This window comes from Serratia sp. PF-27 (assembly GCF_030053255.1).
GTDB lineage: Bacteria > Pseudomonadota > Gammaproteobacteria > Enterobacterales > Enterobacteriaceae > Serratia > Serratia bockelmannii.
Genome location: NZ_JASGBT010000001.1, coordinates 1 through 56,855, shown reverse-complemented (window position 1 = coordinate 56,855; position 56,855 = coordinate 1). Strand labels below are relative to the sequence as shown.

The following is a 56,855-nucleotide window of genomic DNA, read 5'->3' as shown; positions in this document are numbered from 1 at the left end:
TCCAGCTGCGCCACCTGTTCCGGCGTCAGACTGACGCCAAACTGCAACTGCAGGCCACGTCGCGCCTCGGCGGCATTATCGATAAGCCGCTGCATCTGTTCCAAATCGGACCCTACGCCATTGAGGTAACGCTGACCGGTCTGGGTCAGCATGGCGTTGCTGATATAGCGTGTGTCGAAGGCCGCATCCCCGAGGAAGCGGTAGTCGTAATCCGGGTTCAGCTTCAGCCGATCCAGGAAGTAGGCCGAGCCGATAAACTGCTTCTCATCGGTAAACCGGCTGTCGGTTTCCCGCGGAACCCCGCCGGGCTGACGCCCCAGCATGGCGTAGAGATCATTGAACAGGCTGTTGTCCAACTGTCCCAGGCCGTCCAGTTTGGGGTTGGTGGTAATGAGATACGGGCTGTTCGGATTGTCTGACGGCACAAAGCGCCCATTTCCGCCGCTCGGCAGCGGGTAATCCGCCAGGTCGGCGGCGTTGTTACCAAGCTGACTGAGCGCACCTTGCAGCTGGTCGCGCCAGGTCGTGTCGCCGATGGCGACCGATTGTGCGTCAGCAAGTTTCTGCTGCTGTACGCCATCTATCGCTTCCGGGCGCTGCAGCGCATCAAGCGTCGGGCGCGCGAGGGTAGGGCTGACGCCACCGGCATTGGGGGTTACGGCAGTGTTGCTGATATTGCCCTTGAAGTTGGCGTCGACCGCGCCGCCGGCCTGAATGACGCTGCGGTAGGTGCCGTCATCGGTGCGCTCGGTGCGCACCTCGCCGTCGGCCGTGTAGGTCACGTAGCGCTGCTTGATGTTACCCAGCGCGTAGTCGTCCATCGGCTTTAGCGACGACACTTTGTAATCGGGTCTGGATTTTGGCAGGTCGGCGGTTTTATAGGTCTGATAGCGGGTTTCACTGCCGGACTGCCAGGACTGGTTGTTAAGCCTTTCGCCCGATAACGTGATGTCGCCGGTGGCCAGTATGTTGCTTGCCAGGTTATCCAATACGCCAACGGAGGCGTTGATATTTCGTCCGGCGGCAATACGCCCGGCACCGCCGTCACTGGTCACCGATACCGTCGAGGTGGACAGCGCCAGCTCGAGGGTTTTCTTGAACGGTGCCGCGTACGTGTAGGTGTAATACACTTCCCTGGCCGCATCACCAGGCAACTGCCGTTTTTCAACGACCGTGTAGTAGCCCAGCGCCCCTTTTTCAAAATAGTCGAGCGGCACGTTGGCACTGAGCCCCTTGAGCCAATCGTATTTCTGCGTCAAATCCTCCTGTGTCACCGACGTCTTGAGGCCATCGCGCTGATTGAGCAGGTGCGCGGTGTTGATATAAATATCCCCCGTCTCGGTCTCAATGGTGCCGGAGGTGTTGACGATTTCTGCATTGGCGTTGCTGGCGGCGTCTTTCTGCATCCACAGGTCTTTGCCTGCCAGAATGTCGCCGCGCTGATTGACGATGCGGTCCGCCAGCAGCTGCATGTTGCCGCCGCTGTACAGCATGCCGCTGCTCAGCAGTTGACCGGCGGCACTCAGCAACAGCTCGCCAGCGTTACCGATAAAGCCGTGATTGGTGATATCGCCCCGGCTGAGCAGTTCCACTCGCCCGCCCGACTGCAGGCTGGCGCCGTCGTTTTGTTTGATGTTCGATGCCTCGACGCGTACATCACCGCTGCCGCCACGAACACTGCCGGCGTTGGTCAGCTGCCCACCGCTGCGGATAGCCAGGCTCTGCCCCTGGGTAGTGCCCTGCAGGTTGACATCACCGTCGGTCCCCAGGCTCAGCGCCTTGCCCGCCGCCAGGGTACCTTGTTGCGTGAAGGCCGCTTTCAGCGTCAGCCCAATGTTGCCCAGCGCCACCAGTTGACCAAACTGGTTCAGCAAACTGCCCGTCAGCGTGGCATCGCCGGCACTGAACAGTTTGCCGCCCTGCCGGTTATCGACCTGCCTCGCGTCAACGGCCAGCCTCTGCGTCGCCAGTACGGTACCGGCATTGTCCACGCTGTCCGCCTGCAGGCGCACCGTACCGCCCTGCAGCGTGCCCGCATTGTCGAGCCGGTTCAGCGTCAACTGATTAACGCCTGCGGCCACCAGGGTACCGCGGTTGTTCAGCGTTGTGCCATTCAGCGTCAGGCTATCGGCCTGCAGCCAGACAGTATTGTCTACTGCCGGTGCCGACAGTGATAGCGCGCCGCCAACCACCAGTTTTCCCGTATTGGTGAGCCGTTCAGACAGCCGCAGTTCGCCGCGTCCGTCACCCTGCATAGCCCCGGCGTTGTTCAGTGCGGTGGCCATCAGCGTCAGCGCATGTTGGCTGCGCACGTTGCCGCTCGCCAGGTTGTTGAAGACGCCGGTAAGCGCCGCATTCAGGCTGTTCTTGCCGACCAGCTGACCGCTGTTATCCAGTTGCGCCGCCGTGAGGTCCAGGTCGCCCGCTTGCAGCAGGCCCTGATTCTCAATACCGCCTGCCGTCAACCGCAGATCGCCATCGCTCAACATCTGACCATCACGCTGTTGCTGCGCCGTGCCGACGATATCAGCTGCCAAACGTTCAACACCGACCAGCACGCCGACGTTGTTCAGGCGGTCAGCCGTCAGGCTCAACCGACTTGCTCGCCAGCTGCCCTGATTGTTCAGCGCCAGCGCGGTCAGCGCTGCCTCGCCGTTGGTGACTATCTGACTGTCGTGACCGGCATCAAGGGCGCCCTTAAGAGTGAGGTTAATCCCCTGACCCGCCTGCAGCGTGCCGTTGTGCGTCAACTGCTGCGCGGCCAGCAGGATGCGCTTGCCCTGCCACAGACCGTCATTGGTGGCCTTCGCGGCAGCAACGTTCAGCTCACCGTCACTCAGCAATTGCCCGCCGCTGAGATTGTGCACATCCTGCTGCAGTTGCAGCGCCAGCGCCTGCACGCCAATCAGATTGCCGCTGTTGCTTAGCGTGCCGGCCTCAAGCCGGGTTTGTGCACCCTGCATTTCCCCCGAATTATTGATGCTGGCAGCCGAAAGCTGCAAATCCCCCTCGCTCAGCACCTTGCCACTGTTGTCCAACTCCGCAGCGTTGAGCGTCATCGCTCCCTGACCAAGCACCTGCCCGCCATTATCCAGCCGCTGGGAGGCAGCGGCATTCAGCGCATCAATCCCCAGCGCGCTGCCGGCGTTGTCCCAGCGCTGCGCGGTGATATCGACCGTCTGCCCCTGCAACTTGCCGGCATTGTTAAACTGCCGGCCGTGCAACGTCAGTACGCCGCCGGCCAGGATACGGCCCGCCAACCGGTTATTCAGCGCGTTTGCCGTCACATCAGCCTGGCCCCTGGCCTGCAGCAGCCCGCGGTTCTCCAGCGCATCGACGTTGAGGATCATATCCTGAGCTGCCAGTGTGCCGCCGTTACTCAATGCCTGCGTGGTCAACCGCAGGCTATTTCCCGCCACGAGATTGCCGGCATTTTCCATTGACTGCGTCAATGCCATATCCAGCGTCAATGCACCGATTTTCCCGCTATTGCGCAGCGTGTCACCCTGCAGCGTCAGTTGCCGGCCAGCCGACAGCGTACCCTGCTGGTCGAACGCCCCTGTGGCCAGCTGAAGACCGTTATCCGCCTGCAATGTCCCGCGTTGACTCAGCGTTTCACTGCGCCAGTCGATGTTGCGCGCCCCGATATTACCGGTGTTAACCACCGACCTGCCCGTCAACGTCAGGTCGCCCAGCGTATTGAATACGCCTGCCAGTTGACCCTCGGAGCCCAGCGCCAGCCGCATACTCTGCCGGGCCTGGGTCTGACTATCGCCCTCCGTCTTCAGCTGCCCGGCGTCTATCGACAGATTGCGTTCGCTTGACAGCAATCCGCCAAGGCGCACGACATCGCCGAGCACGGCGATGTCATCGTCACTGAGCAATCGAGAATCACGCCCCGTGGTCAGCGTCGCGGCATTGAGCGTCATGCCCTGCTTGCCGGTCGCACTGCCGGCAAGCAAGAACTCGCCGGCCTGCACCGTCAACGGGCCGTCGGCGTACAGCGAGCCAGCCACATCGAGGCGGTCACGGACCGTTAGCGACAGCTGCTGCTGAGCGCCAATCAGCCCCTGGTTGTCTGCACCCTGAAAGTTGAGCGTCTGCTTGCCGCCCGACTGCAGTCGACCGCCGTTTGTCAGCCGTCCGCCCGTCAGTGTCTGCGTTCCTGTGGACTGTATCAGGCCCGTGTTGGTCAGCGACTGCACCTGAAGCGTGCCATCGCGATTGGCGGCCAGCTGACCACGGTTGTTCAGATTGCCCGCCTGCAGATGCAGGTCTCGTCCGGCGGTCAACTCCCCCTGCCAGTCACCGTCACCGCGCAGCCGCAGGTCGATATCACCGGCCGCGGTCACGCGTCCGCCGGCCTCACTGGTCAGATTGCCCGCATTGAATCGCAAATCGCCGCTCGACGAAAGGTTGCCAGCCAGTGTCAGCGTCTCGGCCTGCACATCAGCCGCGCTCACCCCGGTCAGGCTCGAGGCGCCGTCCAATTGCAGGCCGCGCTGTGCGTGGGCGGTCACCAAGCCTGCGCTGAGGTGGCTGCCGCGCCACTGCTGCTGCGCACCTTCAACATTCAATCGCTTATCGGACGTGGCACGCCGCTGCGCGTCAGCCCCGGCCAGCAGGGTGCTGCCCTCGCCCCGCATCTCCCCCGCGGCGCTCAGCGTCATGTCGCCGGCGGCGCTCAGCGTCGCCTGTTGCAAGACCATATCGCCGCCGCTGCGCAGGGCAATCGCCTGCCCAGCCTCGTGACTGCCATTGAGCACTATCCCCTGCGCTTTCGCCGTCAGCGCGCCCCGAGCCAGGGTATTGCCCAACGTCAGCTTGCCGCTGGCATCGAGCGAGATATCCCCCTCGCGTGCATTGAGGTTGCCGAGGTTAACGCCCACCCCCTGCTCGCTGGACACCAGATGAATGCGGTTGGCGTACATGCCGCCGAGCGCACCGGTATCGACCGCCACCTTGGGTGCGTTGCCCTGACCGGCGATAGGCGTAGCGTTGCCGTCGGCATCCACCCGATTGGCCCCCAGCGTGACGCGCAGGTCTTTGGCATGCAGCTGCGCATTGATTTCGGTGGCGCGCGCAATCAGCGCGAAGTTATCGCTTTGGCTGGCATCGAGCCCCTTGCCCTGAACGGTGATGGCGCCCTGCGTAACGTCCAGCGCCTGAAGTTTGCCGTCGGCGCCCAGCACCGGTTTCCCTGTGGTCAGCGTGGCACTGGGCGTGTTGATAAAGCCGCAGCCGTCACAGGTGATGCCATAGGGATTGGCCACCATCACGCTCGCCTGCTTGCCCGCCACTTCCAGATAGCCCTGCAATTGGGACGGGTTGGGTGCCACCACTTCGTTGATGATGGCCTGCGCTTCGCGGCCAGCCTGCAGGTTGGGGTTATTCTGAATAAGGCCACCCAACTGACTCTGCGTCAACTTGTCGGTGCCATTGTTGAGAATAAGCCCCTCTTTGCCGACGTTGAAATCATTGTATTGGTTATGGGAAATGCCGGCCTGATTTGGCGTGGCAATATCGACCACCGGGACGCCGTTGGCAGCCTGGTCAACCTGCGTATTGCCGGCGGCCACGTTGACGCCGTCAGCCAATACCGGCAGTAACGGCTGCCCGGCCAGTGCCCCGCACAGGGTATAGCTCAGCAGGCGCTGAGCGGTATTCAATGGCTTTTTATCGTGCTGTTTCATCGCGAAGAATTTCCTGTGCGTGGCTGGGCTTAAAGGACAAGGTTGATGCGGTAATAGACCGACACCCGGTCCGGTTTCAGGGCGTCCGGGTAGGCCAGCGGCCAGCCGACGGTCAACTGGCTGCCGACGTAACGGTTGCGGCTGCCCAGGCCAACGGCGGCGCCCCACAGCGTGCCCGAGGCGTTGATGTCCTGCCTGTCGCGGTGCAACCAGCCACCGTCCAGCGCAGCCAGGGCCGTGATGCTGCCAAGGACGGGCAACGTCACCAGCGTACGGTTGACCTCATTGCGCCAATAAGCGCCCTTGTCGCCGGAAAGGTACTGCTCCTTGAACCCCCGCACCGAACTTTCGCCACCGAGCGTCAGTCGCTCGCTGCCGTACAGCCGACCCGGCGTCCATTGGCCATACAGGCTGGTGAGATAGGTCCAGTCCTGCGCCAGCGGCAAGTAATAGCTGCCGGACAGCGACACCTTGTGAAACTCGGCTCTCGGCGCTTCCTTGATTTTGCCGCTGTCGTTCTCGGCCCCCAGCCAGGGCACGCCGCGGCTGTAAGCCGGATTGAAGGTGGCGAAGCCGCCCCCGAGCTTCTGACCATGGCTGACGCCCAGCGTGAGGCTGGTCAGCTTGCGGCTGCTGCTTGTCAGGCGGGTGTCGTTAAGGTCATTGCGGTTGATGCGGTGCGTCAATCCCAGGGAGAGGCCGGTTTTCATCTGGCCGTCGCGGTAGAGCACGCGGGAAAGCCCCAGACGATGCGTCTGGCTGTCACCGCTGGAGCGCCAGTCAAAGCCCCGGTTCTCGAGGGTGGCCAGGTAATCGCTGTAGGCGTAGTTATAATCCAGCGTCCAGTAGCCGTACGGCAGGCTGACGCCGGCCTGGACGCTGCGGGCATTGTGGTCGTTGGCGAAGTCGCTGCTGCGGGCGCCAGCGACGAACCACTGGTCTGCCAGTCCCAGCAGGTTATTGCCGGTGAGCGAACCGTTTACCTGCCCGGTGCCGGTGCGCTTCTGGCCGCTGTTGTCGAACCCCAGCCCCAGCGTCAGCGGAAACGCCGGCTTCGCACTCAGGTTCACCACCGAGTATCCCGGTCGGCTGCCGGGCAGAATTTCAATCTGAACCGGTTGACGCCGCAGGCGGTTAATCTGCTCCATGCCCTGCTCGATGTCGCGCAGGTTGAGAAGCTGGCCCGGCAGACCGGGGAACGCCATTTTCAGCATACGGTCATCACGCTGCTCCAGCTGGATACGCTCAAGTCGCCCTTCAAGTACCAGCAGCCGCAATTCACCCTGCGACAGGTTTTGTTCTGTCAAAAATGCGCGGCTGGTGATATAGCCGTGGGTGATATACCAGTCGGAAATTTTCTGTACCAAAGTTTGGATCTGCCCCAGAGTCAAACACTGCCGCAGATAGGGCTGCGTAAGTTGGCGCTGAGCGCTGACCGGCAGATGGTCGGCGCCCTCCAACCGAATGGCATTAATGGTGAAGCACGGGCCTGCGGATGGGGCTGCCGTTTCCCGTGGCGAAGGCAGCTCAGGCGTCAGGGTGCGCTGCAGTTCCTGGCGCTGCTGCCGGTTTTGTTCCAGCAAGTCACGCTGCTGCTGCTGGAGAGTATCGCGGTCGGCTGGTGACAAATCCGGAGCGGCCTGAGCCCCCTTCGATAAGGCGATAGCCGTGATAAAGATGAATGGCAAATAGCGGCGCACACTTCCCTGAGAGCCCGACATGGTCATCCTGAGCGTAAACAAATGTAAAAGAGTGGCCGCATTATCCATTTTGATGTTCAAAAAGCAAACAATTCAGCATGGTTGTTAATGTATTGTAGGGTAGTGATGCGCAACGCGCATGAAGGCGCCAGCCTCAGTTAAAAAGAACACCCACAGGCAAGGGGCGCCGGTCGCCCGGCGCAGCCGGTTCGGGTTTGATAGGTTTCACCGCACCCATCCACTTCCCTGCCAAGCCAACCCCGCTCAAAGCCATACGGAAGTGACATTACGCCGTCGGAGTGGTCCCGCCAGAGGCGGGGCGTATCTCCGCGTTAGCGGCCTGTAAGGGCGCTTACGGGCGTGTACCTGAAACCCCAAAGCGCCACCACCCACAGCGACACCCAACACTTTAGTTACAACACTCATCATAAAAGCGACACAGTTCCCCGGCCGTTGGCCGGGGGCGGGGCCGCTTTTCAGGGTGGGTTAGGTGTTTGGTGGTCATGCCAATGATGCGGAGGCGAGGTTCGGTGCTGAAGAGCTGCAGAGTTCCGTGAATGGTTGGGCGTCCGCGGATGGGTTTTGACTAAATTGGGGTTTGGCCAGGTGATTTCTGCAGGAGACGGTTTCTGTGTTGGCCAGGCGGGCATGGAGCGGTTTTCGTGAATGACTAGTTTAGCGACAGTAGGCAGTTTTTCTGCAGCGTATGGTTTTGCCCGAACAACGTGAGGGAGGTACTACACCTGCACTGGCGTCAGCCGGTGCGATGAATACTCCCTTTTTAAAGGGCTTGTTTTGTTCAGGAGTAACGTTCGAAGTTAATCAGTATGCGGTCGGCGTGTTCGAAGTTAACCGCTTGTTCGAAATTAATGACGAAATTAATGTTATTGCCCGAAGCTGCACGGCCTGGCCAGTGGTCGACATCGGCGTTTTTTGTCGTGGGTTGTTCGGTTTTTGGGGCGGCATCACGCTGCCGGCGCGTGCCCGGCGTCCGTGTTACTGGATTGCGCCCACGGGAAACGCCCCGCAGGCGGTGGCCGGCAGGGTAGGCGTCAGAGACAGTCGTTGGCGAGATTTGGATCAGGTAGGCAGCGCGCCGGCGCGCTCCAGCAGCAGGCGATAGTAGGCCTCCGGGTTTTCCGTCAGCAGCCCCGGCTGTTCGCGCTTGAGCGCCGCTTCCAGCTGCATCGCCTGAATGGGTGAGCCCTGCATCGACCAGCGCACCCAGGCCTGGTAGAAGCCGTTCTGCTGGCGCCGTTTGGCGCTGGCCAACTGTTTGATGGTATCGGCCGTGTCGTCCAGCAGGGTGTCAAGGCGGTGTTCGTTCTGCTGGCGTCTGGCCAGTTCGTCCTCAATGGCTGCTTCAGCCTCTTTTTTGAGGTTCTGCAGGTCGGGACTCACTACCCAGCGCTTGATTTGCTTCAGGCGGTTTTTCAGCGAGTGCTTGCGCTCGATGTCGATACCCAGGCGGTTGATGCGCAGCAGGTGACGCTCGTATTTCTGCCTGAGCGTCACCGTCAGGCCGTTCCTGATGGCCCAAAGCCGGTACTGGTTCAGCCATTGACGGATTTCTTCCACGCCGATACCCCGGCTGGTGAAGAATTTATCCGTCAGCCACAGCCGCAGCGGCTTGTTTTGCCCCGAGTCACTGTCGCGTCCGCGCGAGACGATGACGTACTCCAGCTGCTCGAGCACCGAGAGCGCATTGAGCGCCACGTCATACGCCTTGCGTCCACTCTCGTAGACGTGCAGCACCCCCATGTACTGCGCCACCGTCTCGAACGGCAGCATGAGTTCAAACGGGTAATCACTGTCCGGGTTGTAATCACAGTTGGCGCCCAGCACCATCGAAAGTGCCGTCAGTGCCTCGCGGCTCTCGCTGCGCGCGCAGACGCGCATGGGTTTGGGTTGGTAGTGAGGATTGCCACGCTCGGCATAGGGGACATATCCCGTCTGACGCAGGGCGCGCAGGTCGCCGTTGCGGCGCCAGTCATGCCCCGAAAGGCGCGCGACCACCTTGCCCGCCATGCCTCTGGGGACGCTGCAACGCATCTGCGGGGTGTATCGACGATGAATTTTTTGTTGCCCGCGACGTAAAATATTATTAACGCCACGGCGCGAAGGTGTTGATTTTGCAGGATTTACCTGCGCAGCAGTTTGACTATTCATGCTCCCCTGCACTTAAGGTCGGCAGGGGATGTTGATCGCAATTACGCTTCATGAGTATACTCTCTGCAGGCGCGGAGCCTGCTTTTGACCCCCGGATTTACGTTCAGCCGACCAAAGTTGCTCGTAATCCGGGGGTTTTTGCGTCTGGGCCTTGCCCAATCCTGTTCACCTTCTGGCGTGAACGACCATTGAACACACACTGCTTTCACGATACCAAACTTTCCCGGTTGCCAGCAAGCGGCAACCGGTTACGCGCGCGGCAAAACCGGCACGGGCGGGCGTCGCCGGCAAGGGCCGGTGGTCATGACGCCGTGAAGCAATGTGCAGACCTGCAGGTCAGGCAGGCGAGGGGGTCAGCGCCCGCGCAGGCGGCGCGCCGGTGTCGGCGGATACCAGTGATAGTCAGCCATCGGCGGCAGGGTCGAGTGGCGCGTTCGCGGGCGGCGAGTGTTGGGAGGGGCGCTCAGCTCGGCCAGATAGTCGTCCAGTATCAGTTGCTTCTGCCGCGCAGACAGGCGATAGCCCTGGTCAAGCTCGCGCCGCGCATAGAGTCCCGCCAGCACCGTGCGCTGGTACTCATCCAGGTCTTCGGCTTTCTTTACTCGTCGGGTCACGTGATTGTTCTCCAATCTGTTTATTCCATTCGCCACAGGTCCGGACCGTTCGGTACGCCCTGCCTTGCCACCAGTGTTACCCCGGCCGGGGCGGTACCATCACTCGGATGGCGTCTCGCTGCCGGTATCCGCGCCAGGCAATGACGCTGGCGCTGCAGTATCGCTTCTGCCACATGGACGTCCTGCGTCTTGAGCAGCACCTGCTGCCAGCGTGTGGCCGCGCGGCGCCACAGTCCCTTTGATTCCAGACCCAGCGCGACGTCATCAATCAGCAATGCAACATCCTGCGACCTGTTGTCGCGACGGTAATGCGTCCCCATAAATCCGCCCTCATCGCCGCCCGACCGGCGGCCCTGGTTTGCCTTACTTGCCAAATGCCCGTTCACGCGCGTCCAGCTCACCGTCGCTGACCAGCAGGCCGTCAACCGACACGCCAAATTCATTGCCGGTCAACAGCGCCTTGATATCGTCAGAGCGATGATATCGTTGCGCCTTGAGCCGCTCCCGCCGGAGGGCATTGTCGGCCATTGCCTTGCGCGCCAGGTCGCCGCGCGCCTTCAGCATGGCCAGATACAGCCGGTATTCCTGTTTATCCATGGCACAGGTTCCTTTCTTCGTGATGGGTGGGGCATGCCAATTTCATATTGGGATGGCACAGTCATCGGACAACCAACGGGCGTCAGCGCCTCACCCGGGTTCATCAAGCCGAGGCATCACCATGTTGAGCACGCCGATATCGTCGGTCAGCGCCCGCACCAGCGCCCAACATTTGACAAACGCCAGCACGTTGAGCAGTGGAAACAACCCGTAGCTGCTGCGGCCCAGGGCAATTCCCACCGACGGCGGAAAAATCACTGCAATCACCGTGAGGCAGGCCATCAACGCAGCGAGGTGGCGACTGCGCACAAACGCGTCAGGCCTGTCACCCTGCGGCGGACGGCGCAGGGGCTCGTGTTGATACCGCACCAGCGTCGGATGCAGCAGGGCCGTCACCGGCAACAGGCCGGGGCGCTTCACCAGGCCGAGCAGGGGTCTGGGGAGCAATGGAACCGTCAACCGACTTAAGACCGAAAAGGCTACATTGACAACAGGTTGCGCGAATTCTGTTTTCAAGTTCGACAAAATCACTCTATCTGGCATTAATCAAACTCTGATTGTGAATACGTTTTTTTCGAACCAATTAAAGGCTTATTGCGCTCCGTCTGAGGCCTCAACCATTGTGTTCGGTAAAACGAGGGATTAATCGAACCACCTAAGTCGGTTCGTTGTTCCATTGCTCCCCGAACCCCGAGCAGCGCCTGTTCTTCCTGGTCTGTAACCCGGTGATGGCGGGCAAAGCGATTAATCGCCTCCCTGGCCGCCCGGGAAAACCGGTCACCGTCACGCCCGGCGTCGCCGGGCGGCCGGACGCAGCCGCCGCGAACCCAGCGCAGCAGCGCCGCGTTCTGCGGCTGGATGGCCGGCAAAAACGACACCGCCACAAATACGCTCACTCCCACGGTCAAAAATCCAATGACGGTTTCCAGCATCTTCTGCTCTCCTTGTGGTTGATTTCACGGCCTGCGCTGCAGGCGCTGCGTGTATTGCGCATGCGACAGCAGCGTCCAGCAACATCCCTCGTCATCGCTCAGCAGCCGCCACCCCTGACCCACGTCCAGCTTGAGCAGCTCCCTGCGTGGCCTTAAACGTACTGCCTTGCGAAGTCCCGACAGCCAGTCTCGCCAGGCAACCTCCGCGCGCCGGCGCACGCGCACATCAAAGCCGCGCGGCAGCCGCAGCCGGCAACGCCGGCCGTCGGCGCACCGGGCCGTTACGCATTCCATGACAGCCCTACCGATAACGTCCAGAGGAGCGCCAGATGCGCAACGTAGGCCACAGGAAAGAACTGCCGCGGCAGCAGTCGCCTTTCGCGAACGGTGCCGAGCGGACGCAGTGCAATGGAGACCAGCAGCACAACTGCCGACACCAGCAGACCGGCCACCATCGGAATAGTGCCGCCCCCGAGGTTCAGCAGCAAGACGCCGGCGCACCAGACAAGCGCAATCGCCGGCCGACACCCGGCAATCCACTCCTGCCGGCGAGTTGCGTCCGCCGGGGCATAGCACAGATAACTCGCCAGCATCACGAACACCCCGGCCCAGCCAAAGCAACCGGCCGCAAAGTGATTGACCCAGATAACCAGCAACACGCCGCTCAGTGCCGGCCACCCGAGTCCGCCTTTCACGTGGAACCGCTCGAACAGGCACAGATACTGCGTTACCACGGCAAACAGAAACAGGATGTTCATGTCTTCCAGCATGCCGGCGTCCGGCGCCACCGCCTGCCAGTAGACCGGCTGGGCAACCAGCGCCCACAGCCACAGCCGCGTGGCTTGCCTCTGAGTGACGGGTCGCCGCGCCTGGTTAAATCCCCATACCAGCGCAAACAGCGGGAAGGCGCCACGCCCCAGCCACATCAGGGCATCGATATTAAGGTGCAGCGCCGCGTTGGCGTGGTCACCCATCATCAGCAACAGCGCCAGCAGCCTGATGCCGTCCTGCTGCAGTGAGGTAAAGTTCAACCGGCCGGCGGCCGGGTCTCTAAAACTGCGCATCGCTATCTGCCGCCCTCCATTCGTGCCTGCGTAGCCAACAAGCTCATCAGACCCATATGGGTAAGCAGGGGCAGGAGAATAAGCGCATTACGCCAGTATAGCGGCAGATCGGTGAGCGCCTCCCACTCCACATACCCCCAGAAGGTGGCCGCCCCTGAAAGCATTGCGGCCGCTATCATCATGATCATTCTAGACTTTGATACTACATTAATCGTTGTCATCTTATGATTTCCTCTTGGCTGAACTCGTAAAATTGTGGTGATCGAGATCGCAGAACGGCCCCCCCCCGGGATCAGCGATCGGGTTACCGTAATGCCCCATCGTTATTCCATGGTTTTCTGTTTGGTTTTGGGCATGTCAGGGTCAGTTTCCGGCGCATGGCGCACGATATTGACCTCGTCGTTGGCCATCGCCGGGCGCTTGTCATCCGTCGCTTCCAGACCGCGCACCGCGTCCCGCAGGCGGTCAGCCTCCTGTATCGCGTCGATGTCGCGTCCGGACAGGTCGAGCAGCACCGCCTCGTCCTGCGGTTTGGCGTCCGCTTCCAGCGCCTTTTCATCCGGCAGGTCAGTCGCCTTGCGCTCACCGAACACCTCGGCTATCGCCTCGCGCTCCCGTGCCGCCTTCAGTTCTTCCTCAAGACGCAGCGTATCGGCCGCCGGCGTATCGCTCTGTGCACTTGCGGTTTCGTCCGTGGCAGCCGCGGCGTCGCCCCGCAGCAGCAGCACTGCCCGGTCAGGCTGCGCCTGCATCAGGGCGCGCGCCTCATCCAGCGTCGTCGCCGTCAGCGGGGTGGTCTCTTTCTCACCCTGCCGCAGCACCACCCTCTCCCCGTCTTCCGCGCCCTGGTAGTGCGCGTTATCGATATCCAGTCTCCCGGTGGCCGGCGACACCGGCACCACCCAGTTGCCGCGATGCCGGCCGTGCTCGTTGACCACGGCGTACAACAGGGCCGGCCTGCCGCCACCCTGGAAGTGCGCTGCATCGCGCATGTCCGCGTCCAGCCGGCCGGCGAGGCGCGTTTCGCCGGCCGGTCGCCCGGCCTCAAAGGCGCGCACCGCCGCCTGCGCCGCGGCGTCATCGGCGCGCAGCAGCACGTCATGCACCGTCTCGCGCTTGCCGGTGTGCTTTTCCACCTGCCGTTGCCAGCCCTCAAGGTCGTCGACATACATCTGGATGTGTTCTTTCGTGCGCGACAGGGCAACGTAGGCGCTGTCCTGTGCCGCCATGCGCTTGCGTGCACCCTCAACCCCTTCCAGTAAAATCACGTAATCCACCGAGGCGCCCTGGGCGCTGTAGGTGGTGACGGCGTAGCCATAGTCGATATGCCGGTCGCCCATTGCTGCGTTCGGGTCAAGGCTGACCTGCTGTTCACCGACCGTCACCTGCAGCCGCCCGCGGTCATCGATGCCGGTCACCACGCCGATGTCGTTGGTGCGCAGCAGCCGGTCACGGTCGGTGGTGGTCAGCCGTAGCCGCTCCCCGACCGATACCGTCATCGTTTTTGCCTCAAAGACCGAAAACTGGCTGCGCCGCAGGGTGGCCGGCGCCAGCCAGCGCTCGTCCTGACCGTCCAGGCCGGTGAGTGATACCGTGCCGCTTTGGCCATCGACGGCCCTGATGGTGAAATAGTCGTCGTTCATTTTGACAATATTGCCCGTATTCGCCTGCCAGAACGCCCGGCTGCCGAGGTCCGCCTGGCTGTTCGATACGCGGTTCAGGGTGCTGACCGTGATGCTCTCACCCAGCTTGCCCTCTGCCTGCAGCCGGTCATGCACCGCGTCATTGATGGCACGCCGGTCGGCGTTCAGTTCGGCAATAATCAGGGTATTGTCCCGGGCCTCGGGGGTGCGGCCGACATAGTCGGCGGCAATCAGCGCCGCCACATCGGACTCGCCGTGCGTCTTGAGGTCGACGACGCTCCGTGGCGGCGCCAAAGCACCTGCCTCGCGCGGGATAATGTCAGGCCCCACCTGCTGTGCCACGTTCACCGCCTCGCGCACGTTGCCGGCAATCATCGCCTCGATGGCCGGCCGCAGCGCCGGCGTCTGACGCACGATATCCTGCATGATGGCAACGTCGGCGGCGCTGCGATGCAGCGTGAGCGAGAACGGCACACCGGACTCGAGCGGCTTGTGCTGGGCTTCGTCGCCGCTCTTCACTGCCCGGCCGCCCCCCTCGGCAATCAGCGAGACGGCGGTGGCCATATCGCGGTTGCCCACCATTGAACTTTCGTCCAGCACGAACACCGTACGGGAAAAGTCCGGCTTCTCACCGCCTTCCTGCGCGCGTGCCTGCTCGCTGAGGAAGCTGGCGAGGGTCTGTGCCGGGATACCCGCCGCGGTCAGCTCGCTGACCGCCCGGTGCGTCGGCGCCAGCCCCACGACCTTCGGCGGGTTTTCCAGGCTGGCCAGCGCGGCGGCGACCACCTTGAACTGGGTGGTTTTGCCTACCCCGGCATAGCCCTGGATAGTGACAAAGCGGTCCTTGCTGGTTAAAATCATCTCTGCAGCCTGCCGCTGTCCCTGAGTCAGGTTCGGGTACGGGTCCGCAGCTCTCCCCGTTTGACTGGGGTCACCCTCGGGTTTGGTTAAGCCACTGTTTGTTGTCAACGGCGGCAGGCTGTTCTTCCCCTCGGCGATGTGCCGCAGCACCGTTTTCTCCTGCTCCCAGCTCTCGCGCCGGATATAGGTGTCACCGCGTCCCTGAACGGTGGCCAGGGCAATGATGTCGCCGCGCCGCTCAAGTCGCGCCAGCTCACCCAGCGCCACATCCGGGGTGACGCGTTCGTCCATCTGCCCGGCCAGGGCCGCCACCTTCAGCGCGGAGAACATCACGTTCGTGCCCGTCGCCTTTTCGATAGCCAGTCCCACCGCGCGCGTCGTCGGCGTCAGGCGCGCCTGTTGCAGGCTGCGCAGGGCGTCTGTGACATCATCCTTGCCGCTGAGCGCCTGCAGCCCCTGGGTTATCGTCACCGAGGTGCGCGTGTGCGTGAGCCTGGCGGTGATGTCCGCCTCCGAGAGCGGCGTAAAGGCGAGGATAGCGTCTCCGCTGCGCCGCAGCTGGTTGACCGTCGCATCCGAGACCTCCTTGCCGGCCAGCACCGCCACCACCTGCCCCTGCGTTTTGCGGCTCGCCCCCAGCGATTCGGTATAGGCGTAGTCCATCTTCAGCGGAGCACCGGTTAGCGGGATGTGCGCACGCTTGCCCTGCGCGTCCTCAACAACCAGTCGCTCCCGAAACAGCAGGCTTTTGGGTTTTAAGCCGACCACCCGCAGCTCGGCCCCGGCGCGCAGGGTATGCCCCAGCTCGCCGGTCGCCCTGACCCGCTCACCTTCCTGCAGCGTCAGTGATGCCTTCTGCCAGAGGCGGTAGCGGCTGTCGATGGCGCTTATCGAAAGACCGCTGCGGTTCCCGTTTGCGTCCTCGACCGACAATTTGTGGGTCTCCTTGCTGACGCCCACCACCGTCATGCGCTCAAGAACCTGCTTGCCCTCTACCCGCTCCAGCACCATCCCTACCTTGTAAGTCCCGCGATTTTGCCGCGAGCCGGCGTCCAGCCACACGGGCGAAAGCGTATCAACCGTCCTGAGCGTGGCGCCGAGTACGCCTTCCTCACCCAGCGCGGTCCGAATGGTCTGCGTTAATTGGGCGCGCGTGCGGGCATTGCCCGTCTGCGCCACCACTGCCAGCCCGGCAGCCGCCTGCTTCGCCACGTGCCGGGCGGCAACCTGCAGGCGATCATCCACCGTATCCTTTTGCACCAGCGTCACCGTGGCATTTTCCTGGCGCTCGGAGGTTTTGAGCTGCGTGACGCCGGCGGCGCGCAGCACCTCGGCGCCGAACCCGGTTGCGCGCCGCGCATGCGTATCCAGTACGACGGCCACACCCTGGCTGCGGTCAACTGCCTGCAGCACCTGATGGAGCTGCGGCACGCTCAGCTGCTCCGACTCGGGCAGCAATACCTGCGAAGACGCGGGCAGGCCGCGCTCGGCGACCTCCTCCACCGTCATCACCGTGCCCACGTCCGCCCCCTTCAGGCGCGACCGGGCCGCCCGGCTCGCCACCACCACCACGCTCTCGCGCCCGGCCTGCGCCGCCGCCTCACCAAAGCGCGCCAGCAGGTCGGCCTGAAACGCCTGGCCGCCGCGCGCATCGATGAGCGTCAGCCCCCTGCCTGCCTGCGCCCACTGCGCGACGATGCCGGTCGCCTGCGCAGGCGCAGGCGTATCCGCCCGCCTCGCGGCCAGCCGGGCGGCAAGCTGAGACAATCGCTGCTCGTCCCGCACGTGTGCCGCCGACGTAAACAGCGTTTGCGCACCGTCCACTGCCAGCAGCGCGCCGCGCGCCACCGCGGTCTCGATTTCCGCGCGCACGGCGCCATACACCCCTTCGCGCATCGGCAGGCGACCCAGCGCCGCGGTCAGCACTGCGTCAATACCAAAGCGAACCGCGCTTTTGGACACGACGGCTATCGCCTGCTCCACGGCCTGCGCCGGTGTCATAGCATCGTCCTGCGCCGCCTGACGCTGCGTGCGGGCCGCCAGCAGCGCGGCCGCGGCGGTCTGCGGCGCCGGCTCCACCTCTTTACCCTCTGCCCGCGCGTCAACGCCCGCCTTAAAAGCCGCGTAATCAAAGCCGAGCTCATCCTTCAGCTTCTGCCGCCAGTAGTCGCGCACGGCATCCATGCTGGTAAAATCCTTGGTCTTGCGGGTATCGAGCGCCGCCCGGGTTTTCTCCCGGCTGCCGGCATCCGTCCCCGCTGCGGCGAGAATATCCTGGCGCCGTGACGAGAAGGGCTCGGTCGGCACCCCGTCAATCTCATACATGCCGTGCGGGCCGGCGTCACGCAGCACATATCCCGCCTTTTCCAGGTCAGCACGTAGAAAACCGCGGTACATCGCGCCGATACTCACCTGCTCTTTCCAGAGGATGTTGTTAAAGCCACTGCCGGCCTGGGTATCACTGGAGAGCGTTTTCCAGCCGCCGGCCGCCAGCGTGGCGTTGGCCACGATGGCGTGGGTATGCAGCTGCGGGTCGAGGTTGCGCGAGGTGTCGTGCAAAAACGTCGCCACCACCAGGTTGCCGGTCTGCTCAAGCGCGCTGACGCCGTCCGTCATGGTGCGCGTCGAGGCAAACTTCTCCAGCTCGTTAAGCGTGGCGGCCACCGCCCGCTTGTGCGCCCCTATCAGGAACGTGTCACCGGCAACCAGCGCCAGCACCGACACGCTCTTCGGCGCCGAGAAGGTCAGGTCGATGCCCGGCTGATGGGTGTTCTTGCCGTTTTTCATGTGCGACAGGTCACCCCCATCCGGCAGATGGCCTTCCAGCACCGCCCTGAACACCTCGCCCTTGACCGGCCCTTCAAGCCCCAGGCTCTCGGCGCCGGTGCCGAGCCACTCGGTGGCCATCTCGCCGATAAAGTAATAGTTGTCTTTCTGCTCGTAGTAGCCGGCGGCGTTGGCGGCCGACTTGACCGCTGAGACGGATAGCATGGTTATCGCTCCATTTCGGTGAAAACGACCTTTTCGGTGGGGCGCACCATCTGGTCTTCGTCCGCCATCTCGGGCGACGCCGCCTTGCCTGTCGCACCGGTTTTTTCCGGCTGCGGATCGGCCGCCTGCACTGCAACCGGGGACGGCGGCTCAATATCCGTGCCGCGTCCTTCGCTTTCATCATCCTCTTCGGTCGCCTGCGCGGCCGCCGCCGGCGACGACATCTTCGGCACCTCAGCCGCCTGCCTGTCTTCAAACAGCGCATCCAGCGCGCTGGTTGCCAACCCCTGCGCGTCATCGACACCGGCTTCAATCAGCGACTCGATGTCCTCGTCGAGCACCGCGTCAACGTCACGCGCCGCCGCGGCGTCGGCCACCACTGCGTACTTCTCACGCTTCATCTTCATCTTCACCACCGGCAATCGCCCGGCCAGCGCGACGTAACACTCCAGGTCATCAAGGTTCTGCACGTCCGAGTAGCTCACCAGGTGCTCGCTCACCTCGTCCTTGGAGAACTGCACGCCGTCACGAATGATATCGACGCCGTAACTGTACTGGTCGCGGAACTTGAGGTGGCGTTTTTCACCCAGCTCTTCCTGCACGAACTTGGCCACGTGCGCACTGGGCGCGCGGCCGAACACGCGGGTATTGAGCAGGTCCCAGATATCGGCGGCGCCCTCACGGCCGAACTGCGCCTCCAGCTGCGGGTAGTTCTGCAGCCCTATCAGGGTGCAGCCGCCGAACTTGCGCGCCTCGGCGATATAATCCTTGAGTATCGGCAGCTTGTGCAGCGACGGCAGCTCGTCAAGCAGCAGCCAGATGCGCCGCTCGCGGTCGCCGTTGTCCGGACGCAGTCCCAGCACGTTGACCATCAGCATGTGCAGCCAGGCGGTCAGCAGCGGCTTGAGCGCCTCATGATGACGGCCGTCGCTGGTGATGAATATCCAGCCGTTGTCGCCGTTCATGTCTTCGGTGTGCACCCAGTCGCGCAGGTTGAAGGGGCGCTTGCCCTCTTCGTCCAGCCCCTGCAGGAAGCGCAGCGCGGTGACATAGCTGGTCAGCACCATGCGGATGGTCATGGCGGTCTTCTCGACGCTGCCATCCACCAGGTTGGCCGAATCCGTGTCCTTGAGGAAGCCGCGCAAATCCGCGAGCGTCACCGACAGCAGCTTTTTCATCAGGGTGCGCAGGTTGCGCTCGTTTATTTTGGCCAGGCGCCGCGCTACGTCGGCAAACAGCCGGCGGGCGGCCAGCAGCCAGAAGGGGTCGCCGCTCGGCGCATCAGGCAGCAACGTCTTGGCAAAGTTCTCGAAATCCGCCACCGTGCGGCACTCGTCCCATAAATCCCAGGCGGCGCAGCGCGCATCGAACGGGTTGAGGATGATGTCCTTGTTTGCCCGGTAGAACAACGGCAGGAAGTTGCTGCCCTTGTCGTAAATCATCACCTTATGACCTTCTGCCCGCAACTGCCGGCAGATGTTGATTATCATGGTGCTTTTGCCGGAACCCACCGTGCCGTGCATGGCGATGTTCTGCATCTCGCTGTAACGCACCATATGCAGCCCGCACAGCGAGAGCGGCGACAGCCGGTCGTGCTTTTTCAAAATCCTGTTAACCACCTTCACGTCATCGACCAGCTCGCGCCCGCCCACGATGACGTTCTCGCGCTGGCGGCGACCACTTCGGCCCAGATACCAGAACACGGCGAGAAAACCGAGCGCAAAGGTGACGCTGGCTGCACCCCAGCCCCAGAACGCCACCTCCTTGAGGTGATTGCCCTGCTGCTGGAAATAGCGGTCGGCCACCACCTGCGCCGCCGTGAACTTGAACTCGACGACCTGACCGGTTTGCGGCCGTGTCCAGTGAAAGGTCATGGTGTTGCCGGCACCGGCGGGGAATTGCCGGTGAAACGGCAGCACCACCCATTTGACCAGCCAGTAACTGCCGCCGTGGATAATTTGCTCAAAACGCATCGACAACCCGACCCACAGCGCGAACACCGCCAGCGAGGCCATCAATATCCAGAAGGTGGCGATGTTCATGATTTGCAGGAACATGCCAATCATGTACTTGAGGACCTGACCGCCCTGGGTAAAGTCGCGGGTATTAAGACTCATCAGTACCTCCGCAAAACAGGCTCACCCTCATCCCACAGGCGGGCGAACTCACGTGAAAAATCGGCGGCAACCCATGGCATATCCTGCAGCCAGAGGGCGTTCTCGGCATTACGCACATGCGCGCTCGCCGAGTAGTTAAAGGACCCCGCCTGCACCGAGCGACCGTCGATAACCATAAACTTGTGGTGCATCGCGGCGTAGCGGTCATTGAGGCGCACCGGCACGCCCTGGTTGGCCAAAAAGGTCACGGCCGTGTATTTGCTGTTGGCTTTATCATCGGCCACCACCCGCACCCTGACGCCGCGCCTTTGGGCGGCGAGCAGCGCGGTGGCGATGGGTTTACTGGTAAAGCTGTAGGCCGCCATGTCGATGGACACCTGCGCACTGCCGATGGCGGCCAGCACCACCTGCTGCGCGGTGCCGCCGGGTGAAAATCCCGTCATCACACCGGCAGCCAGCACACGCATGCAGACCAGGCTGAGCAACAAGGCGAGCATCGCTCGCCAAACATGCCGGCAATGCGTCATTGCCACGCCCCCCAATGAGCACGGCACTCAGGATTAAAAAGCAGTATCAGAAATTGATGCAGCGTAAGCACCCCGATACGTTGGTCAATCTTCCTTGCGTCCTCCTGATACATTTCAGCTTCTGCCAGCGTGGTTTCAGGCCAGTCATCTAATGCAGGAAAAATTTTCTTTATTTCTTTTCCTCTGCGATGAAGGATTTGGCTGTCCATATGCAGACCGTAATCAGGGATAAGTACTTCCACACGCGTAGTGATTTCCTGATAATGTGGCAGGACGTAATCCTTAGCGAAGACCGAATATTCATTTTCCATGTAATTCCTCTGCGCTCATGTGCATTTAAATATTTATGATCATGCGAAAAACTCCGATTTCATCGGAGGTGAAAATGATTTATTCAGCATTTGAATCAAGATTTATGGCAACAGCTTTTAGTCTCCTTAAGAAATATCTTTGCATTACAGTTCTGTAAAATGGCATTCATTGTTTTCATATCCACCTTGGGTTGCGGATAGTCTCGGACATCCGCATGATTCTTGCATTTGCGTGTTTTTTCGGTCGTCATACCCGATACCCATTGTTATTCGCGCTGATTGAAAAGAATAACCAGACGTTCAGCAGTACACGGATAGAGAAGAGCGCAGGTTTACTTGCTCTTTACGTAAAAACCATCTTATTCGCCCTTACTGGCAAACCTGTGATTTTCTTGATTTCGGCATGGCACTGGCTTGCATATACGCAGGGTTTTCTTTGTTGCCAGCATTAAGTGCAGAAAAATTATTGTCTTTGTATTAAAGGATATTGGCAATGGATTTGGCCAGCTGGTCTTCGAGCACCGGTTTGGCTTCCTCAAACTTGAGATTGACCTTGTTGGCGTTGGACACCACCCGGGTCTGATACTTGTGCTGATTACCCTGCTGCGTGCTGGTCTGCACCTTGGCGCCGGACGTGCCCTGACGCAGCGCCGCGACGTTGTCGGTGCGCACGCTGGCGGTGGTGCGCTCGGCGATTTGCACATCGGTCACCATGGTGTAGTTGGTGTCTTCAACCAGGGCGTCGGCGGCGGCACCAAGCAGGCCGGCGGCCAGACCGACGCCCAGGGTGGCACCGGCGGAGTTGGAGTTGTAGGCGGTGATCCCCGCCCCGAGCGCCGCGCCGGCCACGCCTCCTTCGTAGCCCTGACTGAGGAAGCCCTGCGCCTCGCGCAGATCCATCTTGTCCGCCTTGAGTACGTTCGCCTGTACCCAGTAGTAAGCCGAGGCGGGGTTGCTGACCACAGCATAGCCCTTGGCCTTGACGGCATCGGCGATTTTGGCCTGCAGCGCGCTCATGTCCTTGTCAGAGGTGTTCTTGATCTGCAGGTACACGGTCCGCTCGCCGGCCGGTTCGAGCCAGATGGTCTCGCTCATCTGGGTCTTGACCTCGAGGTTGCGCTTTTTGATGGCGGTGCTCATGGCGCCGCAGCCGGAGAGCGCCAGCGTACTGCTGACCAGGGCTACCATCATTAATTTTTGAGTAGATTTCATTTTTTTTCCTTATTTACACCATTGATAAACTCTTGCAACTCATTGTTTTTGAATTCGTCCTTCGCTGCGTTTACCAAACCAGCAATGCTAGGGATATTGTAGCGAGATAGATCCATCGAAAGTGCTATGCCTGTAAAAATGAAAAGAGGAAATTGAATTAATACTATAAAGGCAGAAGTTCCATTTGGTAAAAACACCGCAGAGAACACCAATAGAATTCCACAATGGAAACATGCATACCTCACAACCTTCTCTTTCATCATCAAGAGAATTTTAGAGTTATTTCTTACAACCTCAGGAATGCTGAGGTACTGCACGTGATATGCGTAAATAAAAGCCCCCATAAACAAATTAGCTACAACTGACGCACTGATTGCAAACAGCAACAAACCTTCATCTACCCTAAGCCCTAAAAGAAACCTAGGCACAACCCCTATAACCGCCAATGCAATACAAAACCCGGAATATTTGAGTGATGGCATAAGCGCTTGAGAGAAAGTGGGCACTTTTTCATCAGAGTTCTTCATAGCTTTGACTATCATTTCAACTTCTTCACGGACTTCACTTTGTTTCATCCTTACCGCCTTTTTGTTTATTCAGCATTTCTTGGGCCTTACCTATATAATCTGAATTTTTATCATCCCACGGCCATGTAAACTTCGCCTGATGTAATTCCGCCGCCTGATGCTTTATTGTATAATCTTTATTCTGTTGGTTAAAGTTTGTTTTATTATTATTCAGGCCTTTTTCCACATCGCCTTTATCGTAATTAACCAGGTCTTCATTGTCTTTCATGCGAGCGGTCGTATCTTTCCCCATGGTATCGACTCGCTGTTTGATGTCCTTCTTGATTTTTGCATCGGCGACCTTGGCATCTATATCTCCCATCGCCGCACCGTATGCACCGCCCTGCGCTTTCGCCGTGTTGACGGGCGCGTGGATACCGTCGCCGACGTGGCTGGCTGCCTGGTCGTAGTGCGTGTCCAGTCGTCCGCGCAGCTTGTCCTCGACGAACGCCTCCGCCAGGTCTTCCCGGCGCATGCGCACCGCCTCGCTGTTGGTGTTGGTCAGCACCTCGCGCGCCTCATCATCAGACAGCTTGCCGTGCACATACCCCACAAACTCCTGCGTATAGTTGCTGCGCGCCTGCGCGCTGAGGGTATCGGTGTTCGATGCCATCTGCTGGAACTCGTGCGTGCGGGTCTGGCTGTCGGTGAACTGCTGGTAGTGGCTGTCGCTGGTTGTGATGCCGGCAGAGATTTGCTCCATCAGGCCGGCAGCGTTATTGTCGACGTGCTGCCCGTTGTAGTTGACGCTGTAGTTGCGCATTACGTCCAGGCCATCACTGAAGGTCTTGGCATCACTGGCGGAGATATCGTGCCCCGCATCCCTGGTGTTGCGCCCACCTTCGGAGGTTTGGGCCGAACTGCCAGAGCTGGCGTTGTAGTCCACACCGCCATGAATATCTCCCCTGACGGACCCGCCAAGCGCTAATGACGCTACTTTTCCGAGTGCTGCTTTTTCGCTATCAACGACAAGCGCTGCCTTGGCTCCCATATTAAGGTTGCCTGACCTCGCCTTGGTTTCAAGCTCAGTGTAAGCCTGATCGAAGGAGACATGGTTGCGCTTCGCGTAGGCCTCTGTCACCGCCATCGCCTTGTTCATGCGCTGTGCATCGACGGTTGACATGCCGGTCTGCGCTGCCAGCGTGGTGCTGTCGCTGTTGCCGAACTGGTCGTGGAACTGGCGCAGCTTGCCGCCGGTTCCAGTAACCGAGTGATTGTAGCCCTCCAGCGCCGTCTGGGTCTGCACCTCGCTCTCCCGCGTCAGCTTTTGGGCGGCCGAGGCGCGATGGTGGTCGAAGTTGATGTCGACCGGCAGTTTCGACATCGCCTCCCCGGTCTGATACACATGCTGGCCATCTGCGGTACGGGTTTCGGTGGCGCCGTTGCCCAGCTGCGTGGTGGTCTGACCGCTGCGCCAGACGCGGTTCAGGTCGGTCTTGAAGCCGTTGACGTTGTCGACCGACTGGTTATTGATGCTGTAGTTGCCGCTCGCCACGTTCCCGGCATCGCCCGCCGTGGCGCTCATCAGCGCGTTGCCCACATACGAGCCGGCGCTGGCCACCCCCTGCCCGATGCGGGTGAACAGGTAGTTCGAGAGGAACGGCACCGTCAGCGTCAGCCAGCCGGCAACGCCCGCCAGGGTGGTGGCGTCAGACATCACCTGGTTCTCGTTGGACAGCGTCGGGCCGGCGCCCTTGAGCATATAGGCACTGGTGAAGTTGACGATGAAGTTCAGGATGGAGAACATCAGTGGCCACATCATCAGGCTGGCGAACCAGCCTAGGTAGCTCTTCACCACCGGCCAGGCCATCTCGCGCACAAACATCAGCAGCAGCATCAGCGGGAACAGGCAAACGAACATCACCATGAACACCGTATGCAGCAGCGGCATCACCTGGCTGGCCATCTGGTAGCCGCTGTGATGGGTGAGCTTGAGTTTCATCAGCGACATTTCCGAGTTCATGTCGACCAGTGACCCCATGTCGCCCATCGAGCGACTGTAGCTGCTGAGGCCGCGCTTGATGCCGGCAATCATCACGTTTTGCTTGAGGATGTCGCTCGACGACTTGCCTGCCTCAAAGAAGTAGTTGTATGACCCTTCCAGGTACTGCGGCAGTACCGTGGTACTGTTGCGCAGCCCCGGCAGCATGCGTTGCACCAGTCGCAGGAAGCTGCCGCCGTTTTGTCCGCTTTCCGCCGCTATCTGGCTGCGGATGGTGGGGGTGACCTCGATGCACGATTTGTAAACCGTGTCCGTGCCGGTGTTGAACATGATGCCGCGCAGCGGGCTGGGCTTTTTGAATATCAGGGCATCGATGTCCCTGGACTGCATCAGCTGGCTGACCGTGTATTTGTGGTTGAGCTGCACATCGGGGATGATGCAGTTCTTCACGTATTCGTTGAAATTCTCCGCCAGCACCTCATTCCTGAGTCTGACGACGAACGATTCCTGCATCAGGCGCGTGCCGAACATCATGCCCGTTTGCGAGTAGGCCCGCTCTGCCGGCAGATGCAAGATATCCTCAAACCCTGTCGACAGGGTGATGGAGGCCGTCGTCATCAGCCACATCGGCACCGCCAGCCCCATCGGGACGTTGTCGACCCGCCCTATCTCCTGCGGCCGGTTAAGGTCGTTGACCACCACCGTGGCACGCGGCGTGAGCAAGGCGGAGGTGACGATGACGAACGTCAGCCCCCAGCCAAACATCACTTTCGCATCATGCGTGCGCACAAAGGCAATCAGACAGGTCAGCACGCCCAGCGTCTCGGCCAGCCACAGGATACTGCGCCAGCCGGCGGTATTGACCATCGTCGCCACAAAGTTCAGGCCCATGGTGATGATGCTGCCGTTACCCGTCACCCAGATATCCATCCATCAGCCTCCAAACTCGTAGTTGCTCAGGGTCTTGTCGGTCAGGCTGCTGGAGAGCTGCTGGCGCATGTACCCCAGATTCTGCTCGAGTTCCATCACGCCGTTTTGCTGCACCTGAATGCGCTGTACGCGCTGGCCCAGCTGATTGCGTACCGACAGCAGGTTCTCGCGGAACCGCGCGTTTTCGTCTTCGGTATTGAGGGTCCCCGACGCCGCCGTCTCGGCCACATCCAGCAGGCCGTTGATGTAGGTCATCACCATATCGGCGGCGATATATTCCGAGAGCGAGGTCACCACCGTCGCATCCAGCCCCAGCGATGCCGAGTCAATGGTGTAACGCAGCACCTTGACGCGCGTACTGGCTACCAGAGCTTTTTCTTCATTGGTCAGGCTGGCGTCACTGCGGCTTTTACGGAACACTTCCTGAATGATGTTGCGCACGCGCGACGTCATGCCCTTGTCAGGCGATAGCGTAAACTCGCTGGCCGAGGGTTTGAGGCACTCGCTGTTGTCGTTGCAGCGGTAGATTTTGGCGGTGCCACCGTTCAGCAGGGTATTGAACAGCGCCTCGCTGCCACCCCTCGGTGCCAGGAACGTGGGGTTGCCCTTTTCGTCGTAAATCACCGTGCCCACCATCGACATGATGAGCTCTTTGAGCTCCCGGTCATTGCTGATGAACTGATTGATTTTCTCGAAGGTGGACCAGGTCAGGTTGCGACTGCGGGGAATGCGTTTTTTCTCTTCCGGCGTCGCCTTGCTGAACACCTTGTCGGTTTCGTCACCCACGCCGCACCCCTGCCGCGAGGCCGCCCAATCCGAGAACATGTCGTGCTGGCCGCCGATGTCCTGGCAGATTTTCTTCGAGGCTTCCTGGGTTTTCGGCCACAGGCCGCCGACAATCGACTGCGCGGCCTGGCAGGTCGAGATGTTCATGTTGTTGATGGAAGTGAGCATGTTCTGCAGATTGTCCTTGATGGCCTTGCACTGCGGGCACACGGTTTCCAGCCCCAGGTCGAACGCGTACCCCACGGCGTTGCTGAGGATTTGCTTGCCCATCATCTTGAGCTGGTCGGTATTGATGAAAGAGAATGACCCCAGATAGGCATCGATGCCGCCGCAGCCGGATTTGATGTCGGGCAGCGTCACGGAAATCAGCTGGATGTTACGCACCGGCATGCGCATGAAGAGGTTGCCCCCGGTCAGATAGCCCGCCGACTGCCCCTGCCAGGCCGCCGCCTGCGTCACGTTGGCGCCGCCGTCGCCCATCTGGTCAAAAAACTTGTTGAGGTCACCCTGAATGCCGGCGTGCGACGGCTGCGCACTGCAGGCAAGCAAGACACCTGCTGCCAGCAGACCGCCGAGGTTATTTTTTCTCATTTTTGCGTCTCCCGTCCGCCCCGAATTTGTTAAGCAGCCGCCGTGCGCCGCGGAAAACTGCAAGCAACAGCTGCACGTAAAACACTAACGTTGCCAACAGCGCCAGCCCCATGCCCGCCCAGATGAGCGCCTTTATCACCCCGTCCCAGCGGAGCACCGGCAGCGCTGTGGCGGCCAGCCATTCCAGCCCCGGCAGGTGCAGCGACAGCCACACCATGTCGGCGCACCACCCCCGAAGCCCTATTGCCGCCAACACCAGCAAGACCGCATAGCCCATCTGGCGATACGGCTGCGCGATAAATGCCCTCACAGCACCCCCATACGCAGCGCCATGGCAAAGCTCTCGTCAATACGCTGCTTCAGCACCTCGTCGCTGATGGCGCCCTGCGAAAGCGGAATGGCAACCAGCGTTTCGCGGTTGACCAGAAAGTCGGTGGGCGTGGCCTTTGGCAGTTCGGCAAAGAAGTCGTTAATCACGGTGTCATTGGCCGGCAACACGTCAGGGAAAGTGGCATCGCCCTTGCCGTCGAAGCTGTAGACAAACACCGGCAGGTTCAGCTGCGCGCTGACCGCCCTGAGTACCGGATTGAACTGGTGGCAGTACGGGCAGTCGGAGCGAATGAAATGCACCACCTGCCACTGCGCGATATTGATGCTGCGACCGTCGCGCAGCCGGTAGTCAACTCGACCGCGCCTGGGCGCGGCAGCCGTCTTGTCTTTCCCCTGCGCGCCCGCTGCCGGCGAAACGCGCCCGGCATCGCCGAGAGACAAGGCATCCGGCTTTCCCTGCTCCAGCGCCTGCAGCTCGTCGCGCAGCCCGGCGTGCGCGACGGTCGCCACGACCAGCAGCGCTGCGGCCAGCACGCTCCAGCGTTTACGTGTCGTCATACGCCCAGCTCCTGCAGCCACGCCGGGGCAATGGCAAGAAACTCGTTCGGACGACTCACGCGCCAACAGGGAATGCCAGCCGTCTTCAAAACATCATCAAAGATGGCATCACGCCGGCGCCGGTCCGGATGAGGGTGCGAAAGGTCGTCAAGTTCGATAACGGCCAGCACGGTAAAATCGTCATGACGCACCAACACGAAATCGCAGTGCCACTGCGATATCTGACGAAACAGGGCGTTATACTCCCGGCTCCGGGACTTGTACCGCGCCGACACGGTGACGATGTCGCAAAGGCGAACCTGCGGACATACCCGCAAACCCAACGGCAAAGCATGCACCTCAAGCGCGCGGAGAAACTGTCGCTCGCTGTCCGTCATGAACGGCTTGCGCTGCCAGGCATCGCCCTGCGCCTGCAGCCGGGCAGACATCCCTTTGCCAGGCGCTGCCTTGGCACCTTTTCCGTCTGCTTTCCTGATGAGGTCGTGATATTTCAATGCCCACAGAAAGCTATAAAGCACGAAAAGCAAAAAAGCCGCGCCTAAAATGGCATTAGGGGGAGACAATGACGCCAGCCAGTTCATTCAGCACCTCCCCGCCCGGATAGCTTCGGCAAGGCCAATTTCCAAAGCTCAATTCCCCCCATCATGAGTGATCCTATTACCGTGAACATCAGGTCATAGACTGCAATCAGGGCGGCAGCGGTCATCAGGCTTGCGAAAAGCAATGCGGCAACCAAAGCGACGGCAATCAGCACCAGCGCAAGCAGAGACGCCGGACTCCCCGCGGAAACAGCCTGTGACGCCATGCCATACGCGAACAACGAAGACTCGGACGAGATCGCTTTGATGGCGGCCACGCCGTATTTTTCTGCGTACACCATGACTGACAGCAGCGTTATCAATACAAATGTGAGTTTTCTCATTGGTATATTTCCTCTTCATTTTTTGACGGCTTCGGCCCACCCAGCACTTCATCGACCGGCTTTAACCAGAGACACTCCGGACCGGCATCACCCTGCTGGATGGCCCCCATAAACCACCCCCGCTCCGGCGGTGGCGTCGGCACCCACAGGCTGACGTCCCAGCCATCGCGCCCGTGACAGATCCGGTAAAGTCGCGGATTATCTCGCGCAAGCGTCACCACCCAGGCGTCCATGGCGCGCAGTCGCAACCACCAGTCCAGATCGCCTTGCGTCACAATGGCGCTCGGTCTTAGCGCCGGGTGCGTCCAGAACCCCAACCTGTCGCGGTTGACGTCCGACGCGACGATGTGTCGTTTTGCCATGTTTTGCTCCTTTTGTTCGTTCAGTCTCGGGGTTTGAAATCGGTGACGACATTCAGCACGCGCCGTGCCAGGTCATCCTGCGTGATAAAACCGTAGGCCAGCGGCTTGTAGGTTCCCGTCCCCGGCTCCACCAGGTAGATGGCCGGAAAGTGCCTGATGCCCATTTTTTGGGCCTGACCGGTATCTCTCCGGCTGTCCGGCAGATCCGCGCTGATGCGGCCATCGATACTCACCGGCACCAGGTGCAACCCATACTGCGCGGCAAACTCCTTCACCACGCCGCCCAGCTTGGTATCCAGCGGCTCCTGGCCGCGATAGAACAAGAACACCCCGTAGCGCTGGTTGACCTGGTCGATAGCGCGCGCCTGCGCCTGGCGCTCTTTGGCGTATTCGATAGGCGCCGCCCCGTTGTAGAAGGGGTGCTTGAGGTTGTAGTCCAGCTCCGGGTAGTCCAGCAGCACCTTCTGCCAGGTGGCGCTGAATGCACTGGCCTTGTTGACCAGAAAATCCTGCACCACCTTGTAGCGCCGTATGTTTTCCGGCTGCGGATCGAGCACCGCCGTGATAAGCAGTTCCTTGCGTATTTTCTCGATACGCGCCAGCCGTTCGGTGGGTGATGCGGGCGGCGGTGCTGGTGCAGGCGCCGGCGGCGCGTTCTTCGGCGGTTTGTTCTTCTTGTCGTACCAGTACCAGCCCTTGACGGGCTTATCGACATACCCCGCCGGCTCGTCGTCCTGCGCTGCCGCCGCCATAAGCGCAGGCAGCATCAACGCCAGACACAACGTGCGTTCCATCAGCTTCATCACGGGCTCCCCTTCTGGATGTTGCGACTGATTTGCTCACGGATACGCGCAGAGAGCGCATCCTGGTCGGGCAGCTTCACCTTGCCCTGGAGCTCGTCGTAAAAGTCGCTGAAATCAATGCGGTCAAACTTGAGCCGCTCGAACTCGCCCATCACCATGCCGCGGCAGTCCGGGCTTTTGCCGCTGCCAAAGCCGATACCCAACTGGCCCTGGCGGCCCTGCTCCTGCACGATGCGCGCCAGCAGGCTGTCGTAGACGCAATAGCTGTGTTTTTTCTGCAGGCAGGCACCCAGGACCTTTTTCGAGCAGTACTCCCCGACATCGATAACCAGCTTGCGCTCCTTGGCCTTGCCGATGGCCTTTTCCTCATCATTGCAATGCGCCAGCCCGACACCGTGCCCCCAACCGCCGCCCTTGCAGCAGTTGCTGAACCCGATGGCCGTTTTGCGGCACGACATGGGCTTGCCGGTAAAGAAACGGATGGTGTTGGGGTCAAGCCCGGCCACGTCCTTGCCGGCCGCCGCCAGCGCGGCCAGCTGAGAGACGGCAGACTGGAAGTCGTTGTTCTTCTCGTCCTTGATGGACGCGCAGCTGCCGTCATCGCAATAGAATTTGTCGCCGCACAGCCAGCCTTCGCCGCTGACGGTGTGCTGGCACTGGTAGCTCAGCGATTCGCGTACGCAAAAGTCGCCGACGCGCTGCAGGCAGCGGCGGGTGCCGACCGTGCAGTTCCTGTCGCTCTCCCAGCGCCCGCAGCTGTTGTCATCACTCTCATAGAGCTGCCAGTCTTGCGTGGTCTGCCAGCAGTCCTGATAGACCGGATACGCCACGCCGTTATCCCAGACCGTGCGGGTTTCCGCGCCCTGGGAACAATATTCCCGAAGCATGACGGCATTTTCCTTGTCCACGCCGCAGCTGGGCGTCCATTCGACGCGCGTCGTAAACACGCGCGTGTCGACCTCGAGATCAAAGTGGAGGGTGGCCGGGATAGGAGACTGGTGGCGAATACGTGCACCGCCAGAGCCGCGAACATATTGCATGTCGCCATGCGTGGCTTCAAAAGCCTGGCCGGCAACGAGTTCCGTTTGCGCCGGCCAAAAGTCGGCGCCGGCCTGCTCGGTCCATCCGTGGTAATACAATGCCGTTCCCAGCAGGCTGATATCCGTGCGCTGATTGCCGGCCACCCTGGGATACCGGTAGGACGCATGCACAATCCGCCCGCTCATGGGGGGTGTCACGGTGATGTGCACCGCGTCCCCGTAAATCTGGTAAGGCAAATCCGACAAGGTGACTTCAAATGATTTTGTCTCCTTGCCGCCCGTGACGCTGCCAACAATGTTGGCCGTGTTGTGGCATTGCGCGGTCACCGACTGCGCCTTCTCACACGCATGCGAGGTATAGCTGACCTTGTTGATCACCTGCTTGACACATTGGGGCCCGACGCCGGCGGCGATGACATCCGCGTCTTTGCGGATGTCGTCACTGCGTTTAATCATGTCGGAGCCGTAATCAATCTTGTCGGCAGGGTTGTTGATGAAAGATTTGCGCATCTCCTTGCCGAGTTCCGTGTCCGCCAGTGCCTGCTGCCCTTTGGCGCCGATATCGGTATCCGTCTGCGTCCCGCCCTGGTAATAGCCGCTTTCCGGCGGGTTATCGGTGTAACGGTCAAAATACTGCTCAGGCTTCACCTGTCCGGCCCCCTGCTGTGCACCGCTGAGCGCAGCCGAGGCTGCAGCTTCTCCCTCGCTCATGTCGTTGTCGCCGGCAATGGCCGGGGTGGCCGCACAGGCCGCCAGCAGACTGCCGAGCAGTGTGCGAGATAGCGCGTTTCGTATTGTCATATCACCTCCGTGCCGCCCTGCCGGTTCTCTGTCGTGGGGTTTCCCTGGTGTTGAAAACCCCGGTATTGGTCCTGCTCTTTTTATTGTGGTTGTTGGGTGCTGCGCGTTTTGGCGCACTCGCCGCGCGCATCGATAAGCTCCAGCCCGTCGCGCACGGCCAGATTGCCGTACACCACGTCAAACTTCTCGCCGCAGCGCTTGATCAATGCCGGCACGCTCGCAATGCCGTAATGAGCGAACCGCAGCGGGTCGATATTGACGCTGCCCACGCCATACGTGTTCTCCAGCCGGTACACCGCCTGCGCGGTGGCTTTCATGTCGTCGTTCACCAGCCCGCGCAGGTACACCGGTACCTTCTCGCGCTGTGCGGCGCGCAGCAGCGCAACCAGGCTTTTCTCAGGGATGGAGAACGAGACAAAATAGGCGACCTCGTCCGGGGTCTGGTCAAGCGGACGGCTGCGCTCCTCTGCCTGCGCCCCCAGGGCAAGCATCAAGGCCGGCAACATCAGAGCACGACGCAATTGCGTTTTTTCCATATCAGGTACCCGTAGTTCTTTTTGGTGGTTGGCTTCTCTTTGCCCAGCTGCCAGCGCATCACGCTGCGCCCCAGCGGATGACAGGCATTGGCGTCGGGCACCGTGTTGACCATCTGATAGCGGTAGCGGCTTTTGGGCATGATGACGGTCGGATACTCGTGGCAGACCGCCCGGTTGGCGCCGATGGTGTCCCAGATCATCCCCTGGCGGTGCAGTTTGAAATTCATGCGCTCGGTCAGCAAAATGCCGCTGTTGAGGCCGCTGCTCTCGTTGACCAGGTTGCCGGAAAACGGGTACATCGAGCCGTGGCCGCCGGCACACCAGAACAGCGCATCCAGCGGCTTGCGCACCTCGGCGGCGATGGCATCGGCCGCGCAGGCCATTTGCGCCACCGGATTGGCGAACAAGATCGCTTCCGGACTGATAAACAGCGCCAGCGAGTCGTCTTTCCACATCGGATCAAGCTCCGACATGTAGGCGATGTCGTATTCACCGCCCTGCATGCAGCCGACGGAGGTGATGATGTTGAGCCAGCTGATGAGCGGGTACTTGTACCAGTGAACGTGATAGAAGGTGCCGGGATTATTCACGCCCAACTTGGTTCCCGTACCGGTACCCACTTTCGGGATGGGAATGGAAAACCCGCCCATATTGACCATGCAGCCGGGCGCGCGCGTGACGTCACTGATGGCGAACGGCTCCCAGAACCCGATGGCGATACCGGGCCGCTGAAAAAGCGGCGGCGGCGCCGGACAAAGCTGTATCGGCGAGCTGGGGTTACTGGTATCCGGCAGGTCACCCTTGGACAGTTCGGTCTTGCCGATGGTCATCGGGAACAGGCACTTCCAGCAGATATCCGTGATGGGGTTCATCCAGCGACCGTCGCAGGTCGGATCTTTCGCCTGTGCAACACCGCTGGCCAGGGCCAGGGCAAGCGCCACTGCGACATCAGCCATGCCAGGGCGTTTCATTTGTCCGCCTTGCCCGCAGTCTTGCCGCGCGCTTTTGCAATGGCCGCCTGCAGCGTGGATGCGTCCACCGCGCCGTACATCACCGACGTGTTGTCGGCGTTTGCACCCTTCGTTGGCATCACGATAAACGCCGGCGTGCCGTTGATACCCAGATCACCGGCCAGTACCGCATTGCCTTTCAGGTCGATTTCCGCCCCGATGCCCGAGACCGTGCTGCCGACGTTTTGCGCATCGGCACCCGCCAGCTGCGTAGCCTGCCGAATATCCGCCTGCGTCAGCTGTCCCTCGGCGTGTCCCGTCTTGAATAGCGCATGGTGATAGCGGGCATAGGCGTCAGCTCCCTGTTGCCGCCAGATGCTCACCCCGCGGATAGCGGCTTCGCGGGAAAGCGGCCAGCGCTCACCAAAAATCGGATACTCCCGGAACGCCACCCGCAAGGAAGCGTCCTTGTCCATCACCGCTTCCACCACCGGCGCCATGCGCGAGCACCAGATGCACTGATAGTCGAAAAACTGGATCAGGGTGACGTCGCCGTCAGGGCGCACGGTCGGCGCCTGTTCCGCATCCAACAAAACCTTCTGCTGCGCCAGCACTACATCCAGCGCCTGCCGCTGTTCGGCATCGTGTTCACGTTGCTGCAGCTTCTCGCTCATCTCGACCAGCAGATCGGGATGCTCTCGCAGGTAGTCGGCGGCAATTTGGCCAATCGCGGCCTGTTGTTCCGAGGTGAAGCTCACCGCGCCCGGCGAGGCGTGTGCCGGCAGCTGCGTAAACAGCGCTGCAGCGACGCTGACCACGACAGCTTGTACAGTCGTTTTGATCTTCATGATTTGGGTCCTTTTGGGATTTCCTGACCGTCATCGGCCACGGCCACTTCGGTGATGCGCAGCAGTTTTTTCCCCGGCATCTGGTCAACGATGGCCGGAACCCGGCGAATGCCGAACTTGTTGACCAGCACGGCGCCCTGGTCAAAATAGACGCGCACGTCCAGCGCGTCGCTACTGTCCTTGATGTTGCCGCCGACCAGGATGAGCTTGTCCATGATGCCCGGCCGTGGACGTTGCCTGAACCAGGAGAGCTGCGCGGCATCGCGCCCGTCGATAAACACCAGCGTCTGGTTGAACGTTGGCAGCACGTCGAACGGCGACACCCGCTGCCCCTTGCGGGCAAACACGTTCCCCTTGTCGTCGGCAATATCTTTTTGCACGACGAACGCCGGATCGAACGTCCGCACCACCCTGACCTCGGCACGCCACACCCCCTCGATGGGGGCGGGGTTCAACACGCTGTCCGTGACACGGTCACGCAGTTCCTGCTGGATACGTTCCTGCGTTTTTCCGGCGAAATGCTCACCGAGCCGCTCACGAATAACGGTCAGGAGGTCATGCTCCCGGATGGGCCAGATATCGCCCACCGTGCCGAGGTTGGCCGCCTGAGTCAGCGAAGGCAGCGCCAGGCAAAGGGTAACCAGTACGCGGCGCATTACTGTCCTCCTTGCATAGCGGCAGCGAGGTCCTTGCGTATCTGCGGCGTCACATCGGGCAGGCCGGCCACCACGGCGGCGCTGACCACAATCACCTCATGCTGCGTTGCGGCCCGCGCCGTCAGCACCTGATTGAGCTTCTGGTTATAGCGCTGCAGCAGCGCGGTGCGCTCGTCATCGCTGAGTTTGAGACGCGCGCTTTGCAGCAAAAACCTATCGGTTGTGCCCTTCATGTCGAAGGTCACCAGCTTGGGCGGCTGCAAGAGCAGCAGCCAGAGTGCCGCCGTCACCAGCACGGCGCACACCACCGAGATAAACCCGGTCAGCCAGTATTCGCGGGAGGGCACCACAAGAGGAGACGCCGTCGCCTTCCCATTACCCAGCCCCTTCAACGTGCTGCTCTTCGTATGTTGCATCATTCGTCTCCATTACAGGGTTGAGGGGGACTGCAGACCAGCGACGCCGGCTATTACCCACAGTCCCAGAGCCAGACGCAGCAGGCTTACTGCCTGATGCCCCTTGCCCGCCCATTGATACCGCAGCGCCAGCCCCGCGGCCGCCAGAAGCCCGGCGACCAGCAGCGCACGCATGCCGCGGTGAACTCGCCAGTGCCCATATCTCGCGCTGCCATCAGGCCGATGGCCACCATCGACGCAGTCAGCACAACGGCCGAATGGCGGCGCAGCGCCCAACGCACGCGCGCCACCGCTGTCATAACGACATTTTCAGCAGTGCGTGCAGCTCACGCCGCTTGTCCGCATCCCGCTCGACCATCTCGAACAGGATGTCCTTGATATCCGCCCCTTCCGCCAGCCGCTTTTCGCGATAGGTGAAGTCTTCTCCCTTGGACGAGAACAGCTTGTCGCTGAGCGGATCGAGCAACAGGCGGTGGAAGCTGCTGGATTCTTCAATCTTGACCAGAAACGAGCTGTACTTGGCCTTGCCCGCGGCGGGAAACTTCTTGATAAGTGCCCACTCGTGTTCTGCGAAGGCATTTGGCTCTTCCTTTTCGAACATGGCGAAGGCCGTGGCATTCTGTTTGCCGGTGAACTTGTAGGAGCTGTTATCAAAGGCGGCCAGCGAGGCGGTACTGAGGTTTTTATCGCGGATGGACTGCGTCACCGTGCCGCAGGAGCCGTTGTGCCGGCGGGCAGTTCGGTAACCCTCTTCGATGAACTCACGGATTTTGACGTTCGATCCGCCCAGCAGCTTCCAGCCCTCATCGATGATGCTCATCTTGCGCAGGTCGCGCGGCGTTGAGTACATCAGGTTTTCCGACCAAATCATCAGCGTGAACAACACCGCCGACAGCAGGTCACCACGGCTTCGCAGGTCGCCAAGTTCGGTAACCACAAAGCGCAGGTCGTGGCCGAGCGTCGGCTGGTCACTGTTGAAGTACTCGCCGTAAACCCCTTTTGTCGTGTACTTGTTGAGCAGCGTGACCATTTCGTCGATACGCCCGGCTATCTGCGGACCACTTTGCCGCGCCACGTCACCCTGGCGCTTCTTGAGGTAATCCACCACATGGTCGATGCGCATGCCCTGCTGATATTCCGGCCATTGTTCGGTGATGGCCTCCATCATCAGGGATTCGTGCACCTCATCCAGCAAGCCGCTGGGGCTGGCCAGAATGCACAGTTGGTCGCGTATGCGCTCGGCGGCCAGCTTGATGTCGGTGACGTTGGCGAACGGGTTGAACCGCAGGTTTTCACCGTTGATGTAGTCGCCACCGATGCTGCTGCAGAACGCCTTGTAGGAGTCACCGATATCGGTGATGGCAACGTAGCCGCCACTGTCGCTGACCTGACGCGCGAGCGCCTGAGCCAGCACTGATTTACCGGCACCGGAGGTACCGGAGAGGTACCAGTTGTAATTGACGTTGGGCAGGTTCTCATCGAACACGTCAAGGAACGCCACCTGATTGCGGTAGCTTGCCAGCAGTATCCCGGCGTTTGACAGCTTGTTGTCGCCGATAACCGGCATCAGGTTGGCCGCGTGGAAGCACTCCGCGCGCTGCGTGGCGCCGGTGCGGTTGAGGTCACGCCACAGTTTCGGGTCGGCCATGGTGAACGGCAGCGTCGCCAGCAGGTTGCGCACCTGCATGTAGTCGGCGCGCACCATCTTCACCCCCTGCCGAGCAAAGGCTTTCTTGGTGTTCTCTGTCTGCCTGGACATGACGTCATCATCGTCTTCGCAGAAGAACGTCAGGCCATAAAAATAGCGCGTCAGCGCCGTGCGCCCCGCGTCCAGCTCGGTTACCAGGCCTTTCCATTCGGCATGTTGGCGAACCACGCCCGGGATATACTTGGCATACGGCGTGTTGACGCGACTGTCGAGGCTCAGAAAACGGCCTTTGGCCTCGCCCTGGCTTTTCATCTGTTCGTCGGTGACCAGCACCATGCTGAACAGGAACGGGCATTGAATGCTGCTGGTTGGCGATGCCAGGTCGGCGAGAAGATTGCCGTTCTGCCACAGATAGTGCTCATGCGGGTTGCGGTCGAGATTCATGCTGACCATGCGGCTGGAGAAATCCCGCTCCTGCTCATCCGTGCCCGATATCCGGATATACCCGGGCTTGACCAGCCACGAGGTGCTGTTATCGACCATCTGCGCTGTCAGGTCGGATTGCGGGTCGTAGGGCTTTTCATAGCTCGCCAGGCGCGTCACATCGTGGTTGCAGAGTTCACGCATTACGCCGATGACATCGTCAGCCGACGCCGGCTGCGTGTAGATATCGGCCGCCACCAGAGCATTGGCAAGGGTTCGCCGCACTTCCTTGACATGGATAAGGTCAGCTTCGGTCACCCGGCGAACTTTCTGCGCCCAGGTGAAAAACAGCCGATAGTCACGCAGCGTCAGCGGGTGCCCGAGCCCATTGGGAAAACCGTGGCGGGCACCGTGCAGCGCGAACCGGCGGTTGATATCGTTACACTCATCGGCCCGATGGCCGGTCCAGCCGAAGTCTTTGAGACCATAGTCAATCTGCTCCTGCAGTGCCCCGCTGCTGACCATCAGCACCTGCAGGGGGGTACCGCGCGGAATGGCCTCCTGCAACAGCGCCTCCAGGCTGTTGACCACCTGCTCATTGGCCCCGATGAGGGGCTGGGATTCGAGCACAAACCCGATGGAGCTTTTATTGATGAAGATTTTTTCTTCGCTCATGTAGTCGGCGAACGGCAGCAGGTCACGGATATGGGGGTAATCCATATCGTCCAGCATCTTCTGGGTCTCCCGCACGGTCTCCTTGTCGCCGAGAATGCTGGCGACATCGTCAATAATATTGAGCGGGTTGAACTTTAATCCGGAAAGGTCGAACTTCATGCATCAGACCTCACAACACGCCGTGCCAGTTGGCAGGCTTGGTGACGGTATAAACGACCTCGCCCATATGGACGTTGTCATCGGGAGAAACGTAGGGGGCTATCCAGATGCGGGCCACGCCATCGGGCCGGCGAAACGCCGACGCGGGTTCGGGATAGCAGCGCGGGCTGTTGCATGAGACGCCGGTGTCGGCGGGAACAGCCACGCCGGAACGGGCCTGCGACGTCGACGTAAACACCGATGAACCCGCGACGGTGCGCGCAAGCGCCGCAACGCCCCCTGCCAGTGCCGGCTGAACATCCAGCCGCACATGCCCGGTATCTATCAGCCGATAGCCGGCGAGGTTGAGGCCCTTGCCTCCGACGTTACCGAGCTTACCAGCGGATGCAGAGGTCATTTCGTCAGCCTGAGACATCCAGACGCCGGTATCCCGCGCCGGCTTGTCGAACTCGAACTCGGAGTTCATGCCTGCGCAGCCTGTCAGAATCAAGGGAAGAAACACCAGAGCCTTACGCATCGTTCCGGCCCTCCTGCGCCGCCTGCTGACGTGCGCGCAAAACGCGAAGGCGCGCAGAGGATTTGCGGCTAAGGTCGTAGTCGAACACGCTGTCGTAGCCAAGCTCGGCGGCGAAGTAATAGTCGTGGGAGAACTTCACCATCAGGCAGTAAATGCCAAAGCACAACGCCGCCAGGGTGAAGGTTCGAAACCCTGACGCCAACGCTTCAGGAGGCAAGTGGTCAGCAAAGAGCGTATCGGCGCCATGGAGAACCGGTTGAGCGACCATTAACACGCCCATCAGCGCCATGACGATAAGAAAAGTGATCAATATCGCCAGCGATACCTGCTCAATAATGCGCAGCGCCAGAGCGCCACGATGATACTTCCAATCGCTCGCAAACAGCTGGCGAGATTTTGGGCTGGTTGTGATACCGAGAATATTCATGGTGTAACTCCCGTTGATGGCGTCCTTTCCGGAGGCCAGTAAAATAGAGTGGCTACAGAGCGGAGTTTTCAGCTGCAGCGTCATCGGCGTGCGGCGTCTGGCCGATCTCAATAATCCATCGGCGCTGCATATCACCATCGACGATCAACGCATCCGGTAGAGTGCTAACCCCGACGCCGCACGTCCCGGAGATAGCCATGTTGTGCGGCGCACTCGTCAGCATCGTGGACAGGCCGGTATCGTAATTTTTGTGTTGGTGCATTGGGCTGCGCCCTCCGTTTTCCTATATGAATGCCGTTGCTTACGCACGTTCAGAATCGCTTTGCAGAAGCCAGGCCTCTTCTCTCACCCATGTCAAAAGTTGGCGGGGCGTCAGTCTGTCTTCGTGAGCAAGCTCCAGTAACGCCTGGTGCCACTCCGGTCTCCGGGGAACGTAGTGCGCCAGCAAGACCGTAATTTTTCGTCTGATCTGGGCTTGCACCCCCAGAGCCAGAACCGCCCAAAGCGCAATCGCGCACAAAAAGTACTGACTGTGCATGACCAAAGGGTCCGAATCAGGCGAACGCAGCATTACGATAAAATCCCGTAAGGACGCCACCTGCTCGCTCACCACCAGACCAACAAGGGCCACGTAGGCCAACGTGGCCAAAGCGGCGACGATGAGCGATCTTTGACTGAACTTTTCGAAGCGCGCATATCGCCGGCCAAGTCGTCCGATTTGGTTCAGCCTGTTACGCTGCTCATTGGCCATCACGGAGGGACTCATGGGTTTCACCTTCGGTTGCTTTCGCTGTTTCACAGGCGGAGGAAATTACCTGCAGCCTGCTCTGCATGACCTTGGTCTCTGCCAGCTGTTCACGCATGACCTCCAACTGCGCCTGCAAGAGCGACTGCGTTTCCGAGTCGGCAGCGTTCTGCACCTCACGCACTATTTCGTCGCCCGCGGCTACTTCGTGAAGCTCACTCTCATTCAGTAGAGTTGCCGTTTGCTGCGTAGACTTGGCCGCGTCATTTGCTGCTACGGTTACGCCGGCGTTATAACCAGCCCAGGACGCGAAAGCCACAACGCCAATGAGTGCCAGATAAGTAAATGAACGCATCAATTTCCTCCTTGTGACGGTTTGCCGCCTTGCGGCCCCGTCGGGGTGATAAAATCATTGATTTGCAGGGACTCGGCGTCACCGAGCTTGCCGATAAGCTCCGGTGGCAGGTCGCTGTTTCCCTGCGCGGCGGTGGTCGTATCTGCAGTGTGGGTTGCCGCGCCTTTTTGCACCGCCTGCTCACTCGCTTCCTGGTCTTCGATAAACGACGCCCTGAAACCTTCGGTAAACACGATTTCCACGCGGTTGGCGGCGCCAATCGGGATAATCGGGTGGTACTGCTCGGCCCGCTGGATGTAGTAGTCGGCCAGCTTGGTGGCCGCCGTACTGGCGCCGCCACCCAGACCGGCGCGGGCCACGTCGCCGCCGGATATGGTTGAAGTTGCCCCCACGCCGGCAACGGTCTGCCCCACCTGCTGAACGCTCTGGCCAATGCCTGACAGCGCGCCGGCCCCAAAGGCCAGGCCGAGGATTTTGCCGTTGCGCATCACGGGCACACCCTTGATGCCGGCCTTGCCGTAGAACACCGCGTGCCCCTTCACTTCCATATCGATATGCTTGTCACCGACCACGCAGGAGAGCGATTTGACGCGCACCTCTGCACGTTCACTGGAGACATCACCGAAAGCGCCGGCGGTCACAAAGCAGTTGTCGAGCTTGCCCAGGCGCTTGTTGTTGGGCAGGTGCGCCATGCCGGTCAGCTTGAACTGCATCGGCTTGAGGTGATCTTCCCCGGAAACGGACGCGTTGACGTCGGCGCCTTCGAGAATGATGGCGTTGGAAAACGTGCCTGACGGCACATAGAAACTATCGGGCCTGGGCTTTTTTGCCGCGTCGACCTTGCTGTAATCAAAAGTGAAGTTATCGAGCTGCCCGCGCGCTACGGGCGGGGGCTGAAGACGGTACTGGGCAGCTGGCTGGCCCTGCCCGGCCGCTGCCGCCGGCGCGGTGGTTTGTTCTTTCGACTTGAGCGCCTGCATCTGCGTAAGCATGTCGTCGATACGGCCTTTCAGCTCGGCATTCTCGCTGTTGACGTCACTGAGTTTTTTGTTGAAGTCAGCCACCATGTCCTTCAGGTCGGCGACGGCCTTGTTGGCTTCCCTTTCTCGCTGCTGCGAATCCAAAAGCACGCCACCCTGTGCGCCTTCAAACGTGTTCACCACCTGACCGGTCAGGTCTGGTTCAGCGGGCACTTCACCACCCGCAGCGTCATCGGCGCCAGCTGCGCCGCCCCCGGTGGATTTGTTGAGATACCAGAGCAGCGCAACGAAAACGACGACGCCGGCGATGATGACGGTAAACAGTTTCTGCTGCTTTCCCTTGACCCAACGGTTAATGTTCATCTACGCCGCCCTCCTTCAACACCACAATGGCCGAGACGGTCACGCCGGGTGAAATGACATCAAGCTGCGGCCAGAAAGAGACGGCCATGACCCCCTTGCTCCAGAGATAACGCTCGTTGAGTTCGATGCGCCCTGCGCTGCGATTGGTGATATCCAGCCGGACGATACGCAGCCGGTCACCCTGCCAGGCTGATACAGGGCGCACCCCAAATGCCTGCAGAACCGACGCGGACAACGGCACCTCACGGTTCTTGGTGTAGACAAACCCTGTCGGCATGTCGTTATTGACAAAACGCGAGACAAGCTGAGAAATCAGCTCACTGTACCCGGGCTTATCGACTTCCCAGGCACTGGCCTGCGCCGTGCCACGAATGGCCTTGTTGTTGACGATGAGCGACAACCCGGCCTGCCGGCGTGGCGTGGCGTAAAGCGAAAAAGTGAAGCCGCTTTCGGTCGTGACATAAAGCGTGAAGGGCTTGTCGTGAACCGTCGCGAACACCAGCCCGCCGGCATCGTTGACGGCCTGCTGCGTGATGACACCGCGGGTGGCCAGAATGCCTTTTACCCGGTCATCGTTCACGGTGATGTAGTTGGGGTCGGTGGTGCTGACGGTGACCGCAACGCGTGCATTGGGGTTGATATCCACTTCCTGAGCCTGCGCGGCGAAGGCAAACAGCGCAGCGGAAATCACCAGGGATTTACTGTTCAACGGGCACCTCCACAAAGGCGTTGAAGCACATGCCGTCATTGCGTGTGTCCAGGCGAATGCGATATTTTTTCTCAACGGGCCGGACATCGTTCATGCCGTAGGTGAACTGCAGATTGCCGGCGACATCAACGATGCCCTTGTCTGCATTGACCTGAATTTTGTTGGGATAGAAAACCGAGCTGCCTTCATTCATGGCAATACTCTTTCTCTCCGCACTGAGGGCCGGTTCGAGCACTTTCTTTTGCCCTTCGCAGGCGTAGGCTATCAGCAGCTTGTGCGCGGCATCAGCCGTCTCGCTGGAGATGTTGAGGCGTAAATTGACCAGGCTCAGCGCCATCAAACGCAGGTAGCGCGCATCACCGCGCTCCCCCACAAACCCGAATTCGCTGTTGGCGCTCATCGGTAAAATAATCAGTTGGCGGTTATTGAGCAGCGCGTTGGTGAGCGCACGGTTATCGGAATAAAGCCGATGCGCCAGCAGTCCGCTGATAGCGGCGATAATAAGCATAATCACCAACGCCAGTGCCAGATTGCGGTCACGGCGGGACTTCAGGTTATATTCCATGGGGTGACCTCAGGGTATCCAGTGACGTTTGTAGCTTTCTGGCAATACATCAACAAAAAGTCGAAGCCAGCTGGTAGGCAGGAACCAATAGGCAAGGCTAAGCATATAGCTGGAGCCCTTCCCTCTCTTTAAGGCACGCATTCCGAAAAAAGCCGCAAAAACCGTTGGACCGAAAATCCACATATTGACGAAGATGGTCAGCGCGCACAGCGGTATATAGAGAACAAATTCGTCGCGGGGCAATCCAAACCAACGCTTTGCTTCGGAAAGCGTAGCCGGAAAGACATACCGGTTACGCTGTTCCATAGTTCACCCGTTAAAACAAGCCAGTTACGACGTTAACGAACAGCAGGACGGCAACGATACCGATGAATACCGCCGGGCTTTTCGACTTAATAAACATCCACAACGCCGCCAGCATTTCGACGAAATAAATAACGTAAACAACCGCACTCCCGGCGCCGAATGTCGCTTTCACATCCCCTTTAGCCTTGGCAAAATAATCCTTGGCATAAGCTTCAGTAGCCGGCATTAACATCAGCGCCAGCATGAGTACAGTCATAGCTACCGCACCCAAAAAGAGCGGGTTCTTCAGGTACAAAGCCACTTTTCCTTGCATGGCAAAATCCTCAAGGTTAACGAAATAAAAAATGAATATGCGTATAACTGATTAAAGACTCTGGGTAATGGACCTCCTTTTATTTACAACTAAAATAGTCACCTGCTAAATCTTTTCCCGGTGGCAGCAATATCAACAAACTCATTGAGGTGGTCTTCAAGTCTCAACAAGGCTTCCTGACGCTTGGTGCGCCCTGAGCGCTCAGCCGAACGAGAAAGGAGCGCATTTACCCTCGAAGTGATTTTTATAGTGAGGGTAACCTCTCTAAAATCATGATTTAATTCTGATTTATTCATTTCAATATGACCATTGAGTTGAGGCCGAGACTGAACTGTACCAAGGATTTTATAGCACCCAAACAAATGCATGTAAAGACTACATTTTACATATAAGCATCACCTAGTGCATCTTTATCAAAGACAACAGGCTTATAATGATTAGAATATCTGTTAACTATCTGTTTTATAGATCTTTTAGGAGGTTTAACTTACACTTCAAGAAACAAAACGAAGGAGAATAATAAAGATGAACTCTACATTTAAAATTGGGAAAGCGCTTAGAGCTTTGATGTCAAAAAATGGAATAATTAAGCACAAGCAGGTCGAATATATAAAGAGCAGCCTAAACATATCTCAACCTCAAGCTCTTAGAAAATTAAAGGATATTTCACCTTGGGATGTTGTTCAAATCTCGACAATTTGTCAAAAGCTAGAAGTCAGTCTTAGTGACTTTTTTGCTATTGTAGAAGGAGAAGACCAAGAGTTAGTTACTTCATCAATAGAGTTTAATAGTGAAAAATTAAGTTGCAATCTGATATTGGGGAATAAACCTGCTGATAACGATTCAGCACTTGCTGCAATAAAAATAAATGAAAAATGGACCATCGTAAGAACCTGTGACCTTGACATCTATAATACAAGAATTGACGACACCAGAGAAGTGAGATTAATATCAATAAAACCTAAAAATAGAGCAACGAGAAAAAAAGTAGCTATATTGGACGATGACAAAGATATAACAAAAACCATATCGCAATCACTTTTACTAAATATGCAGGACATTAGAACCGAAGAATTTAATAGTATTAGCTCCATGCTTAAGGCAAATGCCTTTGATGTGTACGATGTATATATACTGGACTGGCTGATAGGTAATAACAGCGCCCTTGAAGTAGTAGAAGATATTAGAAACAGGCTTAATAGTGACTCATTGATAATTATACTTACCGGGCAGTCAGGCAGAAAAATTGACTCAGACATAAGTTATGCCATCTCGAAGTATGATGTAGTAGGTCCATATGAGAAACCAATCAGACTTGATGTTATAAATTCTGTTATTAACAGATACTTTGGGGCAAAAAAATGAAAAACTATAACAATTTCCCCGGAAGTCTTATCTGTGATAACGGTTATATTTGTAGTTCTTATGATCTGGATAAAGACCAGACAAAACCAATGGGGATAAGCCTATTAAAAGATCCTCGCATATTTAACTATGCTTTAAGTAAATTCGAGATTGATATCAAAAAAATCAAAAATATTAATATAATCAATGGCATGGGCGTTACGCTTGGCGATTCAATAGTAGGTATATCCTGCTTGCATGCTATGAAGAAAATGAACGAGGAACTTGATATACATATAATAAGGCCTAAGAGCGCACCTGCTATGGTGGAAGATCTATATAAATTATTAAGTGATAACATATTCAAATCTATCAAGTATATGCCACAAAGATTAGAAAGGCTTGAAGATGGTATAACAATTGATATGGGAAATCAAATATACAGAAAACTCTTTGACTCAATTGAAATGCACGACTATTTCTTCGAGTCAATGGGTTTAGGGTTTATAAAAAACTCAGAGTTCAAAAAAAACCATTTTTTGAAAGAAATTGCCATTGAATCAAATTTTAAATTTGATGGTAACTATGTTCTATTCGCTCCTTATGCAAGCACTCCAGTGAGAAGCATCCCAGATAACCATCATGAAAAACTTATTAAACATTTATCAAAAAAACATAAAAAGCAGGTTCTGGGATTTTCAAAACTTGTCACTCCTGGATATAAATATATTGGCGACTTGGTTAGAACAACCTCTGACTTTATTAAATCAATAGCATTTTGTGATTTCTTACTAACCGTCGATTCCGCAGCTCTACATATTGCTGCAGGCTTCGATAAACCTTGTCAATCAATTTTTACAACTATAAGACCAGAGCTTAGGACTAAGTATTACACAAACTGCGAACCAATATACATTGGCAATAATGAAATTGATTACATCCACCAAACTGACAATCCCATGATTATTCAAAAGATTAGAAAGGCATTTGATGAATACTTTTAATGTAGCTCTTCTGTTTGCAATCTTATCGATCTCAATACCATCAACAGCATTTGCATTAGAAAAAAATGTATTCATGTACACTTACGAATTAAATGTCAAAGAACTTCAAAAACTTTCAACTCATACAATTGAAACTAGCACACCCTGGCGGGAGTCTAGAACTTATAAAGGATACTTCTTGTCAGACATTCTTTCTTTGCTTGATTTTCATTCTGACGATCTTCAACTGTGTGCTTTTGATGATTATTGCGCAATGATACCCCATACAGACGTTATCACTTACAATCCAATTGTAGCCTATGAAGCAGATGGGATAAGGTTGACTATGAGAGACGATGGACCTTTTTTCTTAGTATACCCTATCGATTCAACATATGAATTACAAAATGCACCGCTTGTTTTTGCAAGACTTGTACGTCATGTTAAAACGATTTCATGGGGATTAAAAGAATGAAAAAAAATCTAATTTTCATAACCTGCGTCATACTTTATATAGTCACAGTCACTTTGACATGGGTAACATATAACTCTCTTACTAAAGCTGCATATATTTCTTATGTAGGTACCCAAGAGAATTACTCCTGGTCAGTAGTTAAGTTATACACATCGACTATAGAGTTACGAGACGCTTTAGTAAAAAATAAACATGACGAAATAGCAAAAAAAATTGATATACTATTTTCTCGAGTATATGTGTTAAATGAGGGGTCTGAATCAACAAAGTATTTGTATTATGAAAATGACTTCAAACCATTAATGTTAGAGTTTACATCAAAACTCACTGATATAGATCGAGAGATAGAAAGTAAAAAAAACACTTCAAATAAAATTGAAAGAGATGTTGACACTCTGATATACATATCCAGGAAAATACTTAACTCTGCAGATCACGCTCTTGTAAGTCAAAAAAATGTATCTATTTCTGAATATACAGCACTGAGAGATAAAATCAGAAACACACTTATAATGTCACATGTTATATTACTTGTAATCATTATCATCACATTGTTCAGAACACTGGAAATAAAGAACAATCTAAAATCTAAAAGCATCGACCTGCTTAATAAAAATGCGTTCCTTGGAAAACTAGGACATGAAATGAGGTCTTCCCTTCAAGTTATAATAGGGACAATAGATTTAATGATGCAAGAACATACCCAATCAAAAAATGATAACATCCTTCGTCTGTTACGAGCTTCCGAGAAGATTGAAAGGCAAATGAAAGACCTGAGTGACTACGCGAAAATAGATTCAAACGAAACTCCTATAAATAACACAACATTCAATCTTTATGATTTGATAAGTAATGTAATTCAAGACAACAACATACGATTCTCATCCAATGAGAAGATATTAGTAGATGGGGATAACCATCTTTATCTATATTCCGATAAGGACAAAATAGCACAAATCATAGACAACTTAGTAAGCAACTCTTTCAAATACGCAAAAAATAAGAACAAAAAAATTATATTTTCGCTAGAAAGAGAAAACTTATTATCATTGGATATTTATGATGAAGGTATCGGAATAAAAGCAGATAAAATTAAGTATATATTTACACCATTTTATCGCACTACATCAAATGAAATACCAGGAGTTGGAATGGGCCTTGCCATAGTCAAGGGTCTAACAGACGTAATGAATGGGCAAATTTCAGTTGATAGTAAATATGGTAAAGGCACACATTTTAATATCAAGCTACCTGTTCAGATACCACTAGAACGGCCCATTCCTCGAGAAAATGAAGATGAAACTATAACGCTGAAAAATCTAAGCATTCTTGTAATTGATGATGATATTGAAACACTTAATACTATCTCTGATATGCTCTACTCATTAGGTCAAGTAGTTACCAAAGAAAACGATCCAAATACAGCGTTGAGGAAGTTACGGCGTGTACCATATGACCTTGTGATAACAGACTTACAGATGCCTAATTTATCTGGACTGGAAATAATTGAGAATATTAAATCGGGTAAAGGGCCAAATTGGATGACCCCGTTTATTATCATATCTGCTTATCATCAAATAGATGAAGTCAATAGTCATGGCAGGTTATGTAAGCCGGTAAGAAAAGCTGATCTCATTTCAATCTTAAAAAAGATCTGAAAAAACTTAAAAGAGCTACAATTAACCGTAGCTCTATATTAGTCGTTTATTTAAAAAATTCAGCTAACTTTCCATTGATTCGTTCTGTTACCATACTCAAAAACTCTGGATCTAAGTAATGTTCAGACTTATTAACTTTACTCAAATCTGCAGTTTCTTTATTTACATGATAAATAGCCTCACTCAAATATGATGATATCAGAACGTTACGCGCTATCATTTTCAACTTGTCATCAAGTGAAAGTTGACCTTCATCCTTAGCCTTTTTGTTTTCATAAACTCTTAATCCGAGTTTAAACATTTCCATTACAAAAGCTGACCTATTTGCTGTCTCTCTCGTCTCGCCATCATCGAGCCGAACCTGGACATGCCGGTCTATCACATCGAGGAAAGAATAAGGTATTGTAAGGTTAACTCGATTTGGTCTTCTAGATATTTCTTCCATAGTCTACCTATCAAAAGTTTAACGAATAAAGTTATGATTCATACAATGAACGATGTGATTGAAGTAACCAATAGCACACCACGTAGTAACTAGCAAGTAACTTCGCAGGAGCTTGGAAGTAATCATTGTATCAATATCGTAGATTTATCAGTTACTCCCAAGTTACTTCGTGGTACTAAATTACACTATGCAATTGATTAAAATGCAATAACTCAAATGTTACATCACAGTATTTCAGGAATTACTTGCACGGAACCATATCGTTACGACTCGAATAGTATATAAATCACACAATGAACACAGTAACGCATTGTTTAAAAAGGAATTATCCAAAAATATTTTTTTTGCATGTGGTGTGAAAAATCTAGTTTTACATATATGCCTGTGTTAATATTAACCTACGTTGAGTTAATACCTTACGGGCCTCTTGCGATGATGTGTAGAATAGCGGCAGCACTGATGGCAATTTCGGTTTTCTTCAGTGGTAGCGTACGCGCAGATTGTTTCAATCGCGCGGGGGATTATTACCGTATAGATCCGGACTATCTCCGCGCCATCGCATTTAGAGAATCCGGTTTTAACAACTCGGCGGTCAATCACAACAGAGACAAGACGGGAAAAATCCTCAGCTCCGATCATTGCGTCATGCAAATCAACACCAACACTCTCAATCGCTTCAAACGAGAGTACCCCTTGCTATCGATAAAACAACTCAAAGATAACCCCTGCCTTTGCATACATGTTGGCGCCCTCGTATTAAGACGCAACTTCAACCAATACGGCCTGAGTTGGTTAGCAGTGGGTATGTATAATGCCGGCGTAAAAAATCGGCAGGAGACCATATCTAACAGATATAACTACGCAATGAAGATTGACCGAATCTATAAAGACATCAAAAGTGGAAAACTAAAACCACCTGCTATCAACTGACTCTGCCCTTATGCACATATCCACACGCAATAAAGCCAGTGAGTAACCGGCCTATCCTGACCGGTTACGAACGGGAGCGGTTATTTCACCGGGGCAAGGTGAAATAACTTTGCCTGTGGGGATGTGTATAAGGCTGGCCGCATGGTATTTCAATCCCAATCTGACGTGGAACACGTCAGGGGTAATAAGGGAGCCCCTGGGGGCGGACGGGTCAAAAACATAAATGTTTTTGACGGGCGGGCGGGGGATATTTCGCGTTTCCCCTCAATGGGGAAAAAGCGGAACAGCGCGCAATATAATGGAATGGCGGGTAAGCCCCGCCTTATTTGTTATACTCTGGCCGGCAATGTATTCGGGAACCGTTTCGCTAATATATCGTTGATCTGCTCTACCAGGTCTAACCGGTTAAACTCAATGTGCCCCGTTCCTTTGGCATAAGCTCTGACAGTAAAATAGGTTAATTCACAAGTGACCCCGATCCCCTCTCCCCTGTTAAAGAAGTTTGTAAATCGATCTCCTTCCCCCACGCGAACATCTGGCACCCTTTGACCATCCAGGATAAAGAATATTTTGGCCAGATCGTCTACTGCCTGAATGGTCCTGTCCTCTACGCGAAAACTTTCTCTATAGAATCGTGATACCAACCGCTCGATGATGATCTTCTTGCCAAGTCTGCAAGGATTGTTCGTCTTGTAATCCCACGATAGCCGCTGGAAAACGTCGATTAAACCCTGCTCAAACGTTTCCGCTTTCGTTGCGTTTAATGCCTCGAATGTTGCCAGTACATTGTCCAGCGTCACGGCGGGGCATTTATCGCTATACAGAGATTCATTCCATTTATCGCGCTGCTTTTGGCTCATCAGCGTAAACATCCCCGTTTCATTCATCAGACGCGTCCAGATGCTGCGGTCGACATTGATTTGTGCTGTGCGGTTAAAATCATTCAAACCCGCCCTGCTTTTTAGCTTCTCAATGATGGTATATTCATCGAGTTGATAGCTGTAACTGCCTGCTTCGCGCAAAATAGAAAGTGCTGCATGAAGTTTTTCCGCTGCGGCTTTCAATTCAATTAACCCCAAGTTTCGCTGAGCGATAATGACATCAATTGCTGCCGAAGGAATGACATCGCCGCCCATATTGTCGTTGATGCCGATAGTATCTATTGTGCTCGCGCCGTTCTCTGTCGTTGTTGACATGGTTCACCTCTTTCCATGCGATTAATACCGCCACCCATAGGGCGGCGGTCGGTTAATCAGGCGTATGCCCGTTTGATTTCCAGGGCGCGAAGCAACTGCCCTAACTCGTTGCCCTTGAGCGCCGGAATATGCACGCGCTGGCCTTTACGATGCGTTTTGACAATATGACGACTCCATGCTTTAACGCTGGAATTTACGTCTTTGGCAGCAATGCAATCCCGCTTGATACGCTTGTGCTTTTTTTTCACGCCACTCTGTACATTTCCCGCAGCGGGTGCGATGATTGAAAACTCAATAGTCATAGATTTACTCCAATCGGTTATTGAAGCCGCACTGACTTTCCACGAGCCAGCACGGCATGAGGAAGCAGGCGCAAGCCTGCTTTTTCAATTCAGGGCTTCCCCGCCCCCGTTGACCTCCTTAATTTCTGTTTCCGAAATTTGTACCGGCTCGCCGAGGAAATACCCATTCACCGGATTTAACAGCGAAATAAACCGCGCCTTTGCCTCTGCTGCTGTTTGGGCGGTCACGCGTGAAAACATCGGAATTGATCCGTTAGCACTCTGGCCGAAAAACATGATCTCCCAACGGGGTTGCCCATATCTCTTTGAGTGTGCCTTCGTGGCGGTTTTGACGTTGACGTTTCGTGTGTTCATGCTGCTCTCCTTCCTGGGTGGTTTATCTATCTCTCGTCGGAACCTTGCGCGGCAAAAAAGCTGAGTTGCGACGGCGAACGGGGGAACGCAAGGGCGCCGCTCGCGGCGTGCCATTTACCCTTGCGGGCACGTGGGCGACGGTGCGACAAAAGCGGCCGCGTAAGGGGCTGACGAGAGAGTGCCTCCGGGGCCGGATGAGCAGGAACACACCCGACACGGCGATAAGCCGGGGCGGCCTTGAAGCCCGGCACCGCCGGGCGGTGAGCCTGGCGCGGCGCGGCTATCTTGCCGCTGCAAGCGTGCCCTTGCGTCAGGATGGAAACCCGCTGCCCGAAGGGCCGGGCAGAGACGGCGACGCCGGCTCTGTGCGAAGCATGACAGCCGACCGGACGCCCAGACCACCACGCAAATGAACACCACCAGGAAAGTTAAGACAAACAGGAAGATGAAGAGGAAGAGGCAAAACAGCAGCTGGATAGTCAGTCAGACCCGAACGGCAGCGACAGCGGGCGGCGCAGCCGCACGTCCTCGCCTGCCGGCCGCCGCAGGCGGCGGGAAGGGGTTTGCGCGCGCTAAGACCTCTCCTTCAGCCCATGCAGGCCGCCTCATTAGCGGCCCGAACGCGGTTTAACGCCTCAACGCCGTGCGCACTTTCTCAATGGCGGCCATATCGTCGATAAATTCGCCTTCCTTGCTGAGCGGGTCATCGGCATCTATCGCCAGTGCCGCCAGTGACACCACGGTTTCCAGCGCCTGCGCATCGACACTCACGCACGGCGTGGCGTCGCGGGCCTCCTGGATGGACACCATCATTGCCTCGATATCACGTTGACCGACACCGCTGTGCTGATAGTCATCAATCGCCATGCAGCCAATGGACTCGAGGATGGCCAGCACATCCAGATTGGTGGGGTTGTACTTCGCCAGCGCATACCATAGCGACTGCGTATCCCATATCAGCACCGCCAGCGGTTCGTCGTAATGGTATTCCCGAAACAGTTCCGCGCTGATTTCCTTCGCTGTACCAAACATGCACACCTCTGATTATTTAAGTTAATTAAGAATTTAATAAGTAAAAAAACCAGCAGGCGGCAGCGCCGCCCGCTGCATGGACTAGTCCAGCGCCCGCAAAATGTCCGCGCGTTCAGGATGGGTGTCGATATAGTCGTAAAGCTGTTGCTCACGCTGCATGAAGAGTTGCACCAGCCCCGCCTTGTTCCGGTCGTGATGCAGCCAGCAGCGGTGATTGATGGCAAGCAGCGTCACGACAATGCCAGCAGCGTCACCGCTGAGGGTCTTGTCGAACCCGTTATCATCGTTCAGCACCAGCACACGGTCGCAGTCCGGCGCCATGTAGCCGCCACCCGCCGGCAACATGATGAAGTGCCAGAAGCCGCCGGTGTACTGCGGCAGGTAGCGGTCGGCGGTGGCGTAAACCTGCATTTCTGCCAGCAGGTAATCGTCGCCGAACAGGTACGGCAGAAATGACAGACGGTCAGCTTCACAAACGTGCAGATTTAACGCGGTGTTCTGTTGCATGGGGCTACCTCCAAACGTTCAGGGATTGCGGCACCGGCCAGTGCCGTACCCATTCGAAAGGCCGGCCTTGAGGGCGGGAAGCAGGGGCGCCACCGCAAGCCGCAGCGCAAGCCCGTTGCGCGGCTGAATGCCCGTAACGGGCGCGAACGGGTGAGGAGGCGGCGAAGCGTACCCTTGCGGCCCAACCGTGCCGGACTAGCGTTTGGGTACGGCTCTGGCCGTCACGACACCTGGGCGTCAGAGGAAAAGGATTAAAGCGGTGTGGGCAGGCTCTGCCTGCGCCCTTTGCGGCGCCGGCCTGCCGGCAAGTGCCGCGTGGCGGTGGGGTGTCGCGTGCGCGCGGCGCTCGATGCGCCAACGCGGGCGCAGGCAACGCACGCAAAACCACCGGGCAGGTTACCCCGCCCGATCGCCTGTTTCCTGTCGCTCAATCCTTGAAATGGTGTTCCAGTTCGTTAATCGCTTTGTAGATCTCGACGTAACGGTCGTGCGCGTCCCGCAGGATATGACCCGCCAGGCGCTCGGCCAGCACGTCGCTGTTCCAGAAATACGCACTCACCAGCCCCCGTAGACGCAGATGCAGCTCGCACATCTCATCGGCCAGCGCCGCAATGTCGGCGCGCAGCCCGTCGTGACCCTCATAGTTTTTCATCTTTGCGTCCTCATGCGGCGGTAGGGGTGCGCGTGGCGCCAGCCACTGCCGCGCGTTGCAGGTCGGCCAGCCGCTGCCGGCCGATGGCGTGATATTGCTCAAGCAGCTCGATGCCGATGTAACGCCGCCCGGCCTGGAAGGCGGCGACGCAGGTCGAACCGGAGCCGGCGAAGGGGTCGAGCACAATCGCCCCCGGCGGCGTGAACGTCTCAATCAGCGGTTGCAGGATGGACACCGGCTTTTCGGTCGGGTGGTGCCGGTTGCCGGTGTACTCCCAGGGTTGCACGTCCGCCGGCGGCTGCGCCGGCAGCGGCGGGCGCCCTTTCGCCAGGATGTAGGCGCATTCGTGCTGGTAGCCGACAAAGGCCGATTTCGAGGCGTAGCGCTTGGTAAAGACCAGGTGCCCCACCACGCGAAAACCGGCCCGCTTCCAGGCGGTCATAAAGGTATCGACGCGGTTCCAGCCATAAAAACTCACCGCCAGCGAATTGGGCTTGAGCACCCGGAACATCTCGGCAAACGCCGGCTGCACCCACTCATCGTTGACGTCACCCGCGATACTGCGGCCGCTGCGGTCTTTGAAGCCCACCAGGTACGGCGGGTCGGTCAACACAAAATCAATGCTGCTCGCCGGATAGCCAGCCATCACCTGCACGGAATCACCCAGGACAAATCGGGACATAAGAAATACCTCGCCATTCGAGGGGTGCAGGAGGGGGCCGGTACGGCCACCGTTCCCTGCTGCCCGATGTCATGGCCGGCAGGGGTCGCTGCGCGTCAAGCGGACGTGAAATAAAGAGACGAGGCTTGCCGAGGCGATTTTATGTCGCGAAAGCCGCTTGAAGGCCGGGCTTGCCCGCCGGCGCGCGGAATGCGGCGCCTGCCAATATGTCATCGGGCTGCAGGGGGAAACATTTTTTGAAGGCCGTTCATCGTCCGGTGAAGCGCAGATACGGCAACAGGCAGGCAAAAATGCAAAGCGACGCGGCAGCCGCCGGAGAAGGGCCGGCCATGCCGGCGACCTTTGCGCCCCGGCGCGTGGCGGTTGACCTTCACGGGCGGGCGGCGCTCGCGGCGCCAGTCCGTCCGCCGGGAGCGGATGCCCCAGCCGCGTGATTGTGCGATACTGCGCGAAAGACAGAACAACCGGAGAGGGACAACATGATGAGCGACCAGCCTGCTGGGCCTGAGATTATCGAAGACGAGATTATCGACACCGGCACCGAAGAGTTTGCCCACGTGGTGGCCATGATGGTGCTGCTCGAGCCCGGCATGTCCTACACCCACTCAGTGCCCCTCTCCCCTGACACCGCCGCCGGGCAAATAGTCCAGGACGTCAACAGCCTGAAAAAACGCGCCAGGCGCCTGCTGGTGCCGGCCATGCATGCTGCAGCCAAACGCTCCGGCCAGGTTTACAACATCGAGAGCAGCCTGGTGCTCTACCCGTCAGGCCGCCTGTTCGCCCAGGCCATCGTCACCCGCAGCCGGTAAACCCGCAGCCGGCTTCAGGCTGAAACAACAGAACCGGTGGAATATAGGCGACTCCTCGAGCTGTACGCACGAGGAGACGAAGGAAGGTATAAAGATACTGCGCTATGGGATAAACCCTATAGCAAAGGGAAATCCAAGTAGTGAATATCAAGAATAGATAGAAAAGAAACAAAAACATTAAATCATGATTTAATGAAAAAATGATTAATAACCATGTATTGATCCACTTATACAACAAAGACAGTACCTGAACAATCGAAGGAGACGGCGTAAAATATTCTTGTTCAGTATTTATTATTGACTTAACACGCTAGCCAATAATCTGTATTTCACACCGCCATTGGAACATGAATTCATGATTTCATTAATTCATTTTTTTGCGAAACATATCATATCCGGCCAACAACATATCTGTCATCGTGATGCCTTGCTCAGCAGCGTAAGTTTTCATCTCTTTGTGCTTATTGACAGGGACCTTTATCTGGATGGGTTTAACCTCAGTATCAGGTTGGGCTCCCTTGCCCGTCACATCCAGTGTAGGTTCATTGGAAGGAGGGGGAGCGAGTTTAATGCTATTCTTGGGACCTTTCATTACAAACCTCTCAAGCTGGCATGACATAATTAAAAAATGAATTCATGATATCATGAGTTAACGATATCATGAACCTCCTCAACCATAGCCTTGGCGGTCGCGTTCAGGGACTTAAATGGCGTTTCATATAAAGCTCGACCAACATCCAGCGCGCTGCCATATCCAGCCTTAAAAGGAATGACGGTATTAAGCACACGGAATCCCCATGCACGTATAGTTTCTTGAGCTTTCAAACCTTCAGCGTCTGAAGGGGATTTGGCCACTGTAAATACGATACGGTCTTTGTTTATCCCTTTTTTAATTAACTCTCTGGCCAGTTCAAGAGAGGGCTCCAGGTCATCAACAGTAGTGCCTGTCGAAACCAGTACCAAGTCAGATTCTACTGCCACATCCAGCGACGTGGTCTCTGCCGCCGGACGTCCGTCAATGATAACGAGATGATACTGATCTTTAATTTTTACTGCTGTCTCTACCCTGCGATACAACCCACAATCAATAGTAGGTAACCCCGCATCCTCACGTCGCTTGCACCACTTAAGCGAGGTCTGTTGTTTCTCATCGATATCCGCCAGATGTGTCTTCCACCCGGCCTCGGTAAAGCCCGCCGCTAATGTTCTGGCTGTTGTGCTTTTAGAACCACCGCCTTTCTGACCAATGCACGATATAATCATGATATCAACCTTTCATTATTTCATGTTAACCATAGTGATATTGGCACAACCAACAAAAAAATGAAAGCATTAAATCATGATTTAATGACTAATTTATCCAAAACCCGCACCACTATAAAAACATGACAACATGAAATCATGGTTTTACGCAGGGTAATTCAAAGCCATCGAATACCGGTCGGGTGGGTGCGCAGAATTTCACGCCGAACTTGCTGCAGGGCATATAAAGTGCGTATATGACCCAATTAGAAACGAATTTACAATTTGACGACAGGCTAAACCGGAGGTCACCGATGCCTATCAAAACCCGTTACGGCTACGTGGATGAGACCGCCTTCGAGGCGTTCCAGGATGATTTTGATACCGATCGCATTCTTCGTGCCATCGATAACCTCGACAGGGTGGCACACGGGGTGACGATGATGCAGGAAGAGCTACGGACTCTGCACCGCATGGCGGAAGAACTCATGACCGACGATCTGACGGGAAATGCCCCAGACGTGCCGGATTCAGAGTCCATCTGGATGTTGGCCGAAGACATCTCAATGCGTGCCTGGGAGTGGCCAGACC

The 56,855-nt window shown here is 57.2% G+C and carries 60 protein-coding genes (1 of these 60 running past the window's edge); 7 read left to right on the top strand and 53 right to left on the bottom strand.

Translation table 11 applies throughout. The annotated features are described in order from the left end of the window. The 43 genes from QMZ29_RS00295 to QMZ29_RS00090 form a co-directional block, all read right to left on the bottom strand. On the bottom strand, positions 1-5,693 hold the 5' portion of the coding sequence (locus tag QMZ29_RS00295; protein ID WP_283225675.1) for a hemagglutinin repeat-containing protein. 4,189 nt of this gene lie to the left of the window's left edge; the window shows 5,693 of its 9,882 coding nt (coding positions 1-5,693); the start codon lies at positions 5,691-5,693; the stop codon falls past the left edge of the window. A 29-nt stretch (positions 5,694-5,722) separates the two neighbouring features. Continuing rightward, positions 5,723-7,414, bottom strand: coding sequence for a ShlB/FhaC/HecB family hemolysin secretion/activation protein (locus QMZ29_RS00290; RefSeq protein WP_283225674.1), 1,692 nt, complete (start codon positions 7,412-7,414; stop codon positions 5,723-5,725). Between the two features lie 1,059 nt (positions 7,415-8,473). Next, complete coding sequence (locus QMZ29_RS00285; RefSeq protein ID WP_283225673.1) at positions 8,474-9,409, bottom strand: Replication protein; 936 nt, start codon at positions 9,407-9,409, stop codon at positions 8,474-8,476. A 506-nt stretch (positions 9,410-9,915) separates the two neighbouring features. Then, the gene (locus QMZ29_RS00280) at positions 9,916-10,176 is read right to left on the bottom strand and encodes a hypothetical protein (RefSeq protein WP_283225672.1); all 261 of its coding nucleotides are present in this window, start codon (positions 10,174-10,176) and stop codon (positions 9,916-9,918) included. A gap of 20 nt (positions 10,177-10,196) precedes the next feature. Beyond that, positions 10,197-10,451 (bottom strand): PerC family transcriptional regulator, encoded by a 255-nt coding sequence (locus QMZ29_RS00275; RefSeq protein ID WP_283225671.1) that lies wholly within the window; start codon positions 10,449-10,451, stop codon positions 10,197-10,199. A gap of 88 nt (positions 10,452-10,539) precedes the next feature. Next, a complete protein-coding gene (locus QMZ29_RS00270) occupies positions 10,540-10,773 on the bottom strand; it encodes a hypothetical protein (RefSeq protein WP_283225670.1) in 234 nt (77 codons plus the stop codon). A gap of 90 nt (positions 10,774-10,863) precedes the next feature. After that, positions 10,864-11,298, bottom strand: coding sequence for a hypothetical protein (locus tag QMZ29_RS00265; RefSeq protein WP_283225669.1), 435 nt, complete (start codon positions 11,296-11,298; stop codon positions 10,864-10,866). A gap of 17 nt (positions 11,299-11,315) precedes the next feature. After that, positions 11,316-11,705: a hypothetical protein gene (locus tag QMZ29_RS00260; protein WP_283225668.1), complete on the bottom strand. Its 390-nt coding sequence runs from the start codon at positions 11,703-11,705 to the stop codon at positions 11,316-11,318. 24 nt (positions 11,706-11,729) lie between these two features. Next, entirely contained in the window at positions 11,730-11,999 is a 270-nt protein-coding gene (locus QMZ29_RS25780; protein ID WP_502950678.1) for a ParE family toxin-like protein, read from the bottom strand. Then, entirely contained in the window at positions 11,987-12,769 is a 783-nt protein-coding gene (locus QMZ29_RS00255) for a TraX family protein (protein WP_283225667.1), read from the bottom strand. Before QMZ29_RS00255 ends, QMZ29_RS25780 begins: the two co-directional genes overlap by 13 nt. 2 nt (positions 12,770-12,771) lie before the next feature. Continuing rightward, positions 12,772-12,990 (bottom strand): hypothetical protein, encoded by a 219-nt coding sequence (locus QMZ29_RS00250; RefSeq protein ID WP_283225666.1) that lies wholly within the window; start codon positions 12,988-12,990, stop codon positions 12,772-12,774. 102 nt (positions 12,991-13,092) lie between these two features. Continuing rightward, positions 13,093-18,264 (bottom strand): MobF family relaxase, encoded by a 5,172-nt coding sequence (gene mobF / locus QMZ29_RS00245; RefSeq protein ID WP_283225665.1) that lies wholly within the window; start codon positions 18,262-18,264, stop codon positions 13,093-13,095. A 2-nt stretch (positions 18,265-18,266) separates the two neighbouring features. Continuing rightward, on the bottom strand, positions 18,267-20,381 hold the full coding sequence (gene traD, locus QMZ29_RS00240) for a type IV conjugative transfer system coupling protein TraD (protein ID WP_283225664.1): 2,115 nt from the start codon (positions 20,379-20,381) through the stop codon (positions 18,267-18,269). Further along, a complete protein-coding gene (locus QMZ29_RS00235) occupies positions 20,381-20,878 on the bottom strand; it encodes a phospholipase D family nuclease (protein ID WP_283225663.1) in 498 nt (165 codons plus the stop codon). Before QMZ29_RS00235 ends, traD begins: the two co-directional genes overlap by 1 nt. A gap of 26 nt (positions 20,879-20,904) precedes the next feature. Further along, on the bottom strand, positions 20,905-21,219 hold the full coding sequence (locus QMZ29_RS00230) for a hypothetical protein (protein WP_283225662.1): 315 nt from the start codon (positions 21,217-21,219) through the stop codon (positions 20,905-20,907). Between the two features lie 477 nt (positions 21,220-21,696). Beyond that, complete coding sequence (gene traT, locus QMZ29_RS00225; protein WP_283225661.1) at positions 21,697-22,431, bottom strand: conjugal transfer complement resistance protein TraT; 735 nt, start codon at positions 22,429-22,431, stop codon at positions 21,697-21,699. After that, the gene (locus tag QMZ29_RS00220; RefSeq protein ID WP_283225660.1) at positions 22,428-23,006 is read right to left on the bottom strand and encodes a hypothetical protein; all 579 of its coding nucleotides are present in this window, start codon (positions 23,004-23,006) and stop codon (positions 22,428-22,430) included. The genes traT and QMZ29_RS00220 overlap by 4 nt, the downstream gene beginning before the upstream one ends. After that, on the bottom strand, positions 22,993-25,869 hold the full coding sequence (traG, locus tag QMZ29_RS00215; RefSeq protein ID WP_283225659.1) for a conjugal transfer mating-pair stabilization protein TraG: 2,877 nt from the start codon (positions 25,867-25,869) through the stop codon (positions 22,993-22,995). Before traG ends, QMZ29_RS00220 begins: the two co-directional genes overlap by 14 nt. Positions 25,870-25,872: 3 nt before the next feature. Beyond that, positions 25,873-27,246: a conjugal transfer protein TraH gene (locus tag QMZ29_RS00210; protein WP_283225658.1), complete on the bottom strand. Its 1,374-nt coding sequence runs from the start codon at positions 27,244-27,246 to the stop codon at positions 25,873-25,875. Further along, entirely contained in the window at positions 27,233-27,556 is a 324-nt protein-coding gene (locus tag QMZ29_RS00205; protein WP_283225657.1) for a hypothetical protein, read from the bottom strand. The genes QMZ29_RS00210 and QMZ29_RS00205 overlap by 14 nt, the downstream gene beginning before the upstream one ends. Beyond that, positions 27,553-28,134 (bottom strand): type-F conjugative transfer system pilin assembly thiol-disulfide isomerase TrbB, encoded by a 582-nt coding sequence (gene trbB / locus QMZ29_RS00200; protein ID WP_283225656.1) that lies wholly within the window; start codon positions 28,132-28,134, stop codon positions 27,553-27,555. The genes QMZ29_RS00205 and trbB overlap by 4 nt, the downstream gene beginning before the upstream one ends. Then, positions 28,131-28,715, bottom strand: coding sequence for a DUF2726 domain-containing protein (locus tag QMZ29_RS00195; protein WP_197848589.1), 585 nt, complete (start codon positions 28,713-28,715; stop codon positions 28,131-28,133). The genes trbB and QMZ29_RS00195 overlap by 4 nt, the downstream gene beginning before the upstream one ends. Beyond that, positions 28,712-29,056, bottom strand: coding sequence for a hypothetical protein (locus QMZ29_RS00190; protein WP_283225655.1), 345 nt, complete (start codon positions 29,054-29,056; stop codon positions 28,712-28,714). Before QMZ29_RS00190 ends, QMZ29_RS00195 begins: the two co-directional genes overlap by 4 nt. Beyond that, a complete protein-coding gene (locus QMZ29_RS00185; RefSeq protein WP_283225654.1) occupies positions 29,053-29,418 on the bottom strand; it encodes a hypothetical protein in 366 nt (121 codons plus the stop codon). The genes QMZ29_RS00190 and QMZ29_RS00185 overlap by 4 nt, the downstream gene beginning before the upstream one ends. A 20-nt stretch (positions 29,419-29,438) precedes the next feature. Then, positions 29,439-30,221 carry a type-F conjugative transfer system pilin assembly protein TraF gene (gene traF, locus QMZ29_RS00180; RefSeq protein WP_283225653.1) on the bottom strand — a complete coding sequence of 261 codons (783 nt, stop codon included), beginning with the start codon at positions 30,219-30,221 and terminating at the stop codon, positions 29,439-29,441. Then, positions 30,221-32,062 (bottom strand): conjugal transfer protein TraN, encoded by a 1,842-nt coding sequence (locus QMZ29_RS00175; RefSeq protein ID WP_283225652.1) that lies wholly within the window; start codon positions 32,060-32,062, stop codon positions 30,221-30,223. The genes traF and QMZ29_RS00175 overlap by 1 nt, the downstream gene beginning before the upstream one ends. Before the next feature lie 80 nt (positions 32,063-32,142). After that, positions 32,143-32,598: a type-F conjugative transfer system pilin assembly protein TrbC gene (trbC, locus tag QMZ29_RS00170; RefSeq protein WP_242528760.1), complete on the bottom strand. Its 456-nt coding sequence runs from the start codon at positions 32,596-32,598 to the stop codon at positions 32,143-32,145. Beyond that, the gene (traU, locus tag QMZ29_RS00165; RefSeq protein ID WP_283225651.1) at positions 32,568-33,554 is read right to left on the bottom strand and encodes a conjugal transfer pilus assembly protein TraU; all 987 of its coding nucleotides are present in this window, start codon (positions 33,552-33,554) and stop codon (positions 32,568-32,570) included. Before traU ends, trbC begins: the two co-directional genes overlap by 31 nt. An 11-nt stretch (positions 33,555-33,565) precedes the next feature. Further along, entirely contained in the window at positions 33,566-34,396 is an 831-nt protein-coding gene (locus tag QMZ29_RS00160) for a DsbA family protein (protein ID WP_283225650.1), read from the bottom strand. Continuing rightward, positions 34,393-35,052 (bottom strand): type-F conjugative transfer system protein TraW, encoded by a 660-nt coding sequence (gene traW, locus QMZ29_RS00155; RefSeq protein WP_197848584.1) that lies wholly within the window; start codon positions 35,050-35,052, stop codon positions 34,393-34,395. Before traW ends, QMZ29_RS00160 begins: the two co-directional genes overlap by 4 nt. Continuing rightward, complete coding sequence (locus tag QMZ29_RS00150) at positions 35,052-35,471, bottom strand: TrbI F-type domain-containing protein (RefSeq protein ID WP_197848583.1); 420 nt, start codon at positions 35,469-35,471, stop codon at positions 35,052-35,054. The genes traW and QMZ29_RS00150 overlap by 1 nt, the downstream gene beginning before the upstream one ends. A 292-nt stretch (positions 35,472-35,763) precedes the next feature. Continuing rightward, complete coding sequence (gene traC / locus QMZ29_RS00145; protein WP_283225649.1) at positions 35,764-38,289, bottom strand: type IV secretion system protein TraC; 2,526 nt, start codon at positions 38,287-38,289, stop codon at positions 35,764-35,766. 94 nt (positions 38,290-38,383) lie between these two features. Further along, positions 38,384-38,890, bottom strand: coding sequence for a type IV conjugative transfer system lipoprotein TraV (traV, locus tag QMZ29_RS00140; protein WP_197848581.1), 507 nt, complete (start codon positions 38,888-38,890; stop codon positions 38,384-38,386). Beyond that, on the bottom strand, positions 38,883-39,317 hold the full coding sequence (locus QMZ29_RS00135; protein ID WP_197848580.1) for a hypothetical protein: 435 nt from the start codon (positions 39,315-39,317) through the stop codon (positions 38,883-38,885). Before QMZ29_RS00135 ends, traV begins: the two co-directional genes overlap by 8 nt. A 52-nt stretch (positions 39,318-39,369) precedes the next feature. After that, entirely contained in the window at positions 39,370-39,579 is a 210-nt protein-coding gene (locus tag QMZ29_RS00130) for a hypothetical protein (RefSeq protein WP_197848579.1), read from the bottom strand. 39 nt (positions 39,580-39,618) lie between these two features. After that, on the bottom strand, positions 39,619-40,083 hold the full coding sequence (locus QMZ29_RS00125; RefSeq protein ID WP_164120209.1) for a hypothetical protein: 465 nt from the start codon (positions 40,081-40,083) through the stop codon (positions 39,619-39,621). Further along, positions 40,058-40,417 carry a hypothetical protein gene (locus tag QMZ29_RS00120; protein WP_283225648.1) on the bottom strand — a complete coding sequence of 120 codons (360 nt, stop codon included), beginning with the start codon at positions 40,415-40,417 and terminating at the stop codon, positions 40,058-40,060. The genes QMZ29_RS00125 and QMZ29_RS00120 overlap by 26 nt, the downstream gene beginning before the upstream one ends. Next, positions 40,417-41,760 carry a TrbI/VirB10 family protein gene (locus QMZ29_RS00115; RefSeq protein ID WP_197848577.1) on the bottom strand — a complete coding sequence of 448 codons (1,344 nt, stop codon included), beginning with the start codon at positions 41,758-41,760 and terminating at the stop codon, positions 40,417-40,419. The genes QMZ29_RS00120 and QMZ29_RS00115 overlap by 1 nt, the downstream gene beginning before the upstream one ends. Next, positions 41,750-42,469, bottom strand: a complete 720-nt coding sequence (locus QMZ29_RS00110) for a TraK domain-containing protein (RefSeq protein WP_197848576.1) — start codon at positions 42,467-42,469, stop codon at positions 41,750-41,752. The genes QMZ29_RS00115 and QMZ29_RS00110 overlap by 11 nt, the downstream gene beginning before the upstream one ends. Next, positions 42,459-43,034 (bottom strand): TraE/TraK family type IV conjugative transfer system protein, encoded by a 576-nt coding sequence (locus QMZ29_RS00105; protein ID WP_170853457.1) that lies wholly within the window; start codon positions 43,032-43,034, stop codon positions 42,459-42,461. The genes QMZ29_RS00110 and QMZ29_RS00105 overlap by 11 nt, the downstream gene beginning before the upstream one ends. A gap of 9 nt (positions 43,035-43,043) precedes the next feature. Beyond that, positions 43,044-43,340, bottom strand: coding sequence for a type IV conjugative transfer system protein TraL (traL, locus tag QMZ29_RS00100; RefSeq protein WP_164120214.1), 297 nt, complete (start codon positions 43,338-43,340; stop codon positions 43,044-43,046). Between the two features lie 10 nt (positions 43,341-43,350). Further along, on the bottom strand, positions 43,351-43,653 hold the full coding sequence (locus QMZ29_RS00095; protein WP_149543229.1) for a hypothetical protein: 303 nt from the start codon (positions 43,651-43,653) through the stop codon (positions 43,351-43,353). A 98-nt stretch (positions 43,654-43,751) separates the two neighbouring features. After that, the gene (locus tag QMZ29_RS00090; protein ID WP_283225647.1) at positions 43,752-43,949 is read right to left on the bottom strand and encodes a TraY domain-containing protein; all 198 of its coding nucleotides are present in this window, start codon (positions 43,947-43,949) and stop codon (positions 43,752-43,754) included. A gap of 229 nt (positions 43,950-44,178) precedes the next feature. Between QMZ29_RS00090 and QMZ29_RS00085 the strand changes: the two genes are divergently transcribed. Genes QMZ29_RS00085 through QMZ29_RS00070 form a run of 4 tightly spaced genes read left to right on the top strand, consistent with a single transcriptional unit; the run spans position 44,179 to position 48,113 of the window. Further along, a complete protein-coding gene (locus QMZ29_RS00085; RefSeq protein WP_283225646.1) occupies positions 44,179-45,018 on the top strand; it encodes a helix-turn-helix domain-containing protein in 840 nt (279 codons plus the stop codon). Beyond that, complete coding sequence (locus QMZ29_RS00080; RefSeq protein WP_283225645.1) at positions 45,015-46,001, top strand: glycosyltransferase family 9 protein; 987 nt, start codon at positions 45,015-45,017, stop codon at positions 45,999-46,001. The genes QMZ29_RS00085 and QMZ29_RS00080 overlap by 4 nt, the downstream gene beginning before the upstream one ends. Continuing rightward, positions 45,988-46,455: a putative pterin-binding protein gene (locus QMZ29_RS00075; RefSeq protein ID WP_283225644.1), complete on the top strand. Its 468-nt coding sequence runs from the start codon at positions 45,988-45,990 to the stop codon at positions 46,453-46,455. Before QMZ29_RS00080 ends, QMZ29_RS00075 begins: the two co-directional genes overlap by 14 nt. Next, positions 46,452-48,113, top strand: coding sequence for an ATP-binding response regulator (locus tag QMZ29_RS00070; RefSeq protein ID WP_283225643.1), 1,662 nt, complete (start codon positions 46,452-46,454; stop codon positions 48,111-48,113). The genes QMZ29_RS00075 and QMZ29_RS00070 overlap by 4 nt, the downstream gene beginning before the upstream one ends. Before the next feature lie 46 nt (positions 48,114-48,159). On the opposite strand, the gene QMZ29_RS00065 is transcribed toward QMZ29_RS00070, so the two are convergent. Further along, entirely contained in the window at positions 48,160-48,558 is a 399-nt protein-coding gene (locus tag QMZ29_RS00065; RefSeq protein ID WP_283225642.1) for a relaxosome protein TraM, read from the bottom strand. A gap of 459 nt (positions 48,559-49,017) precedes the next feature. On the opposite strand from QMZ29_RS00065, the gene QMZ29_RS00060 reads away from it, so the two are divergent. Next, complete coding sequence (locus tag QMZ29_RS00060; protein ID WP_283225641.1) at positions 49,018-49,488, top strand: lytic transglycosylase domain-containing protein; 471 nt, start codon at positions 49,018-49,020, stop codon at positions 49,486-49,488. A gap of 329 nt (positions 49,489-49,817) precedes the next feature. On the opposite strand, the gene QMZ29_RS00055 is transcribed toward QMZ29_RS00060, so the two are convergent. The 7 genes from QMZ29_RS00055 to QMZ29_RS00025 form a co-directional block, all read right to left on the bottom strand. Further along, on the bottom strand, positions 49,818-50,684 hold the full coding sequence (locus QMZ29_RS00055; RefSeq protein WP_283225640.1) for a DUF4942 domain-containing protein: 867 nt from the start codon (positions 50,682-50,684) through the stop codon (positions 49,818-49,820). 56 nt (positions 50,685-50,740) lie between these two features. Further along, a complete protein-coding gene (locus tag QMZ29_RS00050; RefSeq protein WP_283225639.1) occupies positions 50,741-50,986 on the bottom strand; it encodes a hypothetical protein in 246 nt (81 codons plus the stop codon). A gap of 84 nt (positions 50,987-51,070) precedes the next feature. Then, a complete protein-coding gene (locus QMZ29_RS00045) occupies positions 51,071-51,340 on the bottom strand; it encodes a hypothetical protein (RefSeq protein WP_283225638.1) in 270 nt (89 codons plus the stop codon). Positions 51,341-51,967: 627 nt separating this feature from the next. After that, positions 51,968-52,372 (bottom strand): DUF1380 family protein, encoded by a 405-nt coding sequence (locus tag QMZ29_RS00040; protein WP_283225637.1) that lies wholly within the window; start codon positions 52,370-52,372, stop codon positions 51,968-51,970. 81 nt (positions 52,373-52,453) lie between these two features. Beyond that, on the bottom strand, positions 52,454-52,879 hold the full coding sequence (locus QMZ29_RS00035; protein WP_283225636.1) for an antirestriction protein: 426 nt from the start codon (positions 52,877-52,879) through the stop codon (positions 52,454-52,456). Between the two features lie 427 nt (positions 52,880-53,306). Continuing rightward, a complete protein-coding gene (locus tag QMZ29_RS00030) occupies positions 53,307-53,531 on the bottom strand; it encodes a YubE family protein (RefSeq protein ID WP_151888119.1) in 225 nt (74 codons plus the stop codon). A 10-nt stretch (positions 53,532-53,541) separates the two neighbouring features. Next, on the bottom strand, positions 53,542-54,213 hold the full coding sequence (locus QMZ29_RS00025) for a DNA methyltransferase (protein ID WP_283225635.1): 672 nt from the start codon (positions 54,211-54,213) through the stop codon (positions 53,542-53,544). 479 nt (positions 54,214-54,692) lie between these two features. On the opposite strand from QMZ29_RS00025, the gene QMZ29_RS00020 reads away from it, so the two are divergent. After that, positions 54,693-55,022, top strand: coding sequence for a DUF7609 family protein (locus QMZ29_RS00020; protein ID WP_283225634.1), 330 nt, complete (start codon positions 54,693-54,695; stop codon positions 55,020-55,022). A 364-nt stretch (positions 55,023-55,386) separates the two neighbouring features. Here QMZ29_RS00020 and QMZ29_RS00015 read toward each other — a convergent pair whose 3' ends face one another. Together QMZ29_RS00015 and QMZ29_RS00010 are read right to left on the bottom strand one after the other, a co-directional pair. Continuing rightward, complete coding sequence (locus QMZ29_RS00015; protein WP_197847342.1) at positions 55,387-55,614, bottom strand: hypothetical protein; 228 nt, start codon at positions 55,612-55,614, stop codon at positions 55,387-55,389. Between the two features lie 50 nt (positions 55,615-55,664). Next, positions 55,665-56,285, bottom strand: coding sequence for a ParA family protein (locus tag QMZ29_RS00010; RefSeq protein WP_197847341.1), 621 nt, complete (start codon positions 56,283-56,285; stop codon positions 55,665-55,667). Between the two features lie 293 nt (positions 56,286-56,578). Between QMZ29_RS00010 and QMZ29_RS00005 the strand changes: the two genes are divergently transcribed. After that, positions 56,579-56,855, top strand: a 277-nt coding sequence (locus QMZ29_RS00005) for a hypothetical protein (protein ID WP_283225633.1), incomplete at its 3' end; no start/stop codon positions are given.

Coding starts and splice junctions, on each gene's coding strand:
- QMZ29_RS00175 (WP_283225652.1), bottom strand. CDS start 32,062: ATGACAATACGAAACGCGCTATCTCGCACACTGCTCGGCAGTCTGCTG.
- QMZ29_RS00030 (WP_151888119.1), bottom strand. CDS start 53,531: ATGAAAAACTATGAGGGTCACGACGGGCTGCGCGCCGACATTGCGGCG.
- traL (WP_164120214.1), bottom strand. CDS start 43,340: ATGGAACAGCGTAACCGGTATGTCTTTCCGGCTACGCTTTCCGAAGCA.
- QMZ29_RS00195 (WP_197848589.1), bottom strand. CDS start 28,715: ATGAACTGGCTGGCGTCATTGTCTCCCCCTAATGCCATTTTAGGCGCG.
- QMZ29_RS00015 (WP_197847342.1), bottom strand. CDS start 55,614: ATGAAAGGTCCCAAGAATAGCATTAAACTCGCTCCCCCTCCTTCCAAT.
- QMZ29_RS00120 (WP_283225648.1), bottom strand. CDS start 40,417: ATGCGTTCATTTACTTATCTGGCACTCATTGGCGTTGTGGCTTTCGCG.
- traW (WP_197848584.1), bottom strand. CDS start 35,052: ATGCGCCGCGTACTGGTTACCCTTTGCCTGGCGCTGCCTTCGCTGACT.
- traF (WP_283225653.1), bottom strand. CDS start 30,221: ATGAAGCTGATGGAACGCACGTTGTGTCTGGCGTTGATGCTGCCTGCG.
- QMZ29_RS00010 (WP_197847341.1), bottom strand. CDS start 56,285: ATGATTATATCGTGCATTGGTCAGAAAGGCGGTGGTTCTAAAAGCACA.
- QMZ29_RS00095 (WP_149543229.1), bottom strand. CDS start 43,653: ATGCAAGGAAAAGTGGCTTTGTACCTGAAGAACCCGCTCTTTTTGGGT.
- QMZ29_RS00025 (WP_283225635.1), bottom strand. CDS start 54,213: ATGTCCCGATTTGTCCTGGGTGATTCCGTGCAGGTGATGGCTGGCTAT.
- traU (WP_283225651.1), bottom strand. CDS start 33,554: ATGGCTGATGTCGCAGTGGCGCTTGCCCTGGCCCTGGCCAGCGGTGTT.
- QMZ29_RS00070 (WP_283225643.1), top strand. CDS start 46,452: ATGAAAAAAAATCTAATTTTCATAACCTGCGTCATACTTTATATAGTC.
- QMZ29_RS00085 (WP_283225646.1), top strand. CDS start 44,179: ATGAACTCTACATTTAAAATTGGGAAAGCGCTTAGAGCTTTGATGTCA.
- mobF (WP_283225665.1), bottom strand. CDS start 18,264: ATGCTATCCGTCTCAGCGGTCAAGTCGGCCGCCAACGCCGCCGGCTAC.
- QMZ29_RS00115 (WP_197848577.1), bottom strand. CDS start 41,760: ATGAACATTAACCGTTGGGTCAAGGGAAAGCAGCAGAAACTGTTTACC.
- QMZ29_RS25780 (WP_502950678.1), bottom strand. CDS start 11,999: ATGGAATGCGTAACGGCCCGGTGCGCCGACGGCCGGCGTTGCCGGCTG.
- QMZ29_RS00055 (WP_283225640.1), bottom strand. CDS start 50,684: ATGTCAACAACGACAGAGAACGGCGCGAGCACAATAGATACTATCGGC.
- QMZ29_RS00260 (WP_283225668.1), bottom strand. CDS start 11,705: ATGCTGGAAACCGTCATTGGATTTTTGACCGTGGGAGTGAGCGTATTT.
- QMZ29_RS00220 (WP_283225660.1), bottom strand. CDS start 23,006: ATGAAACAAAGTGAAGTCCGTGAAGAAGTTGAAATGATAGTCAAAGCT.
- QMZ29_RS00235 (WP_283225663.1), bottom strand. CDS start 20,878: ATGCTCGCCTTGTTGCTCAGCCTGGTCTGCATGCGTGTGCTGGCTGCC.
- QMZ29_RS00160 (WP_283225650.1), bottom strand. CDS start 34,396: ATGAAGATCAAAACGACTGTACAAGCTGTCGTGGTCAGCGTCGCTGCA.
- QMZ29_RS00045 (WP_283225638.1), bottom strand. CDS start 51,340: ATGAACACACGAAACGTCAACGTCAAAACCGCCACGAAGGCACACTCA.
- traV (WP_197848581.1), bottom strand. CDS start 38,890: ATGCGTAAGGCTCTGGTGTTTCTTCCCTTGATTCTGACAGGCTGCGCA.
- QMZ29_RS00020 (WP_283225634.1), top strand. CDS start 54,693: ATGATGAGCGACCAGCCTGCTGGGCCTGAGATTATCGAAGACGAGATT.
- QMZ29_RS00075 (WP_283225644.1), top strand. CDS start 45,988: ATGAATACTTTTAATGTAGCTCTTCTGTTTGCAATCTTATCGATCTCA.
- QMZ29_RS00190 (WP_283225655.1), bottom strand. CDS start 29,056: ATGAGAAAACTCACATTTGTATTGATAACGCTGCTGTCAGTCATGGTG.
- QMZ29_RS00090 (WP_283225647.1), bottom strand. CDS start 43,949: ATGAATAAATCAGAATTAAATCATGATTTTAGAGAGGTTACCCTCACT.
- trbC (WP_242528760.1), bottom strand. CDS start 32,598: ATGGAAAAAACGCAATTGCGTCGTGCTCTGATGTTGCCGGCCTTGATG.
- QMZ29_RS00290 (WP_283225674.1), bottom strand. CDS start 7,414: ATGTCGGGCTCTCAGGGAAGTGTGCGCCGCTATTTGCCATTCATCTTT.
- QMZ29_RS00040 (WP_283225637.1), bottom strand. CDS start 52,372: ATGTTTGGTACAGCGAAGGAAATCAGCGCGGAACTGTTTCGGGAATAC.
- QMZ29_RS00060 (WP_283225641.1), top strand. CDS start 49,018: ATGGCAATTTCGGTTTTCTTCAGTGGTAGCGTACGCGCAGATTGTTTC.
- QMZ29_RS00130 (WP_197848579.1), bottom strand. CDS start 39,579: ATGCACCAACACAAAAATTACGATACCGGCCTGTCCACGATGCTGACG.
- traD (WP_283225664.1), bottom strand. CDS start 20,381: ATGAGTCTTAATACCCGCGACTTTACCCAGGGCGGTCAGGTCCTCAAG.
- QMZ29_RS00125 (WP_164120209.1), bottom strand. CDS start 40,083: ATGAGTCCCTCCGTGATGGCCAATGAGCAGCGTAACAGGCTGAACCAA.
- QMZ29_RS00065 (WP_283225642.1), bottom strand. CDS start 48,558: ATGGAAGAAATATCTAGAAGACCAAATCGAGTTAACCTTACAATACCT.
- QMZ29_RS00210 (WP_283225658.1), bottom strand. CDS start 27,246: ATGAGAAAAAATAACCTCGGCGGTCTGCTGGCAGCAGGTGTCTTGCTT.
- QMZ29_RS00050 (WP_283225639.1), bottom strand. CDS start 50,986: ATGACTATTGAGTTTTCAATCATCGCACCCGCTGCGGGAAATGTACAG.
- trbB (WP_283225656.1), bottom strand. CDS start 28,134: ATGACGACACGTAAACGCTGGAGCGTGCTGGCCGCAGCGCTGCTGGTC.
- QMZ29_RS00255 (WP_283225667.1), bottom strand. CDS start 12,769: ATGCGCAGTTTTAGAGACCCGGCCGCCGGCCGGTTGAACTTTACCTCA.
- QMZ29_RS00185 (WP_283225654.1), bottom strand. CDS start 29,418: ATGGCAAAACGACACATCGTCGCGTCGGACGTCAACCGCGACAGGTTG.
- QMZ29_RS00250 (WP_283225666.1), bottom strand. CDS start 12,990: ATGACAACGATTAATGTAGTATCAAAGTCTAGAATGATCATGATGATA.
- QMZ29_RS00150 (WP_197848583.1), bottom strand. CDS start 35,471: ATGATGCAACATACGAAGAGCAGCACGTTGAAGGGGCTGGGTAATGGG.
- QMZ29_RS00230 (WP_283225662.1), bottom strand. CDS start 21,219: ATGGAAAATGAATATTCGGTCTTCGCTAAGGATTACGTCCTGCCACAT.
- QMZ29_RS00270 (WP_283225670.1), bottom strand. CDS start 10,773: ATGGATAAACAGGAATACCGGCTGTATCTGGCCATGCTGAAGGCGCGC.
- traT (WP_283225661.1), bottom strand. CDS start 22,431: ATGAAATCTACTCAAAAATTAATGATGGTAGCCCTGGTCAGCAGTACG.
- QMZ29_RS00080 (WP_283225645.1), top strand. CDS start 45,015: ATGAAAAACTATAACAATTTCCCCGGAAGTCTTATCTGTGATAACGGT.
- QMZ29_RS00035 (WP_283225636.1), bottom strand. CDS start 52,879: ATGCAACAGAACACCGCGTTAAATCTGCACGTTTGTGAAGCTGACCGT.
- QMZ29_RS00105 (WP_170853457.1), bottom strand. CDS start 43,034: ATGGAATATAACCTGAAGTCCCGCCGTGACCGCAATCTGGCACTGGCG.
- traG (WP_283225659.1), bottom strand. CDS start 25,869: ATGGATATCTGGGTGACGGGTAACGGCAGCATCATCACCATGGGCCTG.
- QMZ29_RS00135 (WP_197848580.1), bottom strand. CDS start 39,317: ATGAATATTCTCGGTATCACAACCAGCCCAAAATCTCGCCAGCTGTTT.